Origin of the sequence: Paraburkholderia caballeronis (genome assembly GCF_900104845.1) — a bacterium.
Classification (GTDB): Bacteria; Pseudomonadota; Gammaproteobacteria; order Burkholderiales; family Burkholderiaceae; genus Paraburkholderia; species Paraburkholderia caballeronis.
Genome location: NZ_FNSR01000001.1, coordinates 517,951 through 575,268 on the forward strand (window position 1 = coordinate 517,951; position 57,318 = coordinate 575,268).

Below are 57,318 nucleotides of genomic sequence, written 5' to 3' on the forward strand. Positions count from 1 at the left end.
CCCACTGGGCGACGTCTACTCCATCTCAGACATCTTTACGCCTCCGGAAATTCAAACGGAGTCCGTGGAAGTTCGCGCGTCGAGCCTGGTAGGCCTTGAGCGTCGCAAGTCAATCGTTAAGGCTTACTCGGAAGTCACTGTCGACTACAACGGCAAGCCGACCGACATGTTCAATCCGTTCATTTTGAGCGACCCGAAAGCTCGGTCCGAAGCGCTGTATCACGTCTTGCGGAGCATGGGCCAACAGCCCGGTTATCAATCGACAATCCTTGAGTATTTCCACCGGCACTGCGCATATGGTGGGAGAGCTCGCGCATTGATTCGCCAGACCAAGAATCAAGGTGGTCTTGCTCAGCAACGGATAGCTGTCAACGTGCGGCGCCCGGGTCCGAAAACTCGGACAGAGAGAATCGCCGACGACAAGACCGAGTTTTTGGGCCACCCGCGTATGGCCCGCAAAACGCACGTCCGTCCGTTGGACTTCGCCAAGTTCGTTGAGGCCATCGAAAAATACTACATCGGCGAAAGGATGACGCTCGCCAATACGTACAGCGCGATGGTGAGCGACCAGTATTCGAAGTATCCCGAGCGCCTCATTCCTAGTTGGAAGCAGTTCCTCTACCACGTCAACAGATACATCCTCGCGAAGACCGACGCCAAGCGCAGGCAACTCGGGCGTCGGCTGTCACGAAAGTATCTATCCACGAAGTCCGGACAGGCGACGCACTTGACCCTGGACATGAGTCTCGAAATCGTTGACGTTGACGGCTTCGTTGCCAAGGTTCCCGTCGCTGGGCTCATCGCCGGTAAGATTGAACCCATCTTCGTGACCATCATCTTCGCGGTTTCCCGGCGTACCGGCGCAGTTGTTGGGTACGAGATAGCGATGGAAGGCGAGGACAATGAATCTTTCCGACGATGCATCGCGTCCATCTATATAGACAAGACTAACCGCGCGCGTGAACTCGGTCTTCGTGACACGAAAGACCTGTTGCACGGCTCTATCGATGGAGTCTTCGTCGACAACGGCGCAGGCGGGAGCGACGAAGTTATCGAAGCGGCGTGTAAGGAGTCGCATCTCATCATGTACCTCGCGCCTCCGGCCGCGGGCGACAGGAAGGGAACTGGTGAGAGCTTGAATGGCATCATGTTACGCTTGATGGCCGAAGCTCGAGGGGCCTATACGCGGCAGCGGGATTTCCTTTCGCTGGACCTCCGCGACCGCGCACGGAAGGAGGTGCCCATCACGGTAGAGCAACTGGAAGAGTTGCTCTTGGTGGCTATTCAGCACGTCAACCGCTTTTCGAAGAAGCGCCATCTGCGTAGCGAGACCATGCGCATGAACGGCTGCCACAATATCAATCCGACCACTCTTTGGGAGTATCACCAAGCCGCGCGCATCGGCGACCAAAAGGTCGAACTTACCGAGCAGGAGGCTTGGGAGAGATTCATTCCCTGGAAGCCAGGCACTGTACGTGGTGGGAAGCTTGCGGCCCTCAGCAAGCGATGGAGGTCCGATGAGCTCGATGTCCGGTATGATGACTTCCTGCGCTGCAGGTCAGGCAAAAGCGACAAAATGAAAATCGAGTACAAGCGTGTTGGAAATCACGCCACGACGCTCCTGTGGCGGGACAAGCAAGGCAACCGGGGCGAACTCGAGCTTGTCCCGGAAGACGCGTTGATGGTCGAGGTGGTCACGTGGAAGGCCCTAGAATTGCGCAACTGGGATGATGCTGCACTGACCATGAATGACGAGGTTAAGAAGGGTAGACATCGCCACAAAATCAACACCCTCACCAACAAGGCGCAGAAGAAACTGGACGACCATCAGCGGCGCTCGAACAAGACGCCCGAAACTGTGCTCGAGGGCGAGACGACTCGTAAGGCGCGCAAAAACGGGAAGGTGCGGCAGGATGCAGCACGCTTCGCCAGAGCGAAGGGCGCGCTGGCGAATGTTGACGAGGCCCTGGAAGAGTTCGAGGCGGTCAAGGCGGAGGTGTTCCTCAACGAAGATGGCACAGTCATCATCGCCTCGGACTTCGACGACGAATACGACGACATCCTAGCCTCACAGCTACTCGCCGCATCCCAGCGCCGTCATCCATAGGCGTCGCACCACGTCGCCCTGAACGGTGCCCTGCGCACCGAGACTCCAGCGAGCGTCGCAAGGCCCATCTCGGAGGGGTAATCCCGCCGTACACTTCCGACGTAGCTGGCTAGCTTCCGTCGCGCGCGGTGCTATTCAAGGCGGTCGTTCGCCAGTGATTTCGAGCCAATCAGCGAGTTGCTTTTTGGATTGTGACAGCGCTTGACCAATCCATCAGAGCGAAAACTTTACAAGCAATTGTTTTTAAACATTTTTTGTCGTCTCTAACAAAAAATTTGCGAGCCATTGATACTCCGCCTTACAGTTATAAATAGCGCTCTGTGACAGGAGGAACGAGCATGCGTGATGACCTACTTGACTTTCTGTTGAGTGAGGGTCCGCAGTTGAGCGGCCAGCTCGCTGTCGGTCTTGAAAAATGGCTCGGCATCACGCCGGCCGCCGCTCGTAAGAAAATCGAACGACGGAGCAAGTCAGTGCGCGAGCTGAAGCTCCCGTTCGCCCGCCGAGCCAAGTTCCTGTATGCAGCTACGCAATACGGGAGCGATAAATTCTGGGCGCGATTGGCCGAAGCGCTCGAGGAAGGTAACGGAGCGTATGCGCGAGTTATTCGAGCTCTTCGTGCGCGCGGCGGCCTTCTCCCGCTGGCACATCTCGCATCCGCGGCAGGCATCTCGTCCGGCGCCCGCCAAATCTCATTCGAACGTGTCTGGCAAGACCTGGTGGACACCGGGCTCTTCCAGACCATAGAGGTACCTGGTTTGGGCGAGTGCTTCGCGTTCGCGAGGAAGGATGCATCTCTCGATGAGCTGCTCCCTGATATACGCGCTCGATTGATTGCGGAAACCGTGCTGTTACAGTCCGTTCACGAATGGGCAGCGAAACTTGGGCTAGGCAGCTTCGGGAGCTTTAAGCTACGAATCTGCCAACAAGGAACCGCACCTACCGTCTCCGTTTTCCAGTGGGATTTGACGGCGCCGTCATATGTCAGTGCGCTGGCGACCTGGAACTCCGGTCGCCCGAATCCGGGTTTCATGGTTCTGGACGTGCTTTTGAAAGAGCAGGTCGAGCTAAACGACCTTCTGCCTTTCATCTACAAATGCAAGACGCTGCGCCAAGTCCGTAACGTTCGCACGCTGCAGTTCTTCGTCGCCCACAGATACACCCCCAAAGCTCTCGATGCCATTCGCCGGGAAGGAATCGTTCCCGCGACAACAGAGTCACTGTTCGGCACAGACGTGGCCCGCGCCTTGATGGAATTGAGCGGCACGCTGACACAAGCAGCGACACAAGCAATCGACCCCGAGAAGTTCTCCCACCTGTTCGACAAGCTCGGAAAGGTCGAGGGCGCGGCCGGCACGCTCCGCGGGGCGCTCTTCGAATTCGTTGTCGCAGACGTGATGCGGAGGACAGTTGGAGGCGCCAACGTCAATATGAACAAGATTTATCGCAAGGACGGCAAAGATGTGGCGGAGGTCGACGTCAGGGTACACGTGCCGGACCAGGAAATTCGATTCATCGAATGCAAAGGGCTACTGCCCGGCCGCCTGTTGCCAGATTCAGAAATCGAGGCTTGGCTGACCAAGCGCATCCCGAGCGTGAGAAGCCAAACGCTCGAGAACTCTGAGTTCAAGAACATCAAGCTCACCTTCGAACTGTGGCTCACTGGCGAGCTTTCGCCCGAAGCTCAAAGAAGAATCTCGACCGCACAAGCGGCGGTAGACCCGGAGCGCTACACCATCAAAGTCCTGCTTGCTCGAGACATCGAAGAATCGGTGAAGAGATTCCCGGACCTCCGCAAGGTTGTGAAGCAGCACTTCCTGGAGCATCCGATGGCAGCTCCGATTGATGTCATCAATCCGTTTTCCAAGCGGCAGATTTCTCAGGTTGAGGCTGCGTTTTCAGACCTCGCGCGTCGCGATTTTGGTAGCACACCGACCGAGGCAGACCAGAGCCCCGCCTGATGCGTTCGTCCTTAAGCAAAACTATTAGAACTGCGCCGGTTCATCGGGCTTTTTCGGGTGTGGCACGCTGTGTCCCGAGGTTAGCCGGCATGGCTATTAGGTTGCCGGCGATGAGCCATTGATTTTTAAGGATTTTTCAAATCCTTAAGGAAAACTAGCACCTTTAAGGAAAACTGTTAGAACCTGCCATATGAAAAAAAGCCAGCTTCGATGAAGCTGGCTTTTTTTCATTACGCCGACGACTGTTCGATACCGTACATCGCGTAACCCGCCTGTCTGGCATCGTACCGCGTGCAAGCGGATCGACGTGCAATCAGGAGGGACCGTCCCGATGACATACCTCGACGCCATGGACGCGAAAACCGCGTTCATCAGCCCCGAAGCGGCGCGCGGCAAGGGCGCGGAGCTGCAGACCGCGTATGCGGACGCGAGCCCGTTTCCGCACGTCGTGATCGACGACTTCCTGCCGCCCGAACTCGCGGACCGGATACTCGGCCACTTCGCGTCGAGCCGCGGCGGCGACGACCTGAACATGAGCTACGACCGGGCGCAGGAGCGCTTCAAGAGCAGCTATCACCCGGACACGCTGGCTCCCGAGTTGCGCGCGATCTTCTATGCGTTCAACTCGCGCCCGTTCCTGCAGATCGTCGAGAACCTGACCGGCATTAAAGGGCTGATCCCCGATCCGTACTTCTTCGGCGGCGGGCTGCACGAGATCAGGCAGGGCGGCCACCTGTCGATCCACGCGGACTTCAATCACCACATGCCGCTCGACCTGGAGCGGCGCATCAACCTGCTGATCTACCTGAACAAGGACTGGAAGGACGAATACGGCGGCCAGCTCGAACTGTGGGACACCGCGATGACGAAGCGGCATCACTCGATCGTGCCCGCGTTCAACCGCTGCGTGATCTTCAACACGACGTCGAAGAGCATGCACGGCAATCCGCAGCCGGTCAGCCATCCCGGCAACGTGTCGCGCAAGTCGGTCGCGCTGTATTACTACACCGCGACGTGGGACGGATCGAAACGCTCGCACACGACGCAGTTCAAGGTGCGCCCGAACAGCGGCGACGAACAGGACTGGACGATCCGGCTGCGCGAGTGGCGGCAGGATCTGCTGCCGCCAGTGGTGAACCGGCAGATGGGCAACATCGTGCGTCGGTTCAGGAAGGTGCGCAGCAACGCGTGATGCGTGCTGGCGTCCGCGTCGCACAGGCGCTCGAAGCCGCAACTCCGGTTCGTTGATTCCCCGCGCTGACGATCGGCGCAGCGGGTTTCCCGCAAGCGCCTGTGATGCATGCGTTCACGGCATTGCCTGGGTCGCGCAGCGTTTCAATTTTTCTCGTCGTTTTGTTCCTCTCGCATCGGCGTCGTGCGCGACGCTCCGATGTGTCGCGGACTGACCGCGACTACCCTTCGCATAGCCGCAGGCGATTCGCGGGTCAGCGTCGCCGAGCCGGGCATCCGTTATCGCGCGAGAGCCGGCCGGTAGCGCCACACGGCGCGACGCTGTGCGGCGGCGCACCTTCCCCGGCTAAATATTACTAATAGCTGTCAATATAATTTCACGAACATTCAATACGATGCGTGCGTCACCCTGGCGCGACGCACGCATCACGCTGCACGTGCGAGCGCAGGTCCCCGGATGAACGGCCCCACGAACACGGACAGCAAAGCATGGAACAACCCGACGCCCTCCGCCGCCGCCTCCTGAAAGTCCTCGCCGGCGCACCGGCGCTGCCGCTCGGCAGCGCGTTCGCCGGCTCGTCGCTGCTCGCGGCATGCGGCGGCAGCGACGAGCCGGCCGCCGCGCCGCCGCCTGCGAACGCCGCGAAGTTCCAGTCGGCGTCGTTCACCGGCATGGCCGCGCCGACGCTCGCGGACCCGAACGCGATGGCGAAGACCACGGTCGGCTCCACGCTGACCGCGCTGTTCGACGACGGCAGCAGGCAGGAATTCCGCCTCGCGTATCAGCCGTTCTTCACCACCGGCGACAGCGTGCCGAAGACCGGCGGCGGCACGATCGTCGCCGGCAGCTACTACGACATCAATAATCAGCCGATCGTCGATCGCTCGGTCGCCGGCCGCGAGCGCCAGTTCTTCTCCGACTGCCCGGACGGCTCGTCGCTGCTGACGCTCGCGAACGCGAACGTGGCCGGCGTGAAGGGCAACGCGGTGTTCGCGGTCGTGCAGTTCGAATACGCGTCGCGCGACCAGGACGACGGCGACATGTACGGCCGCCTGCCGTCGCCGATCGCGGTGCTGACGCTCGACCAGGACCCGGCCACCGGCCACCTGTCGCTCGTCAGTTATCACAACGTCGACACGTCGCCCGCGCACGGGCTGTGGATCACGTGCGGCGCGAGCCTGTCGCCGTGGAACACGCACCTGTCGAGCGAGGAATACGAGCCGGACACGTTCCCGGCGAAACCCGACGAGCAGTTCCTCGCGTACAGCCGCAACCTGTACGGCGACGAGACGCGCGCGAATCCGTACCACTACGGGCACGTGCCGGAAGTCACCGTGAATCCGGACGGCACCGGCGCCGTGCGCAAGCACTTCTGCCTCGGCCGCATTTCGCACGAGCTGATCCAGGTGATGCCGGATCGCCGCACGGTGCTGATGGGCGACGACGCGACGAACGGCGGCCTGTTCATGTTCGTCGCGGACAAAGCCGAGGACCTGTCGGCCGGCACGCTGTACGTCGCGAAGTGGACGCAGACGTCGTCGGCCGGCGCGGGCTCCGCGACGCTGCGCTGGATGAAGCTCGGCCACGCGACGAGCAGCGAGATCGAAACGCTCGCGAACCAGTTGAAGCCGGCCGACATCATGGACGTGATCCCCGTGAGCGACACCGACACGTCGGCGCCGGCCGAGCCGGGTTATACGAAGATCCACTACAACGGCAAGTTCAACTGGATCCGCATCAAGCCGGGCATGGAGAAGGCCGCGACGTTCCTCGAAACGCATCGCTACGCGGCGTTCGCGGGCGCGAGCCTGTGCTTCACGAAGCTCGAAGGCACGACCGTCAACGCGAAGGACAAGGTGCTGTACACGGCGATGTCGCAGATCACCGCGTCGATGGTGAAGGGCGATCCGCATTCGACGGACATCGCGCTCGACAAGCGGATCTCGTCGGGCGCCGTCTACGCGCTGAACCTGAAGGGCGGCCAGAGCGCGCTCGACGGCTCCGCGATCGACAGCGAATGGGTGCCGGTCGACATGGCCGCGCCGGCCGCGCTCGTCGGCGAGGATCTCGCGACGCCGGACGACCTCGGCAACACCGCGAACGCGAACCGGGTCGCGAACCCGGACAACCTGAAGTTCTCGGAGAAGCTGCGCACGCTGTTCATCGGCGAGGACAGCGGGATGCACGTGAACAACTTCCTGTGGGCGTACCACGTGGACACCGGCGCGCTCGCGCGCGTGCTGTCCACGCCGGCCGGCGCGGAATCGACCGGGCTGCACGCGGTCGACGAGGTGAACGGCTGGACCTACGTGATGAGCCACTTCCAGCATCCGGGCGACTGGTCGGGCAGCCTGCACGCGAAGGTCCGCGACACGCTCGACCCGCTCGTGCGGCAGAACTACAGGGATCGCTTCGGCGCGTCGGTCGGGTATCTGACCGCCGAGCCGATGGCGGTGAAGCTGTAACGCGTTGACGACGCCCCGGCGGGGGCTCGTGCAGGTCGCTTGCAGGTTGCTTGCAGGTCGCTGTTGGGGACTGCCCTTCCTCCGGGCGACGGGGGAAGGGCTTTTTTATGGGCGCGGCAAAGCGGATTGCGGTGCTGCGCGCATTCGCGTCACGCGTTTCGCAAAACGCGCATCATGGCTGCGGTTCGGCGTTGCGCGCGCGGCTTCGGCCAGCACCCGAACCGTCGACCGTCATCACGATGCGGGGAGAATCCGATGGCAACGCAAACGACGAACGCCGGCCTGTCCGATCCGTTGCAGTTCTGGAGCTACTGGCTTTCGCTTCTTCCGGCGGCGAATTCCGCGCAGGGCGCGCCGACCTATCTTCAGCAGCCGATCCTGCCGTGGTCGTTCACCGGGCTCGTGGTCAACGAGACGAATTCGAGCAACCCCGCCGCCGAACAGGCGATCGTGAGCCGCGACAGCTACGGCCGCCAGTTGGGGCGCATCTCGGATGCGCTCGACTACGTGATCCGGCAACTCGCATCGGACCAGCCGATCGACACGAACGCCGCCGAACTGTCGGCGTTCGACAAGATGAAAAAGCGGATCGACGCCATCAAGAACGACACGGAATCGGCGTGGTTCGAGCGGATGCTGAAGGAACTGAAGAAGCTCAAGGACAGCGGCGACGCGAGCGACAAGGCCCGCTTCGACTCGTACATGTCGATCCTGCGCGGTCTGTGAGCGCGCCGCCCGCGAACGGCTTTGCTACCTGCTGATCTCGATCTGCGTCGGCGCGCCGGCGCTGCCGCCCTGCACGAGCGTGTATTTGCCGTCCGCGGTCTGGACGACCGGCGCGCACCAGTCCTCGGTGTAGCGTTTCCAGTCGACGTGCACGCAGTACTTGCCGTCGTCGGACACATGCCAGCCGCCCTGCGCGGTCGAGCTTCGGCCGCGGCCCATCTCGTCGGACGTCGCGGTGAACGTGCCGCCCGCGTCGTTCGTCCAGTGGTGGCTCGCGCCGCCGATGCCGGTGCTGACGACGGTCGTGCCGGGCAGCATCCGCTGCAATTCGTCTTTCGTCAGCGCGGACGCGGTCTGCGCGAAGCCGGCGCTCGCGTGACACGCGCACGCGACGAGCGCCGCGATCAGGCGATCGTGTTTCATCGTGGTCTCCCGGGTCTTTTCACCGATTCGCCATTGCCGAGACAATGGCGAAGCCCACGATAGCCGGCATCCGCGCGCGCGTTCAATGATGCAGATGCACTAGTTGCCCTGGTTGCGCGAAGCAGCGGGGCGCGCGCTAATGCTGGACAGCCGACACCACGGGAGACCTCGACGATGACGCGCAACGCACCGGCCCTGTTCGTTCACGGCGGCCCTGGCATGTGCTCGATTGCCGAAAGGGAGCGGTACGGCGACACGCTGCCGGTTCACTGGTGGGATCAGCCGCGCGCGGTCGCGCAGCAGGCGAACCCGTTCGCGGCGCTGGTCGACGCGACCGAAGCGGAATTGCGGCGGCTCGCGCGGCGGCACGCGTGCAAGCTCCGTGTGCTCGCGCATTCGTTCGGCTCGCACGTCGCGCTGCGGCTCGCCGCGCGCGCGCCGGAACTGATCGACGAACTGGTGCTGCTCGCGCCGGTTCACGACATCGGCGCTGCGTTCGTGCGGTTGAGCGGACGGCTGCTGACTGCAAATCCGTCGAACGAGCCGTTGAGACAGGCCGCCGACGACTTCGAACGCGAACGCACGTTCGAGCGGTTCGGGCAACTGGCGGGACAGGTGAGCGCGTTCCCGAACTTCATGGACCTGTACTGGAGCGCAAACGCCGATGCGCGCCGCCGCTGGTACGCCGGCCTGCTCGCGGATCGGCCGCTGATCGACGTGAACGCGTTCGCGGCGATCCTGCAAAGCTACTGGGAGGCCGAGCCGCCGCGCGACAGGCAGGCCGGCGGCGTGCCGACGCGCATCGTTTTCGGAGATGCCGACCCGCTCGTGGACGTCGAAGAGGAGCGGCGCGCGTGGTCGTCGTTATTGAACGTCACCGGCAGCGTCGCGCTGCGTAGCGGCCACTTCGTTCATCTGGAGCATGAGCCGGCGGTCTGGTGGCCGCGCGGCTGGCCGCTGGGCGAAGGCGCGTAACCGTTGTTCGGCGGGCGCGACGCATCAAAGCTGAAACGCCATCACGGCGGACCGCAGCGACTCCGCCTGCGACTTCAGCGCGCTCGCCGCGTGCGCGCCGTCCTGCACGAGCGCCGCGTTCTGCTGCGTCATCCGGTCCATCAGCGACACCGCCGAGTTCACCTGGTCGATCCCGCTGCTCTGCTCGCGCGACGCGTCGGCGATCGAGTCGACCAGTTCGGACACGCCGCGCACCGCGCCGAACAGGTCGACGATGGTCTTGCCCGCGACCTCGACGGCCGCGCCGCTCATGTCGACCTCGGCGGTCATTTCCTTGATCAGCGCGCCGATTTCCTGCGCGGCGCGCGCGCTGCGCTCCGCGAGCGCGCGCACTTCCTGCGCAACCACCGCGAACCCGCGCCCGTTCGAGCCGGCGCGCGCCGCCTCGACGGCCGCGTTCAGCGCGAGCAGGTTCGTCTGGAACGAGATCCCCTCGATCACCGACGTGATCTCGCGCACCCGCGCCGAATGGCCGGCGAGCGCGCTCATCCGCTCGATGGCGTCCTTCGCCGCGCGGTCGCCGTCCGCCGCCTTGCCGGACGCGATGCCGGCGAGTTCGCGCGCATGCACGGCGTGCTCGGCGTTCGCCTTCACCGTCGACGCGAGCTGCTCCATGTTCGCGGACGTCTGCTGGATGCCGGCCGCGTGTTCGTCGGTGCGGCTCGCGAGCGTGTGGTTGCCGGTCGCGATGTCGGCGGTCGCGCCGGTGATCGTTTCGGCCGACGAGCGGATCTCGCCGATCATCGACGCGAGCCGTTCGCGCATCGTCTTCATCGCGAACAGCACGCTGTGCGTGTCGCCGGGACGGACCGGCACGTCGACGGACAGGTCGCCGGACGCGACGCGGTTCGCGACGTCGGCCGCGACGGCCGGCTCGCCGCCGAGTTCGCGGAACAGGCTGCGCGCCATCGACGCGCACAGCAGCGCGACGACGCCGAGCCCGCCGGCGATGAACGCGATCACGACGAGCATCACGATCCGCCCGTTGCGGCGCGCGTTGTCGTAGCCGGTCTGCGCGTCCGCGAGTTCCGCCCGGCGCAGATCGGAGCCCTGCGTTTTCACGGTGCGCGACAGCGGCTCGATGGTCTGCGTCTGGACCCACTGCGCTTCGGACAGGTTGTTCGCGGACAGCAACTGGACCGCCGGCGCGAAACCCTTGTCGCGCAGCATGCTCCAGTTCGCGGCGAACTGCGATGCGAGCTTCTGTTCGTCGCCGTCGGGGTTCGTCGCGGCGAACTGCTTCATCAGCGCGTCGATCTGCTGGATGCGGTTCCTGGTGGCGGTCGTGACCGCCCCGGTTTTCTGCGCGGACGGATCGAGAATCGCGTCGCTGACCGAGAAGCTGGTTTCGGCGACGAGTTCGTCGATCGTGGAGACGACGAGGAGCGCCTTCGCGCGTCCTTCGAACATCCGCTGCAACGCGTCGGTGGAACGGGACACGCCGGTCAGTCCGGCCGCTCCGATGGCGAGCAGCACCGCGGCGACCGCGAGCGTGAGAATGAAAAGACGGCTTTTGACCGTGAGATTGCGCATGCGGCACCTTCGAGGAGGAAGGCTGTGTCGCGTCGGCCCGGCGTTGCCGGCGGGTTCGACGCGATGTCGAGCTTTCAAAAAAACGCCGACAGTTTACGGGGGCGCTTCGCAGGCCATATGAACTTTTTATAACACGATGGGCCGAGGTGGTGCATGGGGCGCGCGATTGTCCGCTGTGCGATCGGTCAGGAGGCGGAAGCGATGGGCAGTGCGGCGCGTTAGGGCGTTGCGTGGGGATCACGTTGCCGCATCATGGGTCGATCGTTCGGTGTGCGGCTCGAACTGAATCACGTGTGGCGTGCCGCGCAAGATCATTGGCGATACGAACGAGGCTGCCGTGATGGGGGCGCGATGAATTCGCGGGCCGCTGTCAGGCGCCGGACGTCGGCTACATCCCCCAACGCAGCCGGTGCGTTCGACAACCGGGCGTTGAAGCACCGAAGCACCGAAGCGCCGAAGCACCCATTCGCCAGGCCGGCCGTTCCGTCCGGCCTGGCGGGCCGCCGTACCGCTACTTCTGCGGGTCGAACAGCTTCTCCTTGATGAACAGCGCCGGAATGATTCCGCACAGGAAATACGCGCCGCCCATCACGAGGAAGCCTAGCCCGATCGAGCCGTCCGTCGCGAGGTAGCCGATCACCGCCGGCGCGACCGCCGCGCCGATGCGTCCGACGTTGTACGCGCCGCCGACCGCCGTGCCGCGGATGCGCGTCTCGAAGCTCTCGGTCATGTAGGTCGCGTTGACGCCGTACGGAATCCCGTACAGGAAGCCGAAGATCGTCATCAGGTACACGATGTTCGCGGGCGACTGGTACAGCACGATCACCGGCAGGAACACGGCCGCGCCGAACGCGCCGAAGGCGAAGATCACGCGGCGGCCGAAGCGGTCCGCGAGCCAGCCGGCGACGATCTTGCCGAGAATCATCGCGACGTACGTGCCGACCATGTAGCCCGTCATCGACGAGAACTTCAGGTGCAGTTCTTTCTCCAGATACGTCGGCATCCAGTTGTTCACGCCGTAGTAGCCGAACTGGAGGAAGCCGGCCGTCAGCGACCAGAAGATGAACATCCGCCGGCGCGACGGATCGCCGAAGATCAGCTGCATCGTGCTTTCACTTTCGCTGTTATTGCGGCGTCTTGCGAACGCGCCCGCCGCGCGCGCGGCGAGATAACCCGGCGGCTCCGGCACGACGCGCTGCATCAGCACCGCCATCACGACCGGCACGATCGAGATGATGAACAGCCAGCGCCAGCCGTACGCGGGCAGGATCCAGCCGGCCAGCAGCGTCGCGACCACGTAGCCGACCGACCAGCCCGCCTGCAGCGTACCGAGGATCGTCGTGCGGCGTCCGGTCGGCGCGTATTCGGCCATCAGCGTGTTGCACGCGACGTACTCCGCGCCGAGGCCGAGCGCCGCGATGAAGCGGAACGTCGCGAACTGCGCGAAGTCGTGCGTGAAGCCGAGCGCGGCGGTGCCGACCGAGAACAGCACGATGGTCCACACGACGGTGCGCACGCGGCCGAAGCGGTCCGCGGCCCAGCCGCCGAAGATGCCGCCGATCGCCATCCCGGCGAGCGTGATGCTGCCGAGCGCGCCGGCCTGCACGTTCGACAGCCCGAACTCCTGTTTCAGGCTCGACAGGCTGTACGACAGGAACATCAGGTCCGCGCCGTCGACCATCAGGCCGAGGAACGCGAATGCGAACACGACGATTCACAGACGGTCGCGCGCCGGGGCGCGGGTGTCGTCGTCTTGGGCGGGAACTGCCATGGTCTCCTCCTGCGGATGGGAAAGTTGAGTCGCCTACGCCGTGGCATAGGCGATGAGAATTTTTTTGCGTGTGGCGGGCCGCGTGTTGCTGGCGGGGGGCGGGTTTCGCGGAGCGGGTTTCGTCCGGCGGCTTCGGGTTTGCGTGCGTGGCGCGGGACCAGGGGCGTGCCGGTTCGTGCGCCGCTTCGTTGCTCTTCGACGCGATGCCCGGCCAGGTCGAACCGCACCTGACCCGCGCGCGGGACCCGCGATCACCCCCGCCCGACCGCCGCCCCCACGTCGCGCACCATCGCCACGAGCCTGGGGCCGATGTCGTGTTCGAGCCGTTCGCGGTCCAGCACGAACGCCGGACCGCCGCAGTTGAACGCCATCGGTGTGCCGTCGGGCGCGGTGAACGGCACGCCGACGCTCGCGATGCCGTCCTCCCAGTCGCCGATCGACACGCAGAATCCGCGCTCCACGTAGTCGCGCCGCGCGTCCTCGATGCCGCGCCGTATCTGCGGCCAGTCGCATGCGCTGTCGCCGCGCAACTGGTCGAGCACCGCGTTGCGTTCCGCGTCGCTGGCCGCCGCGAGATACGCGCGGCCGATCGACGTCGTCGCGATCGGCAGGTGCGCGCCGATCCCTCGCATCACGGTGATCGGCGCGCGGCTCGGCACCCATTCGACGTACACGATCGACAGCCGGTCGCGCACGCCGATCGCGACCGAGCACAGCGCGTGCTCGGCCAGTTCGTGCATCAGCGGCCGCGCGATTTCGCGGATATCGACGTTCGACAGCGCCGCGTAACCGAGCGACAGCACGCCGATGCCGACGCTGTACCGCCGGTTCGCCGGCTCGTATTTCAGGTAGCCGAGTTGCGCGAGCGTGCCGGCGAGCCGCGACACGGTCGCCTTCGGCAGTCCGCTGCGCCGCGCGAGTTCGCTCAGGCCGAGTTGGCGCGTGGCCGGCGTGAAGCAGCGCAGCAGTTCGAGCCCGCGCGCGAGCGCGGTGACGAAGCTGCGGTCCCGGTTCTGGTCCCGGTTGCGGTCCGCCGCGCCGTCGCGCCGACGCTCGGGGTCGAGCCGCGCGGGCTCGAAAGCGGCCGCCAGCTTGCTGCCGTGGTTCATGGTGTCTCGCCTGGTGGTTGTGTCGATCGTCGCTTCAGCGTGACGCGGATGCTGTCATGCGCACCGTGTTCGTGTCGTTGACGTCGGGCAACCCAGGGTTCGCGTGACGGACCGTCGTGCAGCAAAGTCGAGCGAGATCTATTCGGATGACAAAGGAAGTCCCCCGTTTCTGTCAGAGAAAGGTGCGGAGGAAGGGCGGGGGACGCAGATAGATGCGTCGCTCAACGGTGCGAGCGAGCCATGCGGCATCGCCGTTCAGGAAAAAACGGCGTATGAAGGACAGGTCCGCATCGCGGACCGAGGGGCGCGACCGCAACAGACGGCGAGCGGCGGCCGCTCGCCGGACCACCGTCAGTCGGACGCGCCGACCTGATCGAGTCCCGCGCGTTGCGAGCGCGCGCGGCCGCGTCCGGACAGCACGACCGCCGTGAACGCCGCGAACAGCAGCAGGCAGGCGGCTGGAATCAGCATCGGCGTGCGCGCGCTGCCGGTCGCTTGCTTCACGAACGGCACGAGGTTCTGCGCGATGAAGCCGCCGATGTTGCCGAGCGAGTTGATCACCGCGATTCCGGCGGCCGCGCGCGCGCCGGACAGAAACTTCGGCGGCAGCGTCCAGAAGCACGGAATCAGCAGATACAGGCACGGCGCGCCGAGGCACAGCGCGACGAAGCGCAGCGTGTTGTTCGGCAGGAACACCGAACTCACGAAGAACGTCATCCCGAGCAGCGCGGAGACCAGCATCGCGCTGATCGTGTGGTTGCCCGCGCGCAGCTTCGCCGGCAGCGTCGCGAGCACGGTCGTCGCGAGCAGCCACGGGATCACGTTCAGCAATCCGTTGGCCGTGTTGCTGACGCCGAAGCCTTTCACGAGCGTCGGCAGCCAGTAGCTGACGCCGTACACCGAGATCGACAGCATCATGTAGTACAGCGCGAAGCCGAGCACGCGCGGCTCGACGAGCGTCCGGAACGGCGAGCCGTGCGCGGGCGCGCCGTTGCCGGCCTGGTCGGCCTGCGCCGCTTCGGCTGCCAGCGAGCGCGTGAGCCACGTCTTTTCGTCGTCGCGCAGGAACGCGGCGCTGCGCGGCGACGCGGGCAGGCAGTACAGCACGACGAACGTCAGCAGGATCGACGGCACGCCGGTCACGATGAACACGAGCCGCCAGCCTTCGAGTCCGCCGGGGCCGCCCTGGTCGAGCAGCCAGCCGCAGATCGGCGCGCCGATCATGTTGCCGAGACTGCTGCCGACGGTGAAGTAGCCGAGCATCCGCGTGCGGTGCCGCGCGGGGAACCATAGCGTCAGGTAGTAGATCACGCCCGGATACAGGCCCGCTTCCGACGCGCCGAGCAGAAAGCGCAGCGCGTAGAACATCGGCGCGTTGCGCGTGAACGCGAGCAGCACCGTGACGATGCCCCACGTCAGCATGATGCGCGCCATCCAGCGCGGCGCGCCGTAGCGATGCAGCAGGACGTTGCTCGGCACCTCGAACAGCAGGTAGCCGACGAAGAACAGCGACGCGCCGAGCCCATACGCGACTTCGGACAGCCCGAGGCTGTCGAGCATCTGCAGCTTCGCGAAGCTGATGTTCGACCGGTCGATGTACGCGACGAGGTACAGCAGGCCGAGAAGCGGCATCAGCCGCAGCGCGAGGCGGTTGATCAGGCGGTGTTCGTCGAGCGTCGGCGCAGCAGTGTTCAAGTCGTCTCCCCGGCTCGCGCCACGGGCGGGCGGCGAGCCTCTTCATCGCACGCCGCTGGTTCACGGCGCGCGGCTTTCGATCCTGGTTTCAAACCGTCTTTCCGGCTCGGGCTGCGAATTAGCGAAGCACGCCTTCACCACGCGGCGCTCGTTTGCAGCGCAACACCTTTCGATCCTGGTTCCAAACCGTCTTTCCGGCTCGGGCTGCGAACCGGCGGAGCACGACCTCACCAACGCGGCGCTCGTTTGCAGCGCAACACCTTTCGATCCTGGTTTCAAACCGTCTTTCCGGCTCGCGCTACGAACGGGCGGAGCACGCCTTCACCAACGCGGCGCTCGTTCGCAGCGCAACACCTTTCGATCCTGTTGCGGGCGGATGGTAACGCTATCATCCGGCGCTGTCCGTCCGGGATTTCACTTAGACGTAAAAACGCGACGAACCGGGGTCCGGAAGGTAATCGTTTTCCCTGGCTGACGTCCGGAGCGGCTGCCGGCGCGCATCGCAAGAAAACCGCATTAAAGGGTTTCGGTAACGCTGCATCTCGCGACGACGCGCGTTCGCGGGCGGCGTTTCGGCACGAAGGAAACGGGAGGAAACCTGTTTCCAGAATCGGCGTGGCGAGCGTGGTAACGCCATCCGTTTTGCGTCTACCAAAGCGTGGGCAAATGCGCGACACGGGTGTTGCGCGGGGAAATTCGCCGGTTGACGGCCACAAGGCGGCCGGTAAGATTCGCTGGCCCAAAAAAACGAAAAGGAGATGCCATGACGAACACAACTCGCACTCGTCACACCACGCGCACCACCCGTAGCACCCGTATTTCCAGCGCCCTTATCGCGGCAGGTGCGATGATCGTCGCGGCGGACGCCGCCGCGCAAAGCAGCGTTACGCTGTACGGCGCGGTCGACGATGCCGTCGTGTACGCAAACAACCAGAAGGGCAGTTCGAACGTGTACCTGCGCCAGGGCAATCTGGCCGCATCGAAGTGGGGCCTCTCGGGCAACGAGGACCTGGGCGGCGGGCTCGCCGCGATCTTCGACGTGCAGGCAGGCTTCGATCCGAACACCGGCGCAGCATCGTCGGCCGGCTTGATCTTCAACCGCCAGGCGTACGTCGGTCTGCGCAGCAACGTGTTCGGCACGATGACGATGGGCCGCCAGTACACGCCGTACCTGCTGTTCGTCGGCCCGCTCGCATCGAGCTGGGCGCTGACCGGCGCGACCGGCGCGCATCCGGGCGACATCGACGGCCTCGACACGACGATCCGCATCAACAACGCCGTCACGTACACGTCGCCGATCTACGCCGGCCTGCAGGCCAGCGCGATGTACGCGCTCGGCGGTTTCGCGGGCAGCACGTCGAAGGGGCAGACGATCAGCGCGGCGCTGCGCTACGCGAACGGCCCGATCGGCCTTGCGGCCGCGTACCTGCAGATGGACAACGCGAACACGAACACGACGCCGGGCTTCGATTCCGCATCGACGGCTTCGTTCGGCACGTCCGCGCTCAACGCGGGTTACGTGTCCGCGCGCAGCGTGCGTCACGCGGCGGCGGCCGGCACCTACACGTTCGGCAAGCTGATGGTCGGCCTGAACTACACGAATGTCCGCTATCTGCCGGGCGATCATTCGATCTTCAGCGACACCGCCGTGTTCAACACGTATGGCGCGATCGCGACCTACCGCTTCACGCCGGCGATCGACGTCGCGGGCGGCTTCAGCTACACGCTCGCCTCGCACGCGAACGGCATCGACAGCGCGGCGCGCTATCAGCAGTACTCGCTGAAAGAGGCGTATCACCTGTCGAAGCGCACGACGCTGTACGCGATCCAGGCGTTCCAGCGTTCGAACGGCAACACGCTGGATGCGAACGGCAACATCGTGATGGCGGCCCCGTCGGTGGGCGATGCGGAAAACGCGACGCCGTCGTCGACGCGCAACCAGTTCGTCGGCATGCTCGGCATGGCGGTGCTGTTCTGATCGCCACGATGCACGCCGCGCCGACACCAGATTGATTTCGCAGCCCCGTTTCATTATCATCACCGCGATGATAACGATAACATCAGTTCGGAAGGACGGAGACAAGCTATGACAGCAAGCACTTCAGTCGCCTCCAGAGTGGCGACTGGCCGCTACCGGTGGACCATCTGCGCGATGATGTTCTTCGCGACCACCATCAACTACATGGACCGGCAGATGCTCGGTCTGCTCGCGCCGCTGTTGCAGAAGGACATCGGCTGGACCCAGGTTCAGTACGCGCAGACCGTCATGGTCTTCACCGTCGCTTACGCGGTGGGGCTCGCGGTGTTCGGCCGGATCGCCGACCGCGTCGCGGAAAAACGCGTGTACGGCACCGCGATGGCGATGTGGAGCGTCGCGGCGATGCTGCACGCGCTCGCGTCGAGCGTGCCGGGTTTTGCCGCCGTGCGCGGTTTGCTCGGCTTCTCCGAAGCGTCGAACTTCCCGGTCGCGATCCGCACGACGGCCGTCTGGTTCCCGAAGAAGGAGCGCGCGCTCGCGACCGGCCTGTGGAACATGGGCGCGACCGTCGGCGGCATCGTCGCGCCGGCGTTCGTGCCGATCGTCGCGGTGATGTGGGGCTGGCGCGCGGCGTTCATCATCGGCGGCATCGCCGGGTTCGTCTGGCTCGTCGTGTGGATGGCGATCTACCGTTCGCCGCAGTCGAATCCGGGCGTGTCGGCCGCGGAACTCGAATACATCAATTCGGACGCCGGCGAAACGGAACCCGCGGAAGCGAAGGTGGCCTGGCTGTCGGTGCTGCGCTACCGCGAAACGTGGGCGTTCATGGTCGGCAAGTTCATGACCGACCCGATCTGGTGGTTCTACCTGTTCTGGCTGCCGAAGTGGCTGAACGAATCGAATCACATCGACATTCAGGACATGGGACTGCCGCTCGTCGTGATCTACACGATGTCGTGCATCGGCAGCGTCGGCGCGGGCTGGGTGTCGTCGCGGCTGATGGCGCGCACGCAGCGTCCGAACTTCGCGCGCAAGGCGACGATGCTGGTCTGCGCGCTGTGCGTGATGCCGATCGCGCTGCTGTCGCAGGTGCAGACGCTGTGGTTCGCCGTGCTCGCCGTCGGCCTCGCCGCCGCCGCGCACCAGGGCTGGTCCGCGAATCTGGTCACGCTGGTGTCCGACGTGTTCCCGAAACGCGCGGTCGGCACGGTGATCGGCATCGGCGGCGTGATGGGGATGGTCGGCTCGTTCCTGTTCTCCGGCGTGATCGGCGAAACGCTGCAACGCACCGGCCAGTACTGGGCGCTGTTCGCGGCCGGCGCGCTGGCGTACATCATCGCGCTCGCGATCATGCACGTGCTGATGCCGCGCATGACGCCCGTTAAGCTGCGCGATGAGTGAGCGGACGCTAACGTAAGGTAAACTCCGCGTGATGCACGACCGACGTGCGGGACGCGGAGGCCTCGCCGTCGCGCGTGACTGATTGCGGATCTCAAGCGATGGCAAAACCCAAAGAGAAGGCAGCACCGACGAACGGCAGGCGCGCCCGCGGCGGCGTGCGCGACATACGCATCACCGACGTTGCGGCACTGGCGCAGGTATCGCCGATCACGGTGTCGCGCGCGCTGAACAACCCCGAAGTCGTCGCGCCGGACACGCTGCGGCGCATCCAGCAGACCGTGCAGCAGCTCGGCTACGTGCCGAACCGGCTCGCCGGCAGCCTGTCGTCGTCGAAGTCGCGGCTGATCGCGGCGATCGTGCCGACCGTCTCGCACTCGCTGTTCTCCACGTCGATCCAGGCATTCAGCGATGCGATGTCGCGCGCCGGCTACCAGGTGCTGCTCGGCCTGTCCGGCTATAGCGAGGACGACGAACTGCGCGTGCTCGACGCGGCGCTGTCGCGCCGTCCGGAAGGCGTGCTGCTGGTCGGCGTCGCGCGCACCGCGCCGCTGCGCGCGCGGCTCCTGAGCCTGCAACTGCCGACCGTCGAAACCTGGGACACCACCGACCTGCCGGTCGACATGCTGGTCGGCTTCTCGCACTACGACATCGGCGTCGCGGTCGCGCAGCACTTCATCGCGCGCGGCTGGCGGCGGCCGGCGATCGTGTCCGCGAACGACGCGCGCGCCCGCGCGCGTCACGACGGCTTCCTGCAGACGATGGCGCGCAACGGCATTGCCGACGTCGCGGACATTAGCGTCGCGCCGCCCAGCTCGGTCGAACTCGGCCGCGCGTCGCTCACGCGGATTCTCGACGCGCGCCCCGACATCGACTGCGTGTTCTGCGGCTCCGACCTGCTCGCGCTCGGCGTGCTCGGCGAGGCGCGCAGCCGCGGCATCAAGGTGCCGGACAACCTCGCGGTGTGCGGCTTCGGCGACCTCGAATTCGCGGCCGAACTGCGGCCCGCGCTGACCAGCGTGCGCGTCGACGGCAAGCGGATCGGCACCGCGGCCGCCGACTGCCTGATCGCGCGGCTGCGCGGCGCGTCGGCGGAAAGCAACGTCGACGTCGGCTTCACGATCGTCGCGCGCGACACCGCCTGAGCCCGCCCGGCGCGCCGGCAAATCCGCGCCAAACCCTTGCTGCGCGGGCCTGAGCGGCCGGTTCGCCGCAGCCGGGAAACTGCCGCACACGAGGTTCACCCTGGGGATACCCCTTACCCCGCTGCGTCGATGGTAACGCTATCATCCTGTCCGACGCACAGTGAGGGATACCGTTTTACTCCGCGCGCGAGTTCGCGCGCGACTCCCCGTATGACTCCCCGCTACGCACGGACATCGCCTTCATCGAGAAAGAGGAATCCTTGAACAACCCGACCCGCAAGAAGACCCCCGAGCAGCTTCGCAGCTACCGCTGGTACGGCGTGAACGACCTGCGTTCGTTCGGCCACCGCTCGCGCACCGCGCAGATGGGCTACCACTCGTCCGACTACATGGGCAAGCCGGTGATCGCGATCGTGAACACGTGGAGCGAGATCAACTCGTGCCACACGCACTTCAAGGCGCGCGTCGAGGAAGTGAAGCGCGGCATCTGGCAGGCGGGCGGTTTCCCGGTCGAAATGCCGGTGATGACGCTGGCCGAGCCGTTCCAGAAGCCGACCACGATGCTCTATCGCAACTTCCTCGCGATGGAAACCGAAGAGCTGCTGCGCTCGTATCCGTTCGACGGCTGCGTGCTGATGGGCGGCTGCGACAAGACCACGCCGGGCCTCCTGATGGGCGCGCTGAGCATGGACCTGCCGGCGATCTACGTGCCGGCCGGCCCGATGCTGCGCGGCAACTGGAACGGCCGCACGCTCGGCTCCGGTTCGGATACGTGGAAATACTGGGCCGAACTGCGCGCGGGCAACATCACGGAAGAAGAATGGCAGGGCATCGAGAGCGGCATCGCGCGCTCGCCGGGCCACTGCATGACGATGGGCACCGCGTCGACGATGACGAGCGCCGCCGAGGCGCTCGGTTTCACGCTGCCGGGTTTCTCGTCGATTCCGGCCGCCGACTCGCGCCACGCGCAGTTCGCGTCGCTGACCGGCCAACGCATCGTCGAGATGGTGTGGCAGGACCTGAAGCCGTCCGACTTCCTGACCGCGAAGTCGTTCGACAACGCGATCACGACGGTGCTCGCGATGTCCGGCTCGACCAACGCGATCGTTCACCTGATCGCGGTCGCGCGCCGCGCGGGCATCCCGCTGACGACGTCGCGCTTCGACGAACTCGCGCGCGTGACGCCGGTGCTCGGCAACCTGCGCCCGGCCGGCAGCTACCTGATGGAAGACTTCTTCTATGCGGGCGGCCTGCGCGGGCTGCTCGCGGAACTCGGCGACCTGATCGACGGTTCGCAGATGACGGTGAACGGCTCGACGATCGGCGAGAACATCAAGGGCGCGGAGATCTACAACGACGACGTGATCCGCAAGCTGGACAACCCGCTCGTCGCGCGCGACGGCCTCGCGGTGCTGACCGGCAACCTCGCGCCGGACGGCGCGGTCATCAAGCCGGCGGCGATGGAACAGCATCTGCTGACGCATCGCGGCCCGGCGGTCGTGTTCAAGGACTACAACGACATGGCCGCGCGCATCGACGATCCGGAACTGCCGGTCACCGCCGAGTCTGTGATCGTGCTGCAGCACGCCGGTCCGATCGGCGCGCCGGGCATGCCCGAGTGGGGCCAGTTGCCGATCCCGCAGAAGCTGCTGAAGGAAGGCGTGCGCGACATGGTCCGCATCTCCGACGCGCGGATGAGCGGCACCAGCTACGGCGCGTGCGTGCTGCACGTCGCGCCGGAGTCGTTCGTCGGCGGGCCGCTCGCGCTCGTGAAGGACGGCGACATCATCGAACTCGACGTGCCGGGCCGCCGCCTGCACCTCGCCGTGAGCGACGACGAACTGGCCGCGCGCAAGGCCGCGTGGCAGCCGCCGAAGCGCATCTTCGAACGCGGTTACGGCGTGATTCATCAACTGCACGTCACCCAGGCGGACAAGGGCTGCGACTTCGACTTCCTCGAAGAGCCGCAGGCACAGGCCGACGAAGCGCGCGAGAGCGGCGAGCCCGAGATTCACTGATCCACCGGCGCGGGTCCGCGCTCCGGCGGCCCGCGTGCGGGAACGGCCATGCCGCGCCATCTGGCGCCGCGTGGCCGCCGCTTCCCACGACCCGATCATCGATACGAGACAGAACCCATGACCACCACCCCATCGACCGTCAGCGACGCCGCGCTCGAACAACTGCGCCACGTCAGCACCGCGACGCTCACCACGCAACTCTTCAAGCGCGGGCTGCGCAACGTGTTCATCCAGAACGTGAAGCCGCTCGTCGCGCCGGAAGCGGGCACGCCCAATCTCGTCGGCCCCGCGTTCACGCTGCGCAACATTCCGGCGCGCGAGGACCTCGACCACGTCGGCGCGTTCCAGGACCCGAACCACCCGCAGCGCAAGGCGATCGAGACCGCGCCCGCCGGCAGCGTGCTCGTGCAGGACTGCCGCGAGGAGCGCAGTGTCGGCTCGGTCGGCTCGATTCTCGCGATCCGGCTGAAGGTGCGCGGCGTCGCCGGCATGGTGTCCGACGGCCCGGTGCGCGACAGCGCGTCGATCGCCGCGACCGGCCTGCCGCTGTACTGCGCGGGCGCCGCCGCGCCGCTGAATCTCGCGAAGCATCACGCGGTCGACATCAACGTGCCGATCGCATGCGGCGGCGTCGCCGTGTATCCGGGCGACATCATCGTCGGCGACGGTGATGGCGTCGTCGTCGTGCCGAGCCATCTCGCGGAAGAAGTCGCGCGCGACGCGGCCGAACAGGAACTGCTGGAGCAGTACATCGCGACGCGCATCGAGGCCGGCCGTCCGCTGCCGGGCACGTATCCGCCGAACGAGGAAACGCTCGCCGGCTACGAAGCATGGCGCAAGCAGCGCGGTTAAGCGCCGGCACGAACATCGAACAGGAATCGGACATGAGCCAGTTTGCAAATTACATCGACGGACAATGGGTCGAGAGCGACAAGGTTTCGCGCAACGTGAACCCGTCGAATCTCGACGACGTGATCGGCGAGTTCGCGCAGGCCGACGCCGCGCAGACCCATCACGCGATCGCCGCGGCGCGCGCCGCGTTCGCGAAGTGGTCGTTGTCGACGCCGCAGCAGCGTTTCGACCTGCTCGACCGCGTCGGCACCGTGATCCTCGAACGCAAGGCCGAACTCGGCAAGCTGCTCGCGCGCGAAGAGGGCAAGACGCTGCCGGAAGCGATCGGCGAAGTCGGCCGCGCCGCGCAGATCTTCAAGTTCTTCGCGGGCGAAACGCTGCGCGTCGGCGGCGAGATCGTGCCGTCGGTGCGCCCCGGCATGACCGTCGAGATCACGCGCGAACCGCTCGGCGTGATCGGCCTCATCACGCCGTGGAATTTCCCGATCGCGATTCCCGCATGGAAGATCGCGCCGGCACTCGCCTACGGCAACTGCGTCGTCATCAAGCCGGCCGACCTCGTGCCGGCTTCGACGTGGGAACTGGTGCGGATCATCGCGGAAGCGGGTGCGCCGGCCGGCGTCATCAATCTCGTGATGGGGCGTGGGTCGGTCGTCGGTGAAGTGCTGGTCGAGTCGCAGGGCATCGATGCGATCAGCTTCACCGGTTCGGTCGCGACCGGCCGTGCGATCGGCGCGAAGTGCGTGCAGCACGGCAAGAAGTTCCAGCTGGAGATGGGCGGCAAGAACCCGATGGTCGTGCTCGACGACGCGGACCTCGACGTCGCGGTCGAAGCGTGCGTGAACGGCTCGTTTTATTCGACCGGCCAGCGCTGCACCGCGTCGAGCCGGCTGATCGTGACCGAAGGCATCCATGACCGCTTTGTCGAGGCGGTGAAGGCGCGGCTCGCAACGATCCGCGTCGGCGACGCGCTCGACGAGAAGACCCAGATCGGCCCGGTCGTGGACGAACGGCAACTGGAGCAGGACGAACGCTACATCGCGATCGCGCGTGAAGAAGGCGGCACCGTGTTCGGCGGCGAGCGGGTGGAGCGCGCGACGCGCGGTTTCTTCCTCGCGCCGGCGCTGGTGACGAACACGACGCCGGCGATGCGGATCAACCAGGAGGAAGTGTTCGGCCCGGTCGCCTCGGTCATCAAGGTGAAGGACTACGCCGAGGCGCTGGACGTCGCGAACGACACGCCGTTCGGTCTGTCGGCGGGCATCTGCACGACGTCGCTGAAGTACGCGAACCACTTCAAGCGCAACGTGCAGGCGGGGATGGTGATGGTGAACACGGCGACGGCGGGCGTGGACTATCACGTGCCGTTCGGCGGCCGCAAGGGGTCGAGCTACGGTCCGCGCGAGCAGGGCAGTTATGCGCGCGAGTTCTACACGACGGTCAAGACCTCGTATGTGAATCCGGGCGCGGTCTGATCGACGGCGTTCGGGGGCGACGGTGCGGCGGCGCGAGCGGCCGCGCCGTCGCGGCCGTTTGCGAGGCCGGTCGCGGTGGAACGACGCGTCAGGCGCCGCGCGGCCGCCCGAGCGTCGATTCGCGCACGATCAGGCGCGGTTCGAGCGGCCCGCTTTCGCTGGCCGGTTTGCCGGCGAGCGCATCGACGAGCCGCAGCATCGCGATCTCGCCGAGCCGTTCGCTGCGGATATCGACGGTCGTGAGCCCAGGCCACGCGTATTCGCCGTGCGAGATGTTGTCGAAGCCGCACACCGCGACGTCGCCCGGCAGCGAGAAGCCGAGGTTGCGCGCTTCCTTCAGGAAGCCGAGCGCGATCAGGTCGTTGTAGCAGATCAGCGCGTCCGGGCGCTCGGGGCCGAACAGGATCGACGAGCACGCGCGCTCGCCGGCCGCGGCGGTCGGCGAGTCCGCTTCGAACACGCGCGGCGCGAGGCCCGCGCTCGCGAGGCAGTCGGTGACGCCTTCGAGCCGGATCGTATTCGCGCGCGACTGCGGGTAACCGAGGTAGCCGATGTCGCGATAGTTCTGGTTCAGCAGGTGCTGCGCGAGCATGAAGCCCGCGCGATGGTTGTCCGGGCTCACGCTCGCGACCTTCGAGTCGTCGGACGCGCGGTTGATCATCACGATCGGCTTGTTCAGCGGCGCGAGCCGGTCGGTCGCGTCGTCGGCCATCCGCGTGTTCAGCAGCAACCCGTCGACGCGCCGCGCGAGCGCCTCGATCAGTTGATACTCGCGCGCGGCGTTCTCTTCGAGATCGACGAGCAGCAGCGTGTAGTCGAACTGCAGCGCGATGCGGTTCGCGCCTTTGACGAGGCTCGTGAAGTGCGGATTGCGGATGTCGAGCACGGCGACGCCGATCGTGCGCGTTTCGCCGGTGACCATGTAGCGTGCGTGCGGGTTCGACTGATAGCCGAGCCGAGCGATGGTCGCCTTCAGGCGCGCTTCGACCGGCGCCGAGAAGCGTTGCGTGCCATTCATGAATTTCGACACGGTCGCGACCGATACCCCAGCCGATGCGGCAACGTCGCGAATGGTTGGGACACGTTTTTTCATGCAGGAAGGATAACGTTTTCCCGGTAGTATGGAAATAACAGAATCCCGGCCGGCGAGGCCGGCGGAAACTGGCAATCAACAACGAGGACAAGGATGGACAAGGGCAACAAGCCATTCAGGCGTCTGCTGCTGACGGGCGCGGCGGGCAATCTCGGACGCATCCTGCGCGTCGCGCTGCGCGACTGGGCGGACGTCGTGCGTCTGACCGACATCGCGCCGATGGCCGAGGCGGGACCGAACGAGGAAGTGATCCAGGCCGATCTCGCGGACCGCGAAGCGGTGCTGAAGCTCGCGGAAGGCGTCGATGCGATCGTGCACATGGGCGGCATCTCGGTCGAGGCGCCGTTCGACGACCTGCTGCAGGCGAACTTTCTCGGCACCTACAACCTGTATTCGGCCGCGCAGAAGCAGGGCGTGCGCCGCGTGCTCTACGCCAGCTCGAACCACGCGATCGGCTACTACAGGACGACCGAGGTGATCGACGCGAACGACCCGGTGCGCCCCGATTCGATGTACGGGATCAGCAAGTGTTTCGGCGAGTCGCTGTCGCGCTACTACTTCGACCGCTTCGGCATCGAGTCGGTCTGCATGCGGATCGGTTCCGCGTACGAAGCGCCGCAGAATCCGCGGATGCTGGTCACGTACCTCAGTTTCGCGGACCTGATCGAGCTGGTGCGCTGCTCGCTGTTCGCGACGCGCGTCGATCATACGATCGTGTTCGGCGTATCCGACAATCCGTCGAAGTGGTGGGACAACACCGAAGCCGCGCATCTCGGTTTCGTCGCGAAGGACAGTTCGCGGCCGTTCGCGGACCGCTTCCCGCCCGAAGGCCCGATCGACACGAGCGACGTCACGCGCCTGCATCACGGCGGCCCGTACGTGCTGCTCGGGCCGATGGAGCCGCAATCGTGAGCGTCACGCCGCAGCGGCTGATCGTCGATCGGCTGGAGACGAACGACGCACGGCGTTCGAGCGTCGGCGAAAGCCCGGTGTGGCGCGCGGCGGAAAACGCGCTGTACTGGGTCGACATTCCGGCCCAGACGATCGTCCGTTATGCGCTCGCCACTGCTCGGCGCACCGAATGGACGCTGCCGGAGCGCGTGGGCTGCATTGCGTTCGACCGCAACGGCGTCGTACTGGCCGCGATGGAAAGCGGCCTGTTCGCGGTGACGCTCGGCGAGCCGGCCGACGGCGCGCGCCATGGCGTGTCGGCGGTGCGGCCGCTCGCGGCGGTCGGGCACGCGGACGAGCGGATGCGCTTCAACGACGGCCGCTGCGACCGCCAGGGGCGCTTCTGGTCCGGCACGATGGTGCAGGACCCGCCCGGCCGCGCGCCGGCGGGCAAGCTGTACCGCTACGACGCGCAGCGCGGGTTGTCCGCGCCGGTGCTCGACGGCCTGTGCACGCAGAACGGTCTCGCATGGTCGCCGGACGGCCGCACGATGTATCTGTCCGACTCGTATCCGACCGAACGGCTCGTGTGGGCGTTCGACTACGACGTCGACGACGGCGTGCCGACCAACCGCCGGCTGTTCGCCGACCTGCACGACCATGCGGGCCGTCCGGACGGCGCGGCGGTCGATGCGGACGGCTGCTACTGGATCTGCGCGAACGACGCGGGGTTGCTGCTGCGCTTCGCGCCGGACGGCCGCCTCGACCGCGCGGTGGAGGTGCCGGTGTCGAAGCCGTCGATGTGCGCGTTCGGCGGGCCGGGTCTGGACACGCTGTTCGTCGCGTCGATCCAGCCGGCGAGCGGGATCGGCGAGCACGACGGCTGCGTGCTCGCGCTGCGGCCCGGCGTGACCGGGCTGCCGGAGCCGGAGTTCGCCGGCACGCTTTGACGGCCGCTGTCGTTGTCGCTGTCGTTGTCCTTGTCACTGTCGTTGCCGCTGGCGGCCGTTCATCGCGATGGACGGCCGCGAACCGCCCGGGAGTCCGCCGCGCGTGGGCCGGACCCGGACGTCGCGGCATGAATCCGGTCCAGCCTGCATAATGGGCGGCGAGTTTCAAGACGAAACGGCAACCATCTTGCATGGGATCGGAGTCAGCGCTGAAGCGCTGACTCCGTTCGACATAGGAGACAGCAATTGGCCGACATCGAACAGGGCCACCCGCCGCGCCTCTACGTGTTCTCCGGCGCGGGCCTGTCCGCGGAGAGCGGCATCTCGACGTTTCGCACCGGCGACGGCATCTGGTCGCGCGCGAGCATCGACGAGGTGTGCAATTTCATGACGTGGCGGCGCAATCGCCCGGCCGTATTCCGCTTCTACAACGAACGGATCGCGGAGAGCGCCGACGCGCGCCCGAACGCCGCGCACCGGCTGCTCGCGCAGTGGCAGGACCGCTGGGGCAGCGAGCGCGTGAAGCTCGTCACGCAGAACATCGACGACCTGCTGGAGCAGGCCGGCGCGCAAGCGGTCACGCATCTGCACGGCGACATGATCTCGCTGCTGTGCACCGACTGCGACGTGCGTTTCCCGAAGGCGGCGCGCGTGCTCGATCCGGAGGCCGCGTGTCCCGAGTGCGGACAGGCGGGCGGCGTGAAGCCGGGCGTCGTGTTCTTCAACGAGTCCGCGCCCGCATACGCGCAGCTTTATCGCATGCAGCGCGAGATGACGGACGACGATCTGTTCATCGCCATCGGCACCGCGTTCGAAGTGATTCCGCCGGAACGCATCCTGCCGCCCGAACGGTGCTTCCGTCACGAGCGCAACTTCCTCGTCGATCCCGCGCCGCGCTGCAAGGATTTCTTCGGCGTCGTCGAGCCGCGGCCGGCGACGGTCGGGTTGACGAACCTGTCCGAAGCCGTCGAGCGGCTGATGAACGGCGCGTGAGCGCCGCTTTTCTTCTTCGACTTTCCTCGTTTTCATTCGTCGTTTTCATTCCCTTCCGGCCCGCGTCGATGAACGTATCGCGCCAGATCGTCGGGTATCTCCAGTCGCGCGGACTCGTGCTCGCGACCGCCGAGTCGTGCACGGCCGGCCTGATCGCGTCGATGCTCGCGGACGTGCCCGGCAGCGGCAGTTGCCTCGACGTCGGCTTCGTCGTTTATTCGCCGTCCGCGAAGTCGGGTTTCCTCGGCGTGCGCGAGGAAACGATCGACCGCTACGGGCTCACCAGCGAGGAGGTCGCGCGCGAGATGGCCGAAGGCGCGCTGGCGCAGCGCGAAGGGCGGGCGACCGTCGCGGTCGCGAACACCGGCGTCGCCGATGCGTTGCCGGACGGCGACGGGCCGCGCCCCGGCACGCAGTGTTTCGCGTGGTCGTGCGTGTATCGCGGCCGGGTGTTCACCACGAGCGAGACGGCGGTGTTCGACGGCAGTCGCAACGACGTGCGCCGCTCGGCGGCGCGTCATGCGTTACTGGGCATTCCCCGGTTCGTGAACGGCGTGCCCGCGCGATGGCGTTGAGCCGTCTCTTTTTGCTATCGAACGTCAGTGAAGCGGTGCTGCTGCGCATTCGTGCAGCACGGGCATCGTGCAATCACCGCGCGGGTTTACGGTGTTGTTGTTTATTTATACGTATACGTAGTAATAGTTAACAAGGCTCTGCGCTTTCTGTGGACAACAACCGAATTGCGTTGCGCGACAGCACGATGCGCAACGAATAGCCATGCGGAAAAACGCTGTACCCGTTGCGCGTCGCCTGAATAACTTTTGGCGGCGTCGCGATGCAGGCCGGGTTTTCAAGAACTGCTCCACAGGCCGTTAGCGGGACGGTCCCCATGTTGTCCAAAGGGGCGCGTGGATAACTATGACGGAAACGGGTTTCGCGAAGGGTTTGGGCGCGGGGGCGTCCCGCAGCGAAAGTGCATATGCATCGCGCGCCCGATGAACCGGGCGGCGCCGGTCCCGCGCCTACACCTTTTCGGCCGATTCCAGTTCCCGGTGCGCGGCCGGCGCGGGCAGCAACTGGCACGCGATCAGGCCGGCCAGCATCAGCGCACAGCCGGCGAGCGCGCGCGGCGTCAGCGTCTCGCCGAGCGCGAGCCAGCCGGCGAGCGCCGCGAACACGCCTTCCATGCTGAAGATCACCGCCGCGTGCGCGGGCGCCGCGTCGCGTTGCGCGACGACCTGGATCGTATAGCCGACGCCGACCGACAACGCGCCGCCGTACAGGATCGTCGGTCCGGCGCGCACGATGTCCGCGAGCCGCACCGGTTCGACCGCGAGTGCGATCGCCGTGCAGGCGAGCCCGCACGCGACGAACTGCGCGAGCGCGAGCACGAGCGGATCGTGCCGACGCGCATAGCGGCCCACCAGCATCACCTGCGCGGAGATCACGAATGCGCCGGCCAGTTGATACCAGTCGCCGTCCATCACGGTGAACCGTTCGTTGATGCTGAGAAGATACAGCCCGACCGCCGCGAGCGTCGCGCCGAGCCACGTGCCGAGTCCGGTGCGATGGCGCAGCACGACGCCGAGCATCGGCACGATCACGACATACAGCGAGCTGATGAAGCCGGCGTTCGCGATCTTCGTGTAGCGCAGCCCGATCTGCTGCAGCGAGATCGCGACCGCGAGCAGCAGGCCGAGCACCGCGCCCGCGCGCAGCAGCGCGGCGTCGGGCATGAGCGCGGCGGCGCGTAGCGCGCGGTCGTCCCCATTGCCGTTGACGGTGTTGCGCCGGGCCGACCAGCGCAGGCCGATCACGAGCGCGGACACGACCGCCGCGCCGAGCAGAAAGCGCAGGCCGGTGAACAGGAACGGGCCGATGGTGTCGAGGCTCAGTCGCTGCGCGACGAACGCCGAGCCCCAGATCATCGCGGCGGCGAGCATCAGCAGGTTGGCGCGCAGGTGTTTGCGGGTGGCGGATTTCAAGCGGGAATCTCTTGGTTTCGAAAACGCCGCCGCGCGGGCGGCGAAAGCCGGCGGCTCGCGGGCGGAATCCGATCGTATCCGAATTGAAAGCCGGGTGTCTCCCGGAAAATACAGCGCCCCTCGTCGCGGATGACAAACGGCCTACGCTGCGTAATACTGCTTCGCGCGAAACGACCGTGGAGACCGGCAACGGATCGCGTCGCTGTTCGCAGCCGTACTTTCAATTCACAACGTGCCGGTCGAACTTCCGTCCAGGTTTGGGGAACAACACATGAAGAAGATTATCGCCTCGCTCATCGCAGCATCGGTCGCACTGATTTCGGTTCAGGCATTCGCACAGGACGCCGCGGCGCCGGCAGCCGCTTCGCCCGCCAAGGCGAAGAAGCCGCATCGCCAGTTGAAGCATCACGGCAAGCGCGCGAAGGTCGAAGAAGCGGCATCGGCCGCCGGCACGACGGACAAGGGCACGCAGAACTGATACGCGTGACCGGACGGCGCTTGCGCCGTCCATTGCGAAAAAGCCAGAGCATTCGCTCTGGCTTTTTTTGTGCCCGCTTGCCGGTGCTTACTGCGCGTCGGGCGGCAGCGCCTTTTCGAGCAGGTCGGTCAGGAGGCCGGTCATGCCGTCCGGGTGACTTTCGGCGCGCGTCTTCAACCGCGCAACGAGATCGACGTTCAGCTTGCACGCGAACGGCACGAGCCCTTTTTCCTGGTCGAGCCGGCGCTGCTCGCGGCGGTCGGCGGTGGGGGCTGCGCCCTTGCCGAAGCGGTCCGCGCCGGACTGCTTCATCGTGTGGATCAACTTCAGCGCCTTGTTCTTTTCAAGGTCGGTCTTCTTCATGGCCATGCTGGGACTCCGGATCGATCGGTGCCGCGCATTGTACGCACTTGTCCGCGTCGTGACGCGGCGCGGGTTCCGTCACCGCGTCGATCACCGCGCGCATCCGCTTCCAGTGCGAGCCTTCCCAGAACACGCGGCGGCACACGTCGCAGGTCACGAAGCGGAGCTGGCGGCCGAACACGCCTTCCGGCACGCGCTCGCGCACGGCTTCGCGCTCGATCGGGCGCAGCGGCGCGTTGCACATCAGGCATAAGCGGAACGGCCGCGCGCTCGCCGCGAGATCGAGCCGGTCGAACAGCTCGCGCAACTGGGCGTGCGGTTTCAGCGTGCGCACGTAGCAGCCGTGCGTGATGCCGCGCCGCTTGAGCAATTCGCGGTCGCGTGACAGCACGATCCGCTGCTCGTTCGTCGCGATCGCTTCGATTTCGTCGTCCGGGTAGCCGTTGTCGTACAGCGTGTCGAAGCCCGCGAGCCGCAGCAGTTGCGCGAGGCCGCCGAGATGCGCGTCCGCGACGAAGCGCGGGTCGCGCAGCGGCGCTTCGCGCACGCGCAGCAGCGGGCGGATGTCGAACGCCTCGAACTTCGGATAGACGGCGACGCGGTCGCCGTCCGCGAGCGGATGATCGAAGCCGACCGATTCGCCGTTCACGAGGATCAGTTCCACCTCGGTGTGCGGGACGCCGAGCGCCTCGATCATGTGCTTCGCGGTCGCGTGGCGCGCGCACTCGCAACGGAACGCGCGGCGCCGCAGCGGCCGCGCGATGAAGTCGTTCAGCTCCTCGTAGAAGCGGAAGGTGGCGGTGACCATGCGGACAAGTATCGCACCGCGCCGCGCGGCGCGCCTGCAACCGTCGCGCCGGTGTGCTTTACTGCCGGTTTTTACCTGAAGGAGCATGGCATGGATATCGGCTTTATCGGTCTCGGCGAAATGGGCGGCGCGATCGTCGCGAACCTGCTGAAGGCCGGGCATCGCGTCCGCGTGTGGAACCGCACCGCGGAGCGCGCGCGGCCGCTCGCCGACGCGGGCGCCGAGGTCGTCGCGACCCCGGCCGACGCATTCGCGGGCGACGCCGTGTTTTCGATGCTGGCGGACGACGCGGCGCTGCGGGAAGTCGTCGATGCGTCGCTGCTCGAACACGTGCCGCGCGGGATCGTGCACGTGAACATGGCGACGATCTCGGTCGCGCTCGCGGAACAGCTCGCGCGCGAGCACGCGGAGCGCGGGCTGCACTACGTCGCCGCGCCGGTGCTCGGCCGTCCGGACGTCGCGAAGGCCGCGAAGCTGACGATCGTCGCCGGCGGACCGGCGGAGGCGCTCGACCGCGTGCAGCCGCTTTTCGACGCGATCGGCCAGAAGACATGGCGGATCGGCTCGCTGCCGCAGCAGGCGAACGTGATGAAACTCGCGGCGAACTTCATGCTCGCGTCGGCCGTCGAGACGCTCGGTGAGGCGGCGGCGCTGCTGTCCGGCCATGGCGTCGCGATGCGCGATTTCCTCGACGTCGTGACCGGCGGACCGTTCCCGGGGCCGGTGTATCAGGGTTACGGCACGATGATCGCGGAGCAGCGTTACGAGCCGGCGATGTTCAAGGCGCGGCTCGGGCTGAAGGACGTCCGCCTCGCGCTGGCGGCCGCCGACGCGGTGTCGACGCCGCTGCCGGTCGCGAGCGCGGTGCGCGACAGTCTGCTCGAAGCGGTCGCGCACGGCGACGGCGAACTCGATTTCGCAGTGCTCGGCAAGGTCGCGTTGCGGCGGGCGGGGCGCTAGGCGCGCGGGGAAGTCGCGGCGCGGCGCGCGGCTGGGCGGCGGTAGCGTCGTCGTCGCGGGGGTTCCGCACGCATTCGCCGTTACGCGTTCCCGGCGGCTTCCGATGCCGCCGCGTTGACGCAAGCACGTGTTTTCCGCGCGCTGACGCACAATCGCGTGCCGCCGCGGGCGGCACAATTGCGCGAACCGGCGCGCCGCCGTTCCGGCGTTGCGCCGCCCGAAACCGGACACGGCCGCGCGGCGAGCCGGCGCGCAGACGAACGATGAACGACACGCACACGGGGCACGGCGAATGGACGCGCGAATTCTGATCGCCGACGACGACGAAAAATCGATAACCGGGCTGTCCGCGCTGCTGGCCGGCCTCGGTTATGCGACCGAGGTCGCGCGCACGCTCGACGCCGCAGTGGCGACGGCCGCGTGGTTCCAGCCGGACGCGGCGATCGTCGCGCCGGCGCTGTCGGGCGACGACCCGGCCGCGACCGCGCGTCGTCTGCGCGCCGCGTGCGGCGAGCGCGCGCCGCTGCTGATCTCGCTCACCGGCTGGGGCGAGTCGCAGCACCGCGAGGCCGCGCTGGCCGCCGGCTTCGACGTGCATCTGGTGCGGCCGGTGGGCCTCGACCAACTGACGTTCATCCTGTCAATGATCGGCTGATGAATTTGCGTTGCATTTTTGCAACATATAGGGTGCGCACTACTTTACATGTTGCGATGCATCACGGGCTTCGTTATACTCGGTTCTGTCTCCTCCATGTCTCCTCTGATATGGATTCAGCCCGCCTACATTAGGCGGGCTTTTTTTCGTCCGCGTTTTTTCAATCGTCCTGCCGAACCCGCCGGCGCAAAAAGCGCGCATAAAAAAACCGGCTCGGGACACGAGCCGGTTTTCGTCGGGCCGGGAGGCCGAACGGCGCCTGGCGCCGTTTAACCCTTCAGGCCGCTGTCCTCGGCCGCGCCGACCGCGAGATTCATGCACTGGATCGCCGCGCCCGACGCCCCCTTGCCGAGATTGTCGAGCCGCGCGACCGTCACGAAACGTTCCTCGTTGCCGAACACGAACAGATCGACGCGGTTCGTGTCGTTGTTCGCCTGCACGTCGAACGCGCCGGCGTCGAGATTCGCCTCCGCGTCGAACGGCGCGACGCGCACGAACTGCTCGCCCGCGTAATACTCGGCGAACAGCGCCAGCACGTCCTGCGGCGTCACGCGCTTCGCGAGTTGCTGCGGCGTGAAATAGGTCGTCACCGCGAGACCCTTGTAGAACGGGCCGACGATCGGCGTGAAGATCGGCGCGGACTTCAGGCCGCCGTGAACCGTCATTTCCGGCAGATGCTTGTGCGTGAGGCCGAGCGCGTAAGGGCGCGGGCTCGCGAGCTTCGGATTGTCGCCGGCTTCGTACTCCGCGATCATCTTCTTGCCGCCGCCGCTGTAGCCGGTCAGCGAGTAGCTGTGCGCGGCGAATTCCGGCGCCACGACGCCCGCCTCGACGAGCGGACGCATCGCGAGAATGAACGCCGACGCGTGGCAGCCCGGCACCGCGATGCGCTTCGCGTCGCGCACGCGCGCGCGCTGCGAGCGGGTCAGTTCCGGCAGGCCGTACGCCCAGTCCGCGCTCGTGCGGAACGCGGTGCTCGCGTCGATCAGCACGGTGTTGCCGTTCTCGACCAGCGACGCGGATTCGCGCGACGCGACGTCCGGCAGGCACAGGAACGTGACGTCCGACGCGTTGATGAGACGGCGGCGTTCGTCGACGTCCTTGCGCTTCGCCTCGTCGATGCGCAGCACTTCCACGTCGCTGCGCTGCGACAGGTATTCGAAGATCTTCAGGCCGGTCGTGCCTTCCTGGCCATCGACAAAAACTTTCGTGCTCATCTCGGTCTCTCTGAAACGCGGGGATTCGGGGCGTTCCGCCGCCATGGCGGCAGCGGAACGCTATTTTAAGACCTGATGCGGATCAACGTGTGACAGCGGGAGGGCGGGACGCGGCAGAAGGCGGACGGACGTCGCGTATTCGCGACGCCGCCGAACGGGATGCGGGCCTTGCGGCCCGCGCGAAGGTCAGGCGGCGGCCTGGCCGGCGAGCCAGCGTGCGGTCACGCCGGCGACGCGCGCGCCGAACGCCTTCGCGGTTTCGAGGTCGCCGGCGGGCGGCGCCTCTTCCGGCGACGCGTCGGCTGGCGATTGCGCGAGCAGCCCGGTGAAGCCGCCGACGAAGTTCAGGTCGTTGCGGGTCGCGGCCTTCGTGTTCGACGGCATCATGCCGGTGCCGGTCCAGATCATGCTGTGCTGCATCGCGAGCGTCACGAAGTACTGGATCGTCGAGAACTTGTCGCCATTCATCGTCGCCGAGTTCGTGAAGCCGGCCGCGATCTTGTCCTTCCATTTCTGCGTGAACCACGCCTTCGACGTCGCGTCCGCGAACTTCTTGAAGTCGGCCGACGGTCCGCCCATGTAGGTCGGCGCGCCGAACACGATCGCGTCGGCGGCGTCCAGTGCCGCCCATGCCGCGTCGTCGACGTCCGCGACGCTGAACAGCTTCGCGTCCGCGCCCGCGCCCTGCAGGCCGGCGAGCACCGCCTCGGCGAGTTTCTTCGTGTGGCCGTAGCCGCTGTGATAAACGATGACGATCTTCGACATGACGAACTCCGCTGGAAAGTTGGCTTCGGGAAGGGATCGCACGGGTGTCGCGCCGCATCATCTTAATCACTTCCGATGACCATCGCGCGCCCGCGCGGCGCACTCGCGGGAACGAATGAATTTCGTTAGCGAAGCTAAATCGCGCGGGCGGCCGGCCTGGGCGAAAACGGCGTCAGCGGCCGTACGTGACGGTCAGCGTCGCGCTGCCGAGCGTCGACGTGCCGATCTCGCGGTCGAACATCGCGGCCGGCCGGCCCTGCGTGAGCCGCAGGTTCTCGATGCTGAGCGCATAGACGGTGACGACGTAGCGATGCGGTTTGCCGGGCGGCGGACACGGGCCGCCGTAACCGTCGACGTCGAAGTCGTTGCGCGCCTCGACCGCGCCGAGCTTCGCGAGGTGGCCGGAGGCGCTCGCGTTTTCCGGCAGCGCGAGCGTTTGGGACGGAATGCCCGCGACCGCCCAGTGCCACCAGCCGCGTCCGGGCGAGTCGGGATCGAACATCGTGACCGCGAAGCTGCGCGTGCCGGCGGGCGGATTGCTCCACGACAGTTGCGGCGACCGGTTGCCGCCGTGGCAGTTGCCGCGGTCGAATACCTGTTTCGCATCGACGGTGCCGCCGTCGCGCAGATCCGCGCTGGCGAGCGCGAACGCACCGGCCGCCTGAGACTGCGACGGCGTTGCGAGCGCGCAAAGGAGTCCTGCGGCGAGGGTGGAAAGCGCCGCTCGAAGCGGCGTGCGGTGCGGCGGCGGGACGGCCAGAGGATGGGGTAGACGACGGGGCAGACGACGCATCATCCGGTTCTCCTGCGCATTTGTGAGATGCCGATCACGCTATCCTGACAGCGCGCGTCGATTTGTGCTCCAGATCGAAACTTCTTCAGATATAAAGGTAGCGCGGACAGCCATTCGGTGCGTACAAAGAGAACAGTACAGCGTCGCGTGCCGGATGAAGGGAATCGGCTATAGTCGCGGGCGTCGGCGGCAGGCGTGACGCGGAAGGCGGGCGGCGCGGCGCAATACGGCAATCAGGGGACGGCCGCCAACGTGGAGGAGCAATGCTGCAGTCAATCAGGGTCGTGGTGGCAGACGATCATCCGGTAATCCTGCTCGGTGCCGAGCAGGCGATGCTGAAGTTTCCCGGCATCGAGGTCGTTGCGCGCGCGCGCCAGTCGACCGAGCTGATCAAGGCGCTGCAGACGATCCCGTGCGACGTGCTCGTCACCGATCTCGCGATGCCGGGCGGCCAGTACGGCGACGGCCTGCCGCTGATCGGCTATCTGCGGCGCAACTTCCCGGAGGTGGGGATCGTCGTGCTGACGATGCTCGAAAACCCCGCGCTGCTGAAGCGCCTCGGCGAACTGGGCGTGATCGCGGTGGTGCACAAGTCGGACGACCTGAGCCACATCGCGCTGGCGGTCCAGCACGTGAGCCGCGACATCGAATACATGAGCCCGCAGGTGCGCGTCGCGCTCGACTCGCTGCGGATCAACAACGGCGGCAAGGGCGACGAGGTGATCCTGTCGAAGCGCGAGCTGGAAGTCGTGCGCCTCTTCGTGTCGGGTCTGACGATCAAGGAAATCTCCGGCAAGCTGAACCGCAGCATCAAGACGATCAGCACGCAGAAGAACACCGCGATGCGCAAGCTCGGTCTCGACCGGGATACGGAGCTGTTCCAGTACGCGCAGGGCAACGGGCTGCTGAACCTGTCGGCGCGCGTGCCGGACGACGAGAACGACATCGGCGAGCCGCGCTGACCGCCCCACGTCGTTGATGCGCGCAACAAAAAGGCCATCCGCCGAAACCGGCGGATGGCCTTTTTTCGATCGCGCGCGTTATCGGCTTATCGCGCTGCCACGCTATTGCGTTATTGCGGCGCGGCGGTCGCGCCGCCGTGCGCGGCCGACCATTCGGCCGGCGCGTGCAGGAATTTCTCGACTTCGTCGAGCGTCTTCGTCTCGAAGTAGCCCGATTCCTTCGCGACGCGCAGCACGTCCCACCACGTTGCGAGCGCGTGCAGGTCGACGTCGATGTCCTTCAGCACCGACACGCTCTCCTTGAAGATGTTGTAGTGGAACAGCACGAAGCAGTGGTTCACCTGCGCGCCGGCCGTGCGCAGCGCGTTGATGAAGTTGATCTTGCTGCGGCTGTCCGTCGTCAGGTCCTCGACGAGCAGCACGCGCTGGCCTTCGGTCAGCAGGCCTTCGATCTGCGCGTTGCGGCCGAAACCCTTCGGCTTCTTGCGCACGTACTGCATCGGCACCATCAGGCGGTCCGACAGCCATGCGGCGAACGGGATGCCGGCGGTTTCGCCGCCCGCGACCGCGTCGATCTGCTCGTAGCCGACGTCGCGCAGGATCGTCGCTTCGGCCATTTCCATCAGGCCGCGGCGCACGCGCGGATACGAGATCAGCTTGCGGCAGTCGATGTAGACCGGGCTCGCCCAGCCGGACGTGAAGATGAACGGCTTCTCGGCGTTGAAATGCACGGCCTGCACTTCGAGCAGCATTTTGGCGGTCGTGTCCGAGATCGTCTGGCGATCGTAGCCTGTCATGGGCGAATCCTTGGGTCGATGAGCGGGAGGGCGGGCGGAGGCCCGGTGGCGCCGGCGCGTCGGGACCGGGGTGCGGTGCCTTCGTGCCTGTTGCATGCGCGATCCGGGACGGGGAGAGTCGCTCGATCCGGACGGCTTGCCTGCGCGCGTAGCCCGCTATTTTACCCGACTTGGGCGACGACGACGAGTCGGGGCGGCGGCTGGCGGTTCGGCTGGCGCACCTCGGTCCGGAGCCGTTGCCGGGCGGCAAGGCGGACCGCGGTGCGAACTTCGACCGGCCTTCGCGCCGCGACGGCCCGGCTCCGCCTTTTTCTTTCCCGGTTGTGACACCCGGTTCCCGCCTTTACACTCACGCCGGTTTTCCGCGAATGCCGCGCGCGGAACCACGCCCCGAGGACCCCCATGACCGCCGTTTCCCCTTCGGCCAATCCCGCCGCCGGCGCGCAGCCCGGTTACGCCGCCCGCGCGCTCGTCGCGTCGGTGCTCGGCTACGCGATGGACGGCTTCGACCTGCTGATGCTCGGCTTCATGCTGCCCGCGATCAGCGCCGACCTGCACCTCGGTCCGGCGCAGGCGGGCGGCCTCGTCACGTGGACGCTCGTCGGCGCGGTCGCGGGCGGCATCGGCTTCGGCCTGCTGAGCGACCGCTTCGGCCGCGTGCGCGTGCTCACGTGGACGATCCTGCTGTTCGCGGTGTTCACCGGCCTGTGCGCGCTTGCGCGCGGCTACGCGGACCTGCTCGTGTACCGGACCATCGCCGGCATCGGGCTCGGCGGCGAGTTCGGCATCGGCATGGCGCTCGTCGCCGAGGCGTGGCCCGCGCATCTGCGCGCGCGGGCGTCGTCGTATGTCGGGCTCGGCTGGCAGGCGGGCGTGCTGGCCGCCGCGCTGCTCACGCCGCTGCTGCTGCCGCTGATCGGCTGGCGCGGGATGTTCGCGCTCGGGCTCGTGCCGGCCGCGGTGTCGTTTTTCGTGCGCCGGCGCGTCGAGGAGCCGGCGCTGTTCGTCGCGCATTCGGAGCGCGTGACGCAGGCCGCGCGCGAGCAGCGTCCGAGGCCGCTGCGGATGCTCGTCGCCGACGCGCGGACCACGCGCGCGAGCGTCGGCGTCGCGGTGCTGTGCTCGGTGCAGAACTTCGGCTACTACGGGCTGATGATCTGGCTGCCCGCGTATCTGTCGAAGTCGTTCGGCTACACGCTGACGAAGTCGGGGCTGTGGACCGCCGCGACGGTCGGCGGGATGGCGGTCGGCATCTGGCTGTTCGGCATCGCGGCCGACCGCTTCGGCCGCCGCCCGGCGTTCCTGTTCTACCAGGCGGGCGCGGTCGTGATGGTGATCGTCTACGCGCACCTGACGACGCCGTTCGCGCTGCTTGTCGGCGGCGCGGCGATGGGCGTGTTCGTGAACGGGATGATCGGCGGTTATGGCGCGCTGATCTCCGAGCTGTATCCGACCGCCGCGCGCGCCACCGCGCAGAACGTGCTGTTCAACATCGGCCGCGCGGTCGGCGGCTTCGGGCCGCTCGCGGTCGGCGCGCTCGCCGCGCGCTTCTCGTTCGGCGCGGCGCTCGCGATGCTCGCGTCGATCTACGTGCTCGACATTCTCGCGACGCTTCTCCTCATTCCCGAACGGCGCGGCGCCGCGCTCGATTGACGCGGACCGGGCCGCGCGCGAGTCCGCGGCCCCTCGCCGTCCGGCGTTCCTTTCGCATTTTCCCCCTTGTTTCATGGATGGTTTTGCATGCGGCGCATGCGGGTGCGCTTCGTCGCACGCGGTGTACACTGGTCGCCCGCCAGATCGCCTGCGCCGTCTTCGATGCTCCGAACGGTTCGACGCGGTGTCTGTTGCAGTGCCGCAAGCGAGCCTCGTTTTCGCGACGCTCGCGAGGCAGGAGACAACGGACAGGAGGGCGCGGCGGCGGACCAAACTTCGAACAACATATCTTTCACGTCTCTCAAGTCCAGGCAGGCCCATCAAATGGATGAACAACTGAAGCAAAGCGCGCTCGCGTATCACCAGAATCCGCGGCCCGGCAAGATTTCGGTCACGCCGACCAAGCCGCTGTCGAACCAGCTCGACCTGTCGCTCGCGTATTCGCCGGGCGTCGCGGCCGCGTGCATGGCGATCTACGACGAACCGCTCGACGCGCAGAAGTACACGTCGCGCGGCAACCTGGTCGGCGTCGTGACGAACGGCACCGCGGTGCTCGGCCTCGGCAACATCGGCCCGCTCGCCGCGAAGCCGGTGATGGAAGGCAAGGGCTGCCTGTTCAAGAAGTTCGCGGGCATCGACGTGTTCGACATCGAGCTTTCCGAGTCCGATCCGGACAAGCTCGTCGAGGCGATCGCGATGCTCGAACCGACGCTCGGCGGCATCAACCTCGAAGACATCAAGGCGCCCGAGTGCTTCTACATCGAGCAGAAGCTGCGCGAGCGGATGAAGATTCCGGTTTTCCATGACGACCAGCACGGCACCGCGATCATCGCGTCGGCGGCGATCCTGAACGGGTTGAAGGTGGTCGGCAAGGAACTCGGCCGCGTGAAGCTCGTGTGCTCCGGCGCGGGCGCGGCGGCGATCGCGTGCCTCGACCTGCTGGTGAAGCTCGGGCTGAAGAAGGACAACGTCCTCGTCGCCGACTCGAAGGGCGTGATCTACGAAGGGCGCGGCAGTCTCGATCCGTCGAAGGCGCGTTATGCGGCGACCACCGACGCGCGCACGCTCGCGGACGCGATCAAGGGCGCCGACGTGTTCCTCGGCTGTTCGAGCGCCGGCGTGCTGAAACCGGAGATGGTGAAGGACATGGGCGACCGGCCGCTGATCCTCGCGCTCGCGAACCCGGAACCGGAGATCCGCCCGGAGGACGCGAAGAAAGTGCGTCCGGACGCGATCATCGCGACGGGCCGTTCGGATTATCCGAACCAGGTGAACAACGTGCTGTGTTTCCCGTTCATCTTCCGCGGCGCGCTCGACGTCGGCGCGACGACGATCACCGAGGAAATGAAGCTCGCGTGCGTGCGCGCGATCGCCGAACTCGCGGAAGAGACCGACCAGGGCGACGAAGTCGCGAAGGCGTATGAAGGCCACTCGCTGGAATTCGGCCCCGAGTACCTGATTCCGAAGCCGTTCGATCCGCGCCTCATCATCAAGATCGCGCCGGCCGTCGCGCAGGCCGCGATGGATTCGGGCGTCGCGACGCGCCCGATCGCGGACATGGACGCGTACCGCGAGCAGCTCGGCACGACCGTGTACCGGACCGGCATGGTGATGCGTCCGGTGTTCGCGGCGGCGAAAGCGAACACCGCGCGCATCGTGTTCGCGGAAGGCGAGGACGAGCGCGTGCTGCGCGCCGCGCAGTTCGTGCTGCTGGAGAAGATCGCGAAGCCGATCCTCGTCGGCCGTCCGGCCGTCGTCGAGATGCGGCTGCAGAAGATGGGCTCGAAGCTGCGCGCGGGCGTCGATCTGGAGATCGTGAATCCGGAGGACGATCCGCGCTACCAGCGATGCTGGCAGGCGTATCACGAACTCGGCGCGCGCGAAGGCGTGACGCCCGAGGTCGCGAAGGCCGCGCTGCGCAAGTTCAACACGCTGATCGGCGCGATGCTCGTGCATCTCGGCGACGCGGACGGCATGATCTGCGGCCTGATCGACAGCTACCACAGCCACCTGAAGTTCATCGAGCAGGTGCTGCGCAACGGCGAGCAGCCGGACAACTACGCGGCGATGAACCTGCTGATGCTGCCGGGCCGCAACCTGTTCATCTGCGACACCTACGTGAACGAAGTGCCGAGCGCCGAGCAGCTGGCGGACATGACGATTCTCGCCGCGCGCGAGATCGAGAAGTTCGGCATCACGCCGAAGGTCGCGCTGCTGTCGAACTCGAACTTCGGCAGCATTCCGTCGGCGACGTCGCAGCGGATGGCCGCCGCGCGCAAGCTGATCGTCGCGCGCGCGCCGCAGCTCGAAGTGGACGGCGAGATGCACGGCGACGCGGCGCTGTCCGAGGTCGTGCGCAAGCAGGCGTTCCCGGGCACGGCGCTCACGGGCGAAGCGAACCTGCTGATCATGCCGAACGTCGAGGCGGCGAACATCACGTACAACCTGCTGAAGATGGTCAGCGGCGAAGGCGTGACGGTCGGGCCGTTCCTGCTCGGCGCGAGCAAGCCGGTGCATATCCTGACGCCGGCGGCGACCGTGCGGCGGATCATCAACATGACGGCCGTCGCGGCGGCCAACGCGGTGGTCGGGAAGGCGGCTGCGGCGAGTTGAGGGTGGGGTGAACCGGTCGGTCGCGTTTGGTGCGGCTGGCCGGCGCGGCTTCCATTCCACGTCGTAGCGGCGGCTCCGGTGCGTCGCGATTCGCTTCGGCGACAGGAAAGAAGAAGGGCGCTCCGTTTTTGCGGAGCGCCCTTCGTTTTATTGCCCTTTATCGTCTGTCGCGGACAGTGGCGGACAGCGGAGACCTACGCCGCGTGCCGCGCCGCGTCGCCCTGCGGCGAGCGCCACTTCGCCAGCAGCGTCGCCCACTTCGCGCGCACCGCGTTCAGGTTGTTCTCCTTCACGTGGCCGTAACCGCGAATGCCGTCCGGCAGGCTGGCAAGCTCGACCGCGAGCGCGCGATTGTCGGCCGTCAGCCCGCCCGACAGTTCGCGCACCAGCGCCTCGTATTCGCCGATCAGCGCGCGCTCGTGCCGGCGCTCCTCAGTGCGGCCGAACGGATCGAACGCCGTGCCGCGCAGGAGCTTCAGCTTCGCGAGCACGCGCATCGCGGTGAGCATCCGCGGGCCGTACTGCTTCTTCAGCAGATGCCCTTGCGCGTCGTGTTTCGCGAACGACGGCGGCGCGAGGTGGAAGTTCAGCTTCCAGTCGCCTTCGAAGCTCGCCTTCAGCCTTTCGACGAACGCCGGGTCCGCATACAGCCGCGCGACCTCGTATTCGTCCTTGTACGCCATCAGCTTGTGCAGGTTCTTCGCGACCGCTTCGGTCAGCGCGAACGGCGTGGTGTCCGCGACGTCGAGCTTCGCTTCGGCCGCGCGCACCGTATCGACGACCGCGTAATAACGCGCCGCATACGCATCGTTCTGATACGCGGACAGGTAGCGCATGCGCTTGTCGATCAGCGTGTCCAGCGACTTCGGCGTGTGCAGCGACACGATCTTCGCGCCGGCCGCGTCGGACGCGTGCGCCGCGCCCGCCTGCGCATCGACCAGTTGTTTCACCGTGTCCGGATCGTGCGCGGTGCGGCGGCCCCATTCGAACGCCGCGAGGTTCTTTTCGACCTGCACTGCGTTCAGTTCGATCGCGCGCGTCAGCGACTCGTGCGTGAGCGGCAGCCAGCCGCGCTGCCACGCGTAGCCGAGCACGAACGGATTCGTGTAGATCGCGTCGCCGAGCAGCGCCAGCGCGTAGCGGTTCGCATCGACGATCGCGACGTTGTCAGCGCCGGCGGCCGCGCGCACGTCGGCCTCGGTGTTCGAGCCGGGGAACTGCCAGTTCGGGTTCTTGATGAAGTCGGCGGTCGGCGTCGGCGCGCTGTTCAGCACGACGTGCGTGCGGCCTGCCTGCATCCGCGACACGCAGTCGTCGCTCGCGGTGACGATCGCGTCGCAGCCGATCACGAGGCTCGCCTCGCCCATCGCGATGCGGGTCGCGTGGATGTCGGCGGGCTGGTTCGCGATCTGCACGTGGCTCATCACCGCGCCGCCCTTCTGCGCGAGGCCGGTCACGTCGAGCACGGTGACGCCCTTGTTCTCCAGATGCGCGGCCATCCCGAGCAGCGCGCCGATCGTCACCACGCCGGTGCCGCCGACGCCGGTCACCAGCACGCCGTACGTGCCATTCTGGCGGGCGATGGCCGGCACGTCGGGTGTCGCGATCGGCGGCATCGCATCGCGTGCGACGCCTGCTGCCTTCGGCTTGCGCAACTGGCCGCCCTCGACCGTCACGAAGCTGGGGCAGAAGCCCTTCAGGCACGAGAAGTCCTTGTTGCAGGTGGACTGGTTGATCTGCCGCTTCGTGCCGTAGTCGGTTTCGAGCGGCTCGACCGACAGGCAGTTCGACTGCACCGAGCAGTCGCCGCAGCCTTCGCAGACCGCCTCGTTGATGACGACGCGCCGCGCCGGGTCCGGATAAGCGCCGCGCTTGCGGCGGCGGCGCTTCTCGGTCGCGCAGGTCTGGTCGTAGATCAGGATCGTCGTGCCCGGCACCTCGCGCAACTCGCGCTGGATTGCGTCGAGCTGGTCGCGATGGTGGATCGTGACGCCGGTCGCGAGCGACGTGATGCCGTCGTACTTCTGCGGCTCGTCGGTGACGATCACGATCTTCGCCGCGCCTTCGGCCGCCAGTTGCTGCGTGATCTGCGGCACGGTGAGCACGCCGTCCACCGGCTGGCCGCCGGTCATCGCGACCGCATCGTTGTACAGGATCTTGTACGTGATGTTCGCCTTCGACGCGATCGCCGCGCGGATCGCGAGCAGCCCCGAGTGGAAATAGGTGCCGTCGCCGAGATTCGCGAACACATGTTTGTCGTTCGTGAACGGCGCCTGGCCGACCCACGCGACGCCTTCGCCGCCCATCTGGCTGAACGTGCTCGTGTTGCGGTCCATCCAGACCGTCATGTAGTGGCAGCCGATGCCGGCCATCGCGCGCGAGCCTTCCGGCACGTTCGTCGACGTGTTGTGCGGGCAGCCCGAGCAGAACCATGGCTTGCGCTCGACCTGCACGCGCGGCACCGCGAGCGCCTTTTCCTTCGCTTCGATTATCGCGATGCGCGCGGCGATCCGCGCGCGCACGTCGGACGGCAGGTCGAACTTGTCGAGCCGCGTCGCGATCGCCTTCGCGATGATCGCCGGCGACAGTTCGTAGTGCGCGGGCAGCAGCCAGTTGCCCATCGGCACCGACCATTCGCCGCCGGCGCCGTCCTTCTCGTCGAACTTGCCGTACACGCGCGGGCGCTGCGCGTCCGGCCAGTTGTACAGCTCTTCCTTGATCGCGTATTCGAGGATCTGCCGTTTTTCCTCGACGACCAGAATCTCTTCGAGCCCGCGCGCGAACGCCTGCGCGCCCTGCGCTTCGAGCGGCCACACGCAGCCGACCTTGTAGAGCCGCACGCCGATGCGTGCGCAGGTCTCGTCGTCGAGGCCGAGGTCGGTCAGCGCCTGGCGCACGTCCAGATAGGCCTTGCCGCCGGTGATGATGCCGAAGCGCGCATGCGGCGAGTCGATCTCGACGCGGTCGAGCCGGTTCGCGCGCACGTAGGCGAGCGCCGCGTACCACTTGTAGTCGAGCAGCCGCGCTTCCTGCACGAGCGGCGGGTCGGGCCAGCGGATGTTGAGGCCGCCGTCGGGCATCGCGAAGTCGGACGGCAGCAGAATGTTGGTGCGGTGAGGGTCGAGTTCGACCGACGCCGACGATTCGACCACGTCGGTCACGCACTTCATCGCGACCCACAGGCCCGAATAGCGGCTCATCGCCCAGCCGTGCAGGCCGAAGTCCAGATACTCCTGCACGTTCGACGGGAACAGCACCGGCAGTCCGCACGCCTTGAAGATGTGCTCGGACTGATGCGCGAGCGTCGACGACTTCGCCGCGTGATCGTCGCCGGCGAGCACCAGCACGCCGCCGTGTCGCGACGAGCCGGCCGAGTTGCCGTGCTTGAACACGTCGCCGGAGCGATCGACGCCGGGGCCTTTGCCGTACCACATCGAGAACACGCCGTCGTATTTCGCGCCGGGGTACAGGTTCACCTGCTGCGAGCCCCAGACGGCGGTGGCCGCGAGGTCTTCGTTGACGCCGGGCTGGAACACGATCTGATTCGCGGCCAGATGCTGTTTGGCCTTCCATAGCGACTGGTCGAGTCCGCCGAGCGGGGAGCCGCGATAACCGGAGATGAACCCTGCGGTGTTGAGTCCGGCGGCGCGGTCGCGTGCGTGCTGCAGCATCGGCAGACGCACGAGCGCCTGGATGCCGCTCATGTACGCGCGGCCGCGTTCGAGGGTGTATTTGTCGTCGAGCGTGACGGAAGCGAGCGCGGCTTCGAGCGAAGCTCGCTGACCGGCGTCTAGCGGGGCATTCATTATTTGTACTCCTCCATCCACCATCCGTTTTGGGATCACCAGAACTTCAGGGCCTCGGCATCTTGTGAATGCGTTGGCCGGGGTCGCCATATTGGCTTGTTTTGAGCGATGGTAGCACTGGGGCAAACCCGCCGCTCGCCACCAGAAAAGCATGTCGCGCGACGGCGCGGCCGCGCTGCGACAGCGCCGTCGCAGGGTTGCCGGAGCGTCCGTTTCGCGCGTGTGACAGTCGCTGTATCAGGATGATGCGCGCTGTAACCGGGTGTAAAAGATCGCCAGCAGACGAACCGCTCTTGATATTCCTGTCTAACCACCTCACCTGTGCCGACTTGCGCGCCGCTCACGAAGCGGGGCGCAACCGCAACAGGCATGTCTGACAAAAGGAGTACGCATGAACAATCGACATATCCAGACCTTCCTGACGGTCTCGGCCGCGTTCTTTGCGATGAGCGCGCCGCTGCATTCGAACGCGGGCGTCAAGACGCCCGCGAATGCGACCGCTCGCACCGCGCAACAGATTGCGCCGGCGAAGGCCGGCGCGTGCGCACAACCCGTCGCCCGCCCGGAGCGCGACGCATGACGCATAGGCCGCGCTGATCGCGCGCGGCCTTCCGGTTCACCTGCCGGCGACGGACATCGCGCGGCTCACCTCAACGAAGGGCGAAGATCGCGAGATCTTCGCCCTTTCTGTTTGCGACGCGGGCGGATGGCACGGGTGCGTTATGCGACGCGCGTCATGCGGGGTCTTTCACGACGCCGCGCCGGATCTGGTCGAGTTCGATCGATTCGAACAGCGCCTTGAAGTTGCCTTCGCCGAAACCCTGGTTGCCCTTGCGCTGGATGATCTCGAAGAAGATCGGGCCGATCTGGTTCTCGGTGAAGATTTGCAGCAGCAGATCGTCGGGCGCGCCGTCGATCAGGATCTTGCGCTGCTTCAACTCGTCGAGCGGCTCGCCGTGGTTCGGGACGCGGCGATCGACCAGCTCGTAATACGTGTCGATCGTGTCGAGCAGCGCGATGCCCGACGCGCGCAGGCCGTCGACCGTCCGGTAGATGTCGCCGGTGCCGAGCGCGATGTGCTGGATGCCTTCGCCGTGGTACGCGTCGAGATATTCCTGGATCTGGCCGGCCGTTTCCGACCCTTCCTCGTTGATCGGGATGCGGATCTTGCCGCACGGCGACGTCATCGCCTTCGACTTCACGCCGGTCACCTTGCCCTCGATGTCGAAGTAGCGGACCTCGCGGAAATTGAACAGCCGTTCGTAGAACTCGGCCCATTCGCTCATACGGCCGCGGTGCACGTTGTGCGTCAGGTGGTCGATGTAGGTGAGGCCGTGGCCGACCGGGTTCGGGTCGGCGCCGGGGATCGGCTCGAAATCGACGTCGTAGATGCCGATGTCGCCGATGCTGCCGGGCGCCGCGCCGTTCTTGCCGCGCCAGCGGTCGACGAAGTAGATCAGCGAGTCGCCGATGCCCTTGATCGCCGGGATGTTCAGCTCCATCGGGCCGGTCTTGTTGTCGAAGCCCCATGCGCCGAGTTCGAGCGCGCGGCGGTACGCCTGTGCAGCGTCCTGCACGCGGAACGCGATCGCGCAGATCGACGGGCCGTGCAGCCGCGCGAAACGCTGCGCGAACGAGTCCGGCTCGCCGTTCACGATGAAGTTGATGTCGCCCTGGCGGTACAGCGTGACGTCCTTGTGGCGATGGCGCGCGATGGCCGTAAAGCCCATCCGCTCGAACAACTGGCCGAGCGCCTTCGGGTCCGGCGCGGTGTACTCGATGAACTCGAAGCCGTCGGTGCCGACGGGGTTGTCCCAGGTGGGAACCTGCATGGTTGTCTCCTTCTCCTGATACGGATTGTCGCGTTTCGATCCGGCCAGTGTAGCGGGGCGGATGGGGCGGAAACTTGCGAACTTAATCGCCCGCTTCCGAGACGGCGCTATAAACTGTCTCCATTTGATGGCTGGGCGACAGAAAATGGCTGCAGTGGAAATGGATGCAATCGACCGCCGTATCCTCGCGATCCTGCAGGAGAACGGGCGGCTGTCGAACCAGGAGATCGCGGAGCGGGTGAACCTGTCGCCGAGTCCGTGTCTGCGGCGGATCCGGCGGCTGGAGGAAAGCGGCGTGATTCGCGGTTACGTCGCGCTGCTCGATCCGCAGAAACTCGGGCTCGGGCTGCTGGCGTTCGTGAATGTGCGGCTGGAAAAGCGCGGGCCGATCGCGCCGGGCCGCGCGGGCTCGACGCACGCCGACCTGTTTCGCGCGGCGGTGCAGACGTGGCCGGAAGTCGTCGCGTGCCACGCGATGACCGGCGACATGGACTACCTGTTGCGCGTGCAGATCGAGGACATGGCGCACTTCTCGCGTTTTGTGCAGGAGCAGTTGCTGCACCATCCGTCGGTGGTCGACGTGAAAACGAGCTTTTCGTTGGAGACGTTCAAGGAGACGACCGCGCTGCCGATCGTCTGACGGCGGGCGTCATGCCGGGCGGTGCGGTCCGCGCCGGACGCAAAAAAGGCGGCCGAAGCCGCCTTTCGTGGTGATTCGTTGCCGTACTGCGATCAGGCCGCGACCGGCTGCGGCAGGATCGACTCGATCAGCTTCGACGCCTGGCGCGCCTGACGCTTCAGCGCGTAGTCGAACACGGCGGCCTGTTCCTGCAGCATCTCCGTGATGATGCTGTTCTGGTCGGCCGGTTCGAGCGACAGGTACGCGTCCGCTTCGCCGTATGCGTATTCGATCTTCATGCCGGACTTCTTCGCGATGTGCATCATCGTCGAGTTGCGCGACAGGCAGTGGATGTACAGCGTCGTCACGTGGGTGTTGCGGCTGCGGATCGCTGCGCGCTCGAACAGCTTCGAGCCGACGCCCTGGCCGCGCGCGCTTTCGAGCACCGAGACGCCGAATTCGGCGGTGCGGCCGTTGCCGTTGGCCGGCAGATACGCGAGGTGGCCGACGCCGACCAGTTGCAGTTCGCGGTCGAACACGCCGAACACGGTGTCCGACGTGAAGTCGATGCCGCGGACGTAGCTTTCGAGCACGTGATCCGGCGCGGCCTGGCCGAAGCGCAGCAGGCGGTCTTCCTCGTCGAGCGACAGAAAGTGCGCGCGCAGACGGTCACGGTCGTTCGAAGTGAGGACTCGCACCAGAACGGGCGCGCGACCGCCGGCCCACAGCGGGCGATCGGTTGTCACGATCGGCTCGGCGGCCAGAATGTCAGGCTTGTTCATCGGCGGGTTCTCCTTGAATTCGTGCTGCATGGTGCAATGCAGAACGGATTCTAACGGAAAACGATTTTTCGGACTAGGGAAAACCCGTATCCAGCCTTTGAGTTGAATGCTTGTTTACATTCTTATTGCGCGCAACCATTTGATTTTGATGATAAAAATCAAATGGTTCGGCTGCGGATGGATGTTGCGGGGACCCGACGATCGCCCGCGCCCGGATGCTGCTTCGCAAAAGGCGCAGGCTTACGCGGCCGCCGTCCGCAGCCCGTGGTCGATCACGCCGATCACCTGTTCCGCGAAGTCGCCGTAGCCCATACGGCCGCCCGGCTTCAGCCACGTGAACGTCCAGTTGATCATCCCGAACACCATCATCGTCAGCGCGGTCTGGTTCTCGCGGGTGACCTGCTGGGGATACGCGCGCGCGAGCTGCCGCGTGAACGCGGCGACGACGTCGCGCTGCCGGTTCAGCACGATCTCGCGCTGCGTATCGACGAGGTACTTCACGTCGTTCAGCAGCGCGACGTGCCGGCTGTGCGAGGTCTCGTACTCGGCGAGAAACGCGCGGATCAGCTCCGCGAACGTCTCGCGCTCGTCGAGGCCGCGCCGCTGGCTCGCGCCCTCGACCTCCGCGATGATCAGCATCAGCCGCTTCGTGTAGCGGTCGAGCAGATCGAACAGGATCGCTTCCTTGCTCTCGTAGTAATGGTAGAGCCGCGCCTTCGACGTGCCGCTCGCGGCGGCCAGGTCGGCCATCGACGTGCTCGGGTAGCTGGTCTGCGCAAATTTTTCGGCGGCGAGTTCGAGAATCTGGTCGCGCTGGGTTTCGTGATCGGGCGCTCGGGTGCGTGCCATGGTGTCAGCGGGGGAGGGAAAGGTGCGGGGTGCGCGCGCCGCCCGCCGGGGCGGTGCGGCCGGCGGAAGCGCCCGGCGCGTGCGCCGCGTGCAGGTCGTCGCGCAGCCGCAGCCCGCCGTTCGCGGCCAGTTCGCGCAGACGCCACAGCACGACCGGCTCGCGAACGGTGAAGCCGGCGCCCGCGCGCGGCAGCGCGGCGCCGATCTGCGCGGGCGACAGCCATTCGCCGCGCGCGGCGTCGGCGGCTTCGACGATCAGCGCGTCTAGGTCCGCGAATGTGCCGCTCGTGAACGTGTTGTCGCGCCACCGGCGCGTCTCGCCGTTCGCGAAGCGCGCCTCCTGCCATTCGAGCGCGAGCCGCGTGATGCGCAGCACGGAGATCGGCGCGGCGTCGGGCAGCCGCGCGGCGATCCGGGAGACCGCGGCGGCGGGGGCCGCCGGCACGTCGTCGGCGCACAGCCGCACTTCGTTCAGCCGCTGCGGCACGTTGCGCAGCCGGTAGCAGACGCGCCGCAGCGCCAGCTGGTCGGCGGCGTCGGGCGTGTGCCAGATCACGACCGGCTCGTCGCTTTCTTCGAGCGCGTCGAACATCGCGGCTTCGCCGCGCAGCACGGCTTCGGGCGTGCCGCCGGCGCGCTGCCAGAACGCGACGCGGTCGCCGGCGGATTCGTCGGCATGGCGCAGCGGGCCGACCGTCAGGTCGTCGTGCAGCGCGATCACGCGGCCGGCGCGGTCCGCGTCGCGAAGCGCGGCGCCGAGCGCCGCCGCGACGGGTTCGCCGCAGGTGATATGGATCGTGGTCATCGACAGCTCATCGGATACGCGAGGGACCCGCTCATAACGCAAAGGCCGCCCGCCGCCGGCATCTGCCGGTCGCGGGCGGCCCCTAGTGTAAGCGGATCGCCGCCAGGTCGAAAGCGGACCGTTGCTCTAGCGCTCGTCGAACGACACGACCACGCGCTCGCTCACCGGATGGCACTGGCAGGTCAGCACGAAGCCGTCGCGCACCTCGTGCTCTTCCAGCGTGTAGTTCTTGTCCATCTTCACTTCGCCTTCGAGCACCTTCGCGCGGCACGTGCAGCAGACGCCGCCCTTGCACGCGTAAGGCAGCGCGAGCCCCGCGCGCAGGCCGACGTCGAGCAGGCTCACGCCTTCGTACGGCAGGCGCATCTTGCGCTTCTTGCCGTCGATCACGATTTCGAGGTCGGCGGCGGGCGTGTTTTCGGTGATCTCGACCGGCGGCACGCCGGCCTGCGGCAGCGGCGTGCCGAAGCGTTCGACGTGGATCTTGGCCGCCGGGACGCCGGCCGCCTTCAGCGCGGCTTCGGCCGCGTCCATCATCGGCGCGGGGCCGCAGATGAACGCCTCGTCGATCGCGTCGGCCGGCAGCAGCGTGTCGAGGAACTGTGCGCATTTCGCCTGATCGAGCACGCCGTTGAACAGCTCGACGTCCTGCAGGTCGTCCGACAGCACGTGATACAGCACGAACCGGTTCATGAAGCGGTTCTTCAGGTCCTCCAGCTCCTCGGCGAACATGATCGCGTCGACGCTGCGATTGCCGTACACCAGCGTGAACGTGCTGCGCGGCTCCAGTTCGAGCGTCGTTTTCACGATCGCGAGCACCGGCGTGATGCCCGAGCCGCCGGAGAACGCGACGTACTGCTTGCCGTGGTCTGCGTTCAGGTGCGTGAAGAAGCGGCCGTCCGGCGTCATCACGTCGATCGTGTGGCCGGGCGCGAGCGTGTCGAACGCGAAGTTCGAGAAACGGCCGCCGCGCACGCGCTTGATGCCGATGCGCAGTTCGCCGTCGCGGTCGTAGTCGGTGACGCCGACGCAGATCGAATACGAGCGGCGCGTCTCCTCGCCGTCGATGTGGGTTTTCAGCGTGACGAACTGCCCCTGCGTGAAGCGGTAGGCTTCGCGCAGCGCGGGGGGCACCTCGAACGCGACGGACACCGCGTCCGCGGTCTCGGGCCGCACTTCGCGGATGCGCAGCGAATGGAATTGCGGGGTGGCCATATCAGTAGGGTTTGAAGTAGTCGAAGGGTTCGCGGCAGTCGATGCAGCGATACAGCGCCTTGCATGCGGTCGAGCCGAACTGCGCGAGGCGCTCGGTGTGCGCGGACCCGCAGCGCGGGCACGCGGGCGCCGCGAGCGGTTTCGGGATGAACGCGATCGGCCGCTCGGCCGGCGCGGCCGCAGTGGTGCCGCAGCGGCCGGTCGGCGGCGCGATGCCGTACGCGCGCAGCTTCTCGCGCGCGTCGTCGGTGATCCAGTCGGTCGTCCACGCGGGCGACAGCGTCGTCTCGATCCGGTACGGCGCGAGGCCGGCGGCGTCGAGCGCGTGCGCGACGTCCTCGGCGATCTGCGACATCGCCGGACAGCCGGAATAGGTCGGCGTGATCACCACTTCGAGCTGGCCGTCGTCCGCGCGCCGCACGTCGCGCAGGATGCCGAGTTCGCGGATCGACACGACGGGAATCTCCGGATCGGGCACCTGCTCCAGCACTTCGCGCGCGCGCTCGATCGCGGCGTCGGCAGTTGCAGTCATCGTTGCGTTCATCGTCGTGTTCCCCGCGTTACCAGCGCGCGCCCGGATGCTGGCGCGCGAGGCTCTGCATTTCCGCGAGCACGAAGCCCATGTGCTCCGAATGCTCGCCGAGCTTGCCGGTGCTCACGTGCTTCACCGGCGCGGGCAGCGTCAGCGTCGCTTCGTCGAGCGCGGCCTGCACGTCGGCGAGCCATGCGGCTTCGAGGTCCGACGTCAGCGGCGCGATGCCGGCTTCGGCGACGGCCGTCTCGACCGCGTCAGTAGCGAAGAACTCGCGCGTGTACGGCATCAGCCAGTCGAGCGCGGCCTGCGCGCGGTCGTGCGACTCGTCGGTGCCGTCGCCGAAACGGATCAGCCATTCGCGCGCGTGATGCACGTGATAGCGCGTTTCCTTGATCGAGCGTTCGGCGATCGCCGCGAGCTGCGGATCGGTGGAGCGCAGCAGCGCGGTCCACAGATGCGCCATCAGCGCCGCGTACAGGAAGTTGCGAACGATCGTCACCGCGTAGTCGTTCGACGAATGCGTGGTGCCGACGAGCGGGCCGAAATGCGGCAGTTCCGCGAGCGTGTAGTTCGCGAACTCGCGTTCGGCGCGGAAGTACGCGTAGTCGTCCTCGGTGCGCTCGCGGCCGGTCAGCGTGCGGTCGAGCGTCGCCGCGTGCGTGTACAGCAGGCGCGCCTGGCCGATCAGGTCGAGGCTCATGTTCGCGAGCGCGATGTCTTCTTCGAGCACCGGACCGTGGCCGCACCATTCGGTGTTGCGCTGGCCGAGGATCAGCGCGGTGTCCGCGAGACGCAGCACGTACGCGAGATGTTCAGGCGTGGGAGTCATGTCGGCGCGCCCTTACATGTGGTTGACTTCGTCGGGCAGCGTGTAGAACGTCGGATGGCGATAGATCTTGTCGCCGGCCGGTTCGAACAGTTCCGCCTTCTCGTTCGGATCGGACGCGGTGATCGCCGACGACGGCACCACCCAGATGCTGACGCCTTCCTGGCGGCGCGTGTAGACGTCGCGCGCCATGCGCAGCGCCATCGACGCGTCGGCCGCGTGCAGGCTGCCGCAATGCTTGTGATCCAGTCCCTGCTTGCTGCGCACGAACACTTCCCAGATCGGCCATTCCTTGTTCATCTGAATCTCCTGATACCTGATACGTACGGGGTGCCGGCTTCGCGGCCGTGGTCAGGCGGCGAGCTTCGCCGCGCGCTGACGTTGTTTTTCCGCATGGGCGAGCGCGGCTTCGCGCACCCATGCGCCTTCTTCGTGCGCCTTCACGCGCGTGCCGAGACGCTCGCGGTTGCACGGGCCGTCGCCGTTGACGACGCGCCAGAACTCGTCCCAGTCGATCGCGCCGTAGTCGTAGTGGCCGCGCTCCTCGTTCCACTTCAGGTCCGGGTCGGGCAGCGTGACGCCGAGCACCTTCGCCTGCTCGACGGTCGCGTCGACGAACTTCTGGCGCAGGTCGTCGTTCGTGATCCGCTTGATGCCCCATTTCGCGGACTGGTTGCTGTGGACCGAATCGGCGTCGCTCGGGCCGAACATCATCAGCACCGGCCACCACCAGCGGTTCACCGATTGCTGGACCAGTTCGCGCTGCGCGTCGGTGCCCTGCATCATCGCGAGCAGCGCGTCGAAGCCCTGGCGCTGGTGGAACGACTCTTCCTTGCAGATGCGGATCATCGCGCGCGCGTAGGGGCCGTACGTGCAGCGGCACAGCGGGATCTGGTTCATGATCGCGGCGCCGTCGACGAGCCAGCCGATCACGCCGACGTCCGCCCATGTCGGCGTCGGGTAGTTGAAGATGCTTGAATACTTGGCTTTGCCCGCGTGCAGCGCGTCGATCAGCTGGTCGCGCGACACGCCGAGCGTCTCGGCCGCGCTGTACAGATAAAGACCGTGACCCGCCTCGTCCTGCACTTTCGCGAGCAGGATCGCCTTGCGCTTCAGGCTCGGCGCGCGGGTGATCCAGTTGCCTTCGGGCAGCATGCCGACGACTTCCGAGTGCGCGTGCTGCGAGATCTGCCGCACGAGCGTCTTGCGGTAAGCGTCGGGCATCCAGTCCTGCGGCTCGATCTTGCCGTCGGCGGCGATCGCGGCGTCGAACCGGGCCTGCTCGGGGGACGCGTCGGCCGCGTCGAGCGGGGCGACGTTGCCGGGAATGTCGAGGGATTGCGTGTACATGGCGAATGCTCTCGATGGGGGAAGTGGGTGATGGTGCGCAGTATAAATCAACCGACCGGTCGGTATATAAAAATTTTGAGGTGGAGCAAGGTGGGGTTGGTATGGGTGGTCGTTGGCTGCTGGTTTTAGGCGGGGGTTCGGCTCGCGGCTCAGGCCGGGTCTCTGCCGCGGCTTGGGAATGGGCGACGCCGGTGGTACTCGCCCGGTTCGCGACCGGCCGCTTGTTCGTTGCGACGCGGCGCTCGACGTTGGACGCCTGGCCGATCGGGCAAAATGGGCGCTTTTGCCTCTTTGAGCGTTCGCCGATGAAGATTCGTTCGTTTGCCGTCGCCGTCTGTGCTTCGCTGGTCGCGTCGGTTGCCGCGGCCGCCGCGCCGGCTGCTGAGCAGCAGGCCCGTTGGGTTACCGCATGGGCCACCGCGCTCCAGCCGATTCCGCAGCGCGCCGATCTGCCCGCGCTATATCGCGCGCCCGAGGTGGCCGGCCGGACCGTGCGCCAGGTCGTGTACCCGACGCTCGACGGGCAGGCGATTCGCATCCGTCTGAGCAATGAATACGGGCGCGGTCCGCTCGTGGTCCGGGAACTGGCGATCGCGCCGTCCGCTGGCGGTGCCGCGGTAGAGGGCGGTCGTGAGGTGCGCGTGACGTTTGGCGGTCGCGCGGAGGCGTCGGTGCCGGTGGGCGCCACGGTCGACAGCGATCCGGTGCGGATGGATGTGGCGGCGGGGCGTCCGTACGCGATCAGTTCGTACATGGGGCCGGACCAAACGATGGCCGGGTGGCACCGCGTGTCGAACCAGACGAACTACGTGTCGACGCCGGGGAACCATGTCGCCGATCCGGCGGGCGGCGCATATGAACGGCGCTTCACCCAGTACGCGTGGGTGACGGCGTTGTCGGTGGGCGCGCGGGAGGGATCGGCCGTGGCGGCGATCGGCGATTCGATCACCGACGGAATGCGCTCGACGTTGAATGCGAACCGTCGCTGGCCGGATGCGCTGGCGCGGCGGTTGCGCGAGACCGGGCGGGAGGATGTCGCGGTGATCGATCTGGGGATCAGCGGGAACCGGCTGCTGAGTGACTCGCCGTGCTACGGAGACGCGCTGGAGCGGCGTTTCGGGCGGGATGTCGTGGCGCAGCCGGGCGTGCGCACCGCGATCCTGCTGATCGGCATCAACGACATCAACTTTCAGGCGATGCCGCCGCGCGCGGGCCTCGACTGCGACTATCCGCACACCGCCGTGACGGCGGACGACCTGATCGCCGGATATCGGCGGGTGATCGAACAGGCGCATGCGCACGGCATCCGGATTCTGGGTGCGACGCTGACGCCGGCGTCGCTGCCGCCGCAACGGGAGGCGATCCGGCTGGCGGCGAACCGCTGGATCCGGAGCGGGGGTGCGTTCGATGGCGTGGTGGACTTCGATGCGGCGCTGCGCGATCCGGCCGATCCAACGCGGTTGCGCCGCGCGTATGACAGCGGGGATCACATCCATCCGAGCGACGCCGGGTATGCGGCGATGGCCGCTGCCGTGCCTGTGGCTGCTCTGGCGGGAAAGTAATCCCGTGACGCTTTTGTGAAAAAATCCGGAGAAACCCTTGCGGAGTGCCGCCCGGTGTCCTACTATTCGGCTCCCCGCGAGAGGCGGGGAGCTGCGAAGTTGGGCGGGGCCTGACATGCGGTGGCGGGGTCAACATCCGGAAGGGGTAGCGGTAAAAAAGGTGTTGACGAAGCGGGAAAGGTTGTTCATAATCTCGTTTCTCTGCTGCTGACGCAGCAACGCACGAAACGCCGGGTAGTGAGTGGTTTTCCGGGGTTGAGTGTGACGCGATCTTTAAAAATTTACAGCCGATAAGTGTG

The 57,318-nt window shown here is 66.6% G+C and carries 48 protein-coding genes (1 of these 48 only partly in view); 25 read left to right on the plus strand and 23 right to left on the minus strand.

All coding sequences use genetic code 11. From position 1 onward, the window contains the following. The 5 genes from BLV92_RS02220 to BLV92_RS02240 all read left to right on the plus strand — a co-directional run. On the plus strand, positions 1–2,107 hold the 3' portion of the coding sequence (locus tag BLV92_RS02220) for a hypothetical protein (protein ID WP_090730043.1). 302 nt of this gene lie to the left of the window's left edge; 2,107 of the gene's 2,409 nt are visible here — the last part of the coding sequence; the start codon falls outside the window, past its left edge; the stop codon is at positions 2,105–2,107. 338 nt (positions 2,108–2,445) lie between these two features. Continuing rightward, on the plus strand, positions 2,446–4,068 hold the full coding sequence (locus BLV92_RS02225) for a hypothetical protein (RefSeq protein ID WP_090541876.1): 1,623 nt from the start codon (positions 2,446–2,448) through the stop codon (positions 4,066–4,068). Positions 4,069–4,399: 331 nt separating this feature from the next. Further along, a complete protein-coding gene (locus tag BLV92_RS02230; protein WP_090541878.1) occupies positions 4,400–5,260 on the plus strand; it encodes a 2OG-Fe(II) oxygenase in 861 nt (286 codons plus the stop codon). A gap of 488 nt (positions 5,261–5,748) precedes the next feature. Next, positions 5,749–7,725 carry a PhoX family protein gene (locus BLV92_RS02235; protein WP_090541880.1) on the plus strand — a complete coding sequence of 659 codons (1,977 nt, stop codon included), beginning with the start codon at positions 5,749–5,751 and terminating at the stop codon, positions 7,723–7,725. Between the two features lie 255 nt (positions 7,726–7,980). Beyond that, positions 7,981–8,451: a hypothetical protein gene (locus BLV92_RS02240; RefSeq protein ID WP_090541882.1), complete on the plus strand. Its 471-nt coding sequence runs from the start codon at positions 7,981–7,983 to the stop codon at positions 8,449–8,451. Between the two features lie 24 nt (positions 8,452–8,475). Here BLV92_RS02240 and BLV92_RS02245 read toward each other — a convergent pair whose 3' ends face one another. Beyond that, positions 8,476–8,874, minus strand: coding sequence for a DUF995 domain-containing protein (locus BLV92_RS02245; protein ID WP_090541884.1), 399 nt, complete (start codon positions 8,872–8,874; stop codon positions 8,476–8,478). Positions 8,875–9,048: 174 nt separating this feature from the next. On the opposite strand from BLV92_RS02245, the gene BLV92_RS02250 reads away from it, so the two are divergent. Beyond that, positions 9,049–9,849 (plus strand): alpha/beta fold hydrolase, encoded by an 801-nt coding sequence (locus tag BLV92_RS02250; protein WP_090541886.1) that lies wholly within the window; start codon positions 9,049–9,051, stop codon positions 9,847–9,849. 24 nt (positions 9,850–9,873) lie between these two features. On the opposite strand, the gene BLV92_RS02255 is transcribed toward BLV92_RS02250, so the two are convergent. From BLV92_RS02255 to BLV92_RS02270, 4 genes are all read right to left on the minus strand, one after another. Further along, the gene (locus BLV92_RS02255; protein ID WP_090541889.1) at positions 9,874–11,421 is read right to left on the minus strand and encodes a methyl-accepting chemotaxis protein; all 1,548 of its coding nucleotides are present in this window, start codon (positions 11,419–11,421) and stop codon (positions 9,874–9,876) included. 511 nt (positions 11,422–11,932) lie between these two features. Beyond that, on the minus strand, positions 11,933–13,129 hold the full coding sequence (locus tag BLV92_RS02260; protein WP_244283733.1) for an MFS transporter: 1,197 nt from the start codon (positions 13,127–13,129) through the stop codon (positions 11,933–11,935). Positions 13,130–13,443: 314 nt separating this feature from the next. Further along, the gene (locus tag BLV92_RS02265; protein ID WP_090541892.1) at positions 13,444–14,301 is read right to left on the minus strand and encodes an IclR family transcriptional regulator; all 858 of its coding nucleotides are present in this window, start codon (positions 14,299–14,301) and stop codon (positions 13,444–13,446) included. 351 nt (positions 14,302–14,652) lie between these two features. Next, the gene (locus tag BLV92_RS02270) at positions 14,653–15,996 is read right to left on the minus strand and encodes an MFS transporter (RefSeq protein WP_177197965.1); all 1,344 of its coding nucleotides are present in this window, start codon (positions 15,994–15,996) and stop codon (positions 14,653–14,655) included. Positions 15,997–16,843: 847 nt separating this feature from the next. Here BLV92_RS02270 and BLV92_RS02275 point away from each other — a divergent pair. The 6 genes from BLV92_RS02275 (at position 16,844) to BLV92_RS02300 (ending at position 24,862) form a co-directional block, all read left to right on the plus strand. After that, a complete protein-coding gene (locus tag BLV92_RS02275; protein WP_090541894.1) occupies positions 16,844–17,974 on the plus strand; it encodes a porin in 1,131 nt (376 codons plus the stop codon). 108 nt (positions 17,975–18,082) lie between these two features. Next, positions 18,083–19,375: an MFS transporter gene (locus BLV92_RS02280; RefSeq protein WP_243842675.1), complete on the plus strand. Its 1,293-nt coding sequence runs from the start codon at positions 18,083–18,085 to the stop codon at positions 19,373–19,375. 98 nt (positions 19,376–19,473) lie between these two features. Continuing rightward, positions 19,474–20,517: a LacI family DNA-binding transcriptional regulator gene (locus tag BLV92_RS02285; RefSeq protein ID WP_090541898.1), complete on the plus strand. Its 1,044-nt coding sequence runs from the start codon at positions 19,474–19,476 to the stop codon at positions 20,515–20,517. Positions 20,518–20,777: 260 nt separating this feature from the next. Continuing rightward, on the plus strand, positions 20,778–22,535 hold the full coding sequence (gene araD, locus BLV92_RS02290) for an L-arabinonate dehydratase (protein ID WP_090541900.1): 1,758 nt from the start codon (positions 20,778–20,780) through the stop codon (positions 22,533–22,535). 117 nt (positions 22,536–22,652) lie between these two features. Further along, entirely contained in the window at positions 22,653–23,387 is a 735-nt protein-coding gene (locus BLV92_RS02295) for a ribonuclease activity regulator RraA (protein ID WP_090541902.1), read from the plus strand. A gap of 32 nt (positions 23,388–23,419) precedes the next feature. Beyond that, the gene (locus BLV92_RS02300) at positions 23,420–24,862 is read left to right on the plus strand and encodes an aldehyde dehydrogenase family protein (protein WP_090546771.1); all 1,443 of its coding nucleotides are present in this window, start codon (positions 23,420–23,422) and stop codon (positions 24,860–24,862) included. Positions 24,863–24,950: 88 nt separating this feature from the next. Here the strand turns inward: BLV92_RS02300 and BLV92_RS02305 are convergent, their stop codons facing one another. Beyond that, positions 24,951–25,955: a LacI family DNA-binding transcriptional regulator gene (locus tag BLV92_RS02305; protein ID WP_090541905.1), complete on the minus strand. Its 1,005-nt coding sequence runs from the start codon at positions 25,953–25,955 to the stop codon at positions 24,951–24,953. A 93-nt stretch (positions 25,956–26,048) separates the two neighbouring features. On the opposite strand from BLV92_RS02305, the gene BLV92_RS02310 reads away from it, so the two are divergent. The 4 genes from BLV92_RS02310 to BLV92_RS02325 all read left to right on the plus strand — a co-directional run bounded on the left by BLV92_RS02310 (position 26,049) and on the right by BLV92_RS02325 (position 29,364). Continuing rightward, positions 26,049–26,867: an NAD-dependent epimerase/dehydratase family protein gene (locus tag BLV92_RS02310; RefSeq protein WP_090541907.1), complete on the plus strand. Its 819-nt coding sequence runs from the start codon at positions 26,049–26,051 to the stop codon at positions 26,865–26,867. Next, positions 26,864–27,796 carry an SMP-30/gluconolactonase/LRE family protein gene (locus BLV92_RS02315; RefSeq protein ID WP_243842773.1) on the plus strand — a complete coding sequence of 311 codons (933 nt, stop codon included), beginning with the start codon at positions 26,864–26,866 and terminating at the stop codon, positions 27,794–27,796. The genes BLV92_RS02310 and BLV92_RS02315 overlap by 4 nt, the downstream gene beginning before the upstream one ends. Before the next feature lie 246 nt (positions 27,797–28,042). After that, a complete protein-coding gene (locus BLV92_RS02320) occupies positions 28,043–28,789 on the plus strand; it encodes an SIR2 family NAD-dependent protein deacylase (RefSeq protein ID WP_090541909.1) in 747 nt (248 codons plus the stop codon). A gap of 68 nt (positions 28,790–28,857) precedes the next feature. Beyond that, entirely contained in the window at positions 28,858–29,364 is a 507-nt protein-coding gene (locus tag BLV92_RS02325) for a CinA family protein (protein WP_090541911.1), read from the plus strand. Positions 29,365–29,811: 447 nt separating this feature from the next. Here the strand turns inward: BLV92_RS02325 and BLV92_RS02330 are convergent, their stop codons facing one another. Beyond that, on the minus strand, positions 29,812–30,774 hold the full coding sequence (locus BLV92_RS02330) for a DMT family transporter (RefSeq protein ID WP_090541912.1): 963 nt from the start codon (positions 30,772–30,774) through the stop codon (positions 29,812–29,814). 271 nt (positions 30,775–31,045) lie between these two features. Between BLV92_RS02330 and BLV92_RS02335 the strand changes: the two genes are divergently transcribed. Next, positions 31,046–31,252 carry a hypothetical protein gene (locus BLV92_RS02335; protein ID WP_090541914.1) on the plus strand — a complete coding sequence of 69 codons (207 nt, stop codon included), beginning with the start codon at positions 31,046–31,048 and terminating at the stop codon, positions 31,250–31,252. A gap of 87 nt (positions 31,253–31,339) precedes the next feature. Here the strand turns inward: BLV92_RS02335 and BLV92_RS02340 are convergent, their stop codons facing one another. Both BLV92_RS02340 and BLV92_RS02345 read right to left on the minus strand, forming a co-directional pair. After that, the gene (locus BLV92_RS02340) at positions 31,340–31,621 is read right to left on the minus strand and encodes a hypothetical protein (protein ID WP_090541916.1); all 282 of its coding nucleotides are present in this window, start codon (positions 31,619–31,621) and stop codon (positions 31,340–31,342) included. Then, entirely contained in the window at positions 31,596–32,423 is an 828-nt protein-coding gene (locus BLV92_RS02345) for a Mut7-C RNAse domain-containing protein (protein WP_090541918.1), read from the minus strand. The genes BLV92_RS02340 and BLV92_RS02345 overlap by 26 nt, the downstream gene beginning before the upstream one ends. 90 nt (positions 32,424–32,513) lie before the next feature. Between BLV92_RS02345 and BLV92_RS02350 the strand changes: the two genes are divergently transcribed. Beyond that, entirely contained in the window at positions 32,514–33,383 is an 870-nt protein-coding gene (locus BLV92_RS02350) for an NAD(P)-dependent oxidoreductase (RefSeq protein ID WP_090541920.1), read from the plus strand. A 292-nt stretch (positions 33,384–33,675) separates the two neighbouring features. Further along, positions 33,676–34,038, plus strand: coding sequence for a response regulator (locus BLV92_RS02355; RefSeq protein ID WP_090541922.1), 363 nt, complete (start codon positions 33,676–33,678; stop codon positions 34,036–34,038). Positions 34,039–34,307: 269 nt separating this feature from the next. On the opposite strand, the gene argC is transcribed toward BLV92_RS02355, so the two are convergent. The 3 genes from argC to BLV92_RS02370 all read right to left on the minus strand — a co-directional run bounded on the left by argC (position 34,308) and on the right by BLV92_RS02370 (position 36,813). Next, positions 34,308–35,255, minus strand: coding sequence for an N-acetyl-gamma-glutamyl-phosphate reductase (gene argC / locus BLV92_RS02360; protein ID WP_090541924.1), 948 nt, complete (start codon positions 35,253–35,255; stop codon positions 34,308–34,310). Positions 35,256–35,441: 186 nt separating this feature from the next. Continuing rightward, positions 35,442–36,020, minus strand: coding sequence for a flavodoxin family protein (locus tag BLV92_RS02365; protein WP_090541925.1), 579 nt, complete (start codon positions 36,018–36,020; stop codon positions 35,442–35,444). Between the two features lie 172 nt (positions 36,021–36,192). Further along, a complete protein-coding gene (locus tag BLV92_RS02370; RefSeq protein ID WP_166676747.1) occupies positions 36,193–36,813 on the minus strand; it encodes a YbhB/YbcL family Raf kinase inhibitor-like protein in 621 nt (206 codons plus the stop codon). Between the two features lie 263 nt (positions 36,814–37,076). Here BLV92_RS02370 and BLV92_RS02375 point away from each other — a divergent pair, with 263 nt between their 5' ends. Continuing rightward, positions 37,077–37,775: a response regulator gene (locus BLV92_RS02375; protein ID WP_090541929.1), complete on the plus strand. Its 699-nt coding sequence runs from the start codon at positions 37,077–37,079 to the stop codon at positions 37,773–37,775. 110 nt (positions 37,776–37,885) lie between these two features. Here BLV92_RS02375 and BLV92_RS02380 read toward each other — a convergent pair whose 3' ends face one another. Then, positions 37,886–38,572 (minus strand): orotate phosphoribosyltransferase, encoded by a 687-nt coding sequence (locus BLV92_RS02380; protein ID WP_090541931.1) that lies wholly within the window; start codon positions 38,570–38,572, stop codon positions 37,886–37,888. A gap of 402 nt (positions 38,573–38,974) precedes the next feature. Between BLV92_RS02380 and BLV92_RS02385 the strand changes: the two genes are divergently transcribed. Beyond that, on the plus strand, positions 38,975–40,225 hold the full coding sequence (locus BLV92_RS02385; RefSeq protein WP_090541933.1) for an MFS transporter: 1,251 nt from the start codon (positions 38,975–38,977) through the stop codon (positions 40,223–40,225). A gap of 324 nt (positions 40,226–40,549) precedes the next feature. Continuing rightward, positions 40,550–42,838, plus strand: a complete 2,289-nt coding sequence (locus BLV92_RS02390) for an NADP-dependent malic enzyme (RefSeq protein ID WP_090541935.1) — start codon at positions 40,550–40,552, stop codon at positions 42,836–42,838. 194 nt (positions 42,839–43,032) lie between these two features. Here the strand turns inward: BLV92_RS02390 and BLV92_RS02395 are convergent, their stop codons facing one another. Further along, positions 43,033–46,644, minus strand: a complete 3,612-nt coding sequence (locus BLV92_RS02395) for an indolepyruvate ferredoxin oxidoreductase family protein (RefSeq protein ID WP_090541937.1) — start codon at positions 46,642–46,644, stop codon at positions 43,033–43,035. Positions 46,645–47,035: 391 nt separating this feature from the next. On the opposite strand from BLV92_RS02395, the gene BLV92_RS02400 reads away from it, so the two are divergent. After that, a complete protein-coding gene (locus tag BLV92_RS02400) occupies positions 47,036–47,224 on the plus strand; it encodes a hypothetical protein (protein ID WP_090541939.1) in 189 nt (62 codons plus the stop codon). 154 nt (positions 47,225–47,378) lie between these two features. Here BLV92_RS02400 and hppD read toward each other — a convergent pair whose 3' ends face one another. After that, positions 47,379–48,476: a 4-hydroxyphenylpyruvate dioxygenase gene (gene hppD / locus BLV92_RS02405; RefSeq protein ID WP_090541941.1), complete on the minus strand. Its 1,098-nt coding sequence runs from the start codon at positions 48,474–48,476 to the stop codon at positions 47,379–47,381. A gap of 145 nt (positions 48,477–48,621) precedes the next feature. Between hppD and BLV92_RS02410 the strand changes: the two genes are divergently transcribed. Further along, positions 48,622–49,116: an Lrp/AsnC family transcriptional regulator gene (locus tag BLV92_RS02410; protein WP_090541943.1), complete on the plus strand. Its 495-nt coding sequence runs from the start codon at positions 48,622–48,624 to the stop codon at positions 49,114–49,116. A gap of 92 nt (positions 49,117–49,208) precedes the next feature. On the opposite strand, the gene BLV92_RS02415 is transcribed toward BLV92_RS02410, so the two are convergent. The 8 genes from BLV92_RS02415 to paaA all read right to left on the minus strand — a co-directional run bounded on the left by BLV92_RS02415 (position 49,209) and on the right by paaA (position 55,457). Then, entirely contained in the window at positions 49,209–49,877 is a 669-nt protein-coding gene (locus BLV92_RS02415; protein ID WP_090546775.1) for a GNAT family N-acetyltransferase, read from the minus strand. Between the two features lie 240 nt (positions 49,878–50,117). After that, positions 50,118–50,726 carry a TetR/AcrR family transcriptional regulator gene (locus BLV92_RS02420; RefSeq protein WP_090541944.1) on the minus strand — a complete coding sequence of 203 codons (609 nt, stop codon included), beginning with the start codon at positions 50,724–50,726 and terminating at the stop codon, positions 50,118–50,120. Positions 50,727–50,730: 4 nt separating this feature from the next. Then, positions 50,731–51,531, minus strand: coding sequence for a DUF1835 domain-containing protein (locus BLV92_RS02425; RefSeq protein WP_090541946.1), 801 nt, complete (start codon positions 51,529–51,531; stop codon positions 50,731–50,733). A 126-nt stretch (positions 51,532–51,657) separates the two neighbouring features. Further along, positions 51,658–52,746, minus strand: coding sequence for a 1,2-phenylacetyl-CoA epoxidase subunit PaaE (gene paaE, locus BLV92_RS02430; RefSeq protein WP_090541948.1), 1,089 nt, complete (start codon positions 52,744–52,746; stop codon positions 51,658–51,660). Position 52,747: 1 nt separating this feature from the next. After that, on the minus strand, positions 52,748–53,278 hold the full coding sequence (gene paaD / locus BLV92_RS02435) for a 1,2-phenylacetyl-CoA epoxidase subunit PaaD (RefSeq protein WP_244283734.1): 531 nt from the start codon (positions 53,276–53,278) through the stop codon (positions 52,748–52,750). A 28-nt stretch (positions 53,279–53,306) separates the two neighbouring features. Next, positions 53,307–54,110: a 1,2-phenylacetyl-CoA epoxidase subunit PaaC gene (gene paaC / locus BLV92_RS02440; RefSeq protein ID WP_090541952.1), complete on the minus strand. Its 804-nt coding sequence runs from the start codon at positions 54,108–54,110 to the stop codon at positions 53,307–53,309. Positions 54,111–54,122: 12 nt separating this feature from the next. Next, the gene (gene paaB, locus BLV92_RS02445) at positions 54,123–54,407 is read right to left on the minus strand and encodes a 1,2-phenylacetyl-CoA epoxidase subunit PaaB (RefSeq protein WP_010092957.1); all 285 of its coding nucleotides are present in this window, start codon (positions 54,405–54,407) and stop codon (positions 54,123–54,125) included. A 51-nt stretch (positions 54,408–54,458) separates the two neighbouring features. Further along, on the minus strand, positions 54,459–55,457 hold the full coding sequence (gene paaA / locus BLV92_RS02450; protein WP_090541954.1) for a 1,2-phenylacetyl-CoA epoxidase subunit PaaA: 999 nt from the start codon (positions 55,455–55,457) through the stop codon (positions 54,459–54,461). A 305-nt stretch (positions 55,458–55,762) separates the two neighbouring features. Here paaA and BLV92_RS02455 point away from each other — a divergent pair, with 305 nt between their 5' ends. Continuing rightward, a complete protein-coding gene (locus tag BLV92_RS02455; RefSeq protein WP_090541956.1) occupies positions 55,763–57,019 on the plus strand; it encodes an SGNH/GDSL hydrolase family protein in 1,257 nt (418 codons plus the stop codon). Positions 57,020–57,318: the final 299 nt, after the last annotated feature.

Excerpts from the sequence above, each read along its gene's own strand:
- BLV92_RS02455 (WP_090541956.1), top strand. The coding sequence starts at position 55,763 with ATGAAGATTCGTTCGTTTGCCGTCGCCGTCTGTGCTTCGCTGGTCGCG.
- paaB (WP_010092957.1), bottom strand. The coding sequence starts at position 54,407 with ATGAACAAGGAATGGCCGATCTGGGAAGTGTTCGTGCGCAGCAAGCAG.
- BLV92_RS02340 (WP_090541916.1), bottom strand. The coding sequence starts at position 31,621 with ATGGCCATGAAGAAGACCGACCTTGAAAAGAACAAGGCGCTGAAGTTG.
- BLV92_RS02420 (WP_090541944.1), bottom strand. The coding sequence starts at position 50,726 with ATGGCACGCACCCGAGCGCCCGATCACGAAACCCAGCGCGACCAGATT.
- BLV92_RS02225 (WP_090541876.1), top strand. The coding sequence starts at position 2,446 with ATGCGTGATGACCTACTTGACTTTCTGTTGAGTGAGGGTCCGCAGTTG.
- BLV92_RS02370 (WP_166676747.1), bottom strand. The coding sequence starts at position 36,813 with ATGCGTCGTCTGCCCCGTCGTCTACCCCATCCTCTGGCCGTCCCGCCG.
- BLV92_RS02250 (WP_090541886.1), top strand. The coding sequence starts at position 9,049 with ATGACGCGCAACGCACCGGCCCTGTTCGTTCACGGCGGCCCTGGCATG.
- BLV92_RS02275 (WP_090541894.1), top strand. The coding sequence starts at position 16,844 with ATGATCGTCGCGGCGGACGCCGCCGCGCAAAGCAGCGTTACGCTGTAC.
- BLV92_RS02325 (WP_090541911.1), top strand. The coding sequence starts at position 28,858 with ATGAACGTATCGCGCCAGATCGTCGGGTATCTCCAGTCGCGCGGACTC.
- BLV92_RS02385 (WP_090541933.1), top strand. The coding sequence starts at position 38,975 with ATGACCGCCGTTTCCCCTTCGGCCAATCCCGCCGCCGGCGCGCAGCCC.
- BLV92_RS02230 (WP_090541878.1), top strand. The coding sequence starts at position 4,400 with ATGACATACCTCGACGCCATGGACGCGAAAACCGCGTTCATCAGCCCC.
- BLV92_RS02395 (WP_090541937.1), bottom strand. The coding sequence starts at position 46,644 with ATGAATGCCCCGCTAGACGCCGGTCAGCGAGCTTCGCTCGAAGCCGCG.
- BLV92_RS02235 (WP_090541880.1), top strand. The coding sequence starts at position 5,749 with ATGGAACAACCCGACGCCCTCCGCCGCCGCCTCCTGAAAGTCCTCGCC.
- argC (WP_090541924.1), bottom strand. The coding sequence starts at position 35,255 with ATGAGCACGAAAGTTTTTGTCGATGGCCAGGAAGGCACGACCGGCCTG.
- BLV92_RS02390 (WP_090541935.1), top strand. The coding sequence starts at position 40,550 with ATGGATGAACAACTGAAGCAAAGCGCGCTCGCGTATCACCAGAATCCG.
- BLV92_RS02410 (WP_090541943.1), top strand. The coding sequence starts at position 48,622 with ATGGCTGCAGTGGAAATGGATGCAATCGACCGCCGTATCCTCGCGATC.
- BLV92_RS02295 (WP_090541902.1), top strand. The coding sequence starts at position 22,653 with ATGACCACCACCCCATCGACCGTCAGCGACGCCGCGCTCGAACAACTG.
- BLV92_RS02345 (WP_090541918.1), bottom strand. The coding sequence starts at position 32,423 with ATGGTCACCGCCACCTTCCGCTTCTACGAGGAGCTGAACGACTTCATC.
- BLV92_RS02380 (WP_090541931.1), bottom strand. The coding sequence starts at position 38,572 with ATGACAGGCTACGATCGCCAGACGATCTCGGACACGACCGCCAAAATG.
- hppD (WP_090541941.1), bottom strand. The coding sequence starts at position 48,476 with ATGCAGGTTCCCACCTGGGACAACCCCGTCGGCACCGACGGCTTCGAG.
- BLV92_RS02240 (WP_090541882.1), top strand. The coding sequence starts at position 7,981 with ATGGCAACGCAAACGACGAACGCCGGCCTGTCCGATCCGTTGCAGTTC.
- BLV92_RS02245 (WP_090541884.1), bottom strand. The coding sequence starts at position 8,874 with ATGAAACACGATCGCCTGATCGCGGCGCTCGTCGCGTGCGCGTGTCAC.
- paaA (WP_090541954.1), bottom strand. The coding sequence starts at position 55,457 with ATGTACACGCAATCCCTCGACATTCCCGGCAACGTCGCCCCGCTCGAC.
- BLV92_RS02375 (WP_090541929.1), top strand. The coding sequence starts at position 37,077 with ATGCTGCAGTCAATCAGGGTCGTGGTGGCAGACGATCATCCGGTAATC.
- BLV92_RS02285 (WP_090541898.1), top strand. The coding sequence starts at position 19,474 with ATGGCAAAACCCAAAGAGAAGGCAGCACCGACGAACGGCAGGCGCGCC.
- paaC (WP_090541952.1), bottom strand. The coding sequence starts at position 54,110 with ATGACTCCCACGCCTGAACATCTCGCGTACGTGCTGCGTCTCGCGGAC.
- BLV92_RS02350 (WP_090541920.1), top strand. The coding sequence starts at position 32,514 with ATGGATATCGGCTTTATCGGTCTCGGCGAAATGGGCGGCGCGATCGTC.
- BLV92_RS02300 (WP_090546771.1), top strand. The coding sequence starts at position 23,420 with ATGAGCCAGTTTGCAAATTACATCGACGGACAATGGGTCGAGAGCGAC.
- BLV92_RS02305 (WP_090541905.1), bottom strand. The coding sequence starts at position 25,955 with ATGAAAAAACGTGTCCCAACCATTCGCGACGTTGCCGCATCGGCTGGG.
- BLV92_RS02365 (WP_090541925.1), bottom strand. The coding sequence starts at position 36,020 with ATGTCGAAGATCGTCATCGTTTATCACAGCGGCTACGGCCACACGAAG.
- BLV92_RS02415 (WP_090546775.1), bottom strand. The coding sequence starts at position 49,877 with ATGAACAAGCCTGACATTCTGGCCGCCGAGCCGATCGTGACAACCGAT.
- BLV92_RS02425 (WP_090541946.1), bottom strand. The coding sequence starts at position 51,531 with ATGACCACGATCCATATCACCTGCGGCGAACCCGTCGCGGCGGCGCTC.
- BLV92_RS02335 (WP_090541914.1), top strand. The coding sequence starts at position 31,046 with ATGAAGAAGATTATCGCCTCGCTCATCGCAGCATCGGTCGCACTGATT.
- paaE (WP_090541948.1), bottom strand. The coding sequence starts at position 52,746 with ATGGCCACCCCGCAATTCCATTCGCTGCGCATCCGCGAAGTGCGGCCC.
- BLV92_RS02355 (WP_090541922.1), top strand. The coding sequence starts at position 33,676 with ATGGACGCGCGAATTCTGATCGCCGACGACGACGAAAAATCGATAACC.
- BLV92_RS02280 (WP_243842675.1), top strand. The coding sequence starts at position 18,083 with ATGACAGCAAGCACTTCAGTCGCCTCCAGAGTGGCGACTGGCCGCTAC.
- BLV92_RS02265 (WP_090541892.1), bottom strand. The coding sequence starts at position 14,301 with ATGAACCACGGCAGCAAGCTGGCGGCCGCTTTCGAGCCCGCGCGGCTC.
- BLV92_RS02400 (WP_090541939.1), top strand. The coding sequence starts at position 47,036 with ATGAACAATCGACATATCCAGACCTTCCTGACGGTCTCGGCCGCGTTC.
- paaD (WP_244283734.1), bottom strand. The coding sequence starts at position 53,278 with ATGACTGCAACTGCCGACGCCGCGATCGAGCGCGCGCGCGAAGTGCTG.
- BLV92_RS02255 (WP_090541889.1), bottom strand. The coding sequence starts at position 11,421 with ATGCGCAATCTCACGGTCAAAAGCCGTCTTTTCATTCTCACGCTCGCG.
- BLV92_RS02310 (WP_090541907.1), top strand. The coding sequence starts at position 26,049 with ATGGACAAGGGCAACAAGCCATTCAGGCGTCTGCTGCTGACGGGCGCG.